This window comes from Parasulfitobacter algicola (assembly GCF_013315265.1).
Lineage (GTDB): Bacteria > Pseudomonadota > Alphaproteobacteria > Rhodobacterales > Rhodobacteraceae > Parasulfitobacter > Parasulfitobacter algicola.
The window spans coordinates 1-57671 of the sequence record NZ_JABUFE010000001.1 but is presented as its reverse complement, the minus strand read 5'-3'; the positions used below and the strand labels follow the sequence as shown (position 1 = coordinate 57671).

At 51.9% G+C, this 57671-nt stretch carries 53 protein-coding genes and 1 other RNA gene (1 of these 54 running past the window's edge); 35 read left to right on the top strand and 19 right to left on the bottom strand.

Annotation, left to right across the window (positions count from 1 at the left end; all coding sequences use genetic code 11):
• Positions 1-941 carry the 5' portion of a 1-hydroxycarotenoid 3,4-desaturase CrtD gene (gene crtD / locus HRQ87_RS00270; protein ID WP_174134359.1) on the bottom strand. Its footprint begins 598 nt before the window's first position, so 941 of the gene's 1539 nt are visible here — the first part of the coding sequence; it begins with the start codon at positions 939-941; the stop codon falls past the left edge of the window.
• A 109-nt stretch (positions 942-1050) separates the two neighbouring features.
• Here crtD and HRQ87_RS00265 point away from each other — a divergent pair, with 109 nt between their 5' ends.
• The 14 genes from HRQ87_RS00265 (at position 1051) to dxs (ending at position 14108) form a co-directional block, all read left to right on the top strand.
• A complete protein-coding gene (locus HRQ87_RS00265) occupies positions 1051-1920 on the top strand; it encodes a polyprenyl synthetase family protein (RefSeq protein WP_174134358.1) in 870 nt (289 codons plus the stop codon).
• A 14-nt stretch (positions 1921-1934) separates the two neighbouring features.
• Complete coding sequence (locus HRQ87_RS00260; RefSeq protein WP_174134357.1) at positions 1935-3056, top strand: methyltransferase; 1122 nt, start codon at positions 1935-1937, stop codon at positions 3054-3056.
• A gap of 115 nt (positions 3057-3171) precedes the next feature.
• Positions 3172-4113 carry a chlorophyll synthesis pathway protein BchC gene (gene bchC / locus HRQ87_RS00255; protein WP_174134356.1) on the top strand — a complete coding sequence of 314 codons (942 nt, stop codon included), beginning with the start codon at positions 3172-3174 and terminating at the stop codon, positions 4111-4113.
• Positions 4110-5111 carry a chlorophyllide a reductase iron protein subunit X gene (locus HRQ87_RS00250; protein WP_174134355.1) on the top strand — a complete coding sequence of 334 codons (1002 nt, stop codon included), beginning with the start codon at positions 4110-4112 and terminating at the stop codon, positions 5109-5111. The genes bchC and HRQ87_RS00250 overlap by 4 nt, the downstream gene beginning before the upstream one ends.
• Complete coding sequence (locus HRQ87_RS00245) at positions 5098-5268, top strand: hypothetical protein (protein ID WP_174134354.1); 171 nt, start codon at positions 5098-5100, stop codon at positions 5266-5268. Before HRQ87_RS00250 ends, HRQ87_RS00245 begins: the two co-directional genes overlap by 14 nt.
• The gene (bchY, locus tag HRQ87_RS00240; protein ID WP_174134353.1) at positions 5265-6812 is read left to right on the top strand and encodes a chlorophyllide a reductase subunit Y; all 1548 of its coding nucleotides are present in this window, start codon (positions 5265-5267) and stop codon (positions 6810-6812) included. The genes HRQ87_RS00245 and bchY overlap by 4 nt, the downstream gene beginning before the upstream one ends.
• A complete protein-coding gene (gene bchZ / locus HRQ87_RS00235) occupies positions 6812-8290 on the top strand; it encodes a chlorophyllide a reductase subunit Z (protein ID WP_174134352.1) in 1479 nt (492 codons plus the stop codon). The genes bchY and bchZ overlap by 1 nt, the downstream gene beginning before the upstream one ends.
• Positions 8287-8508, top strand: a complete 222-nt coding sequence (gene pufQ, locus HRQ87_RS00230) for a cytochrome PufQ (RefSeq protein ID WP_174134351.1) — start codon at positions 8287-8289, stop codon at positions 8506-8508. The genes bchZ and pufQ overlap by 4 nt, the downstream gene beginning before the upstream one ends.
• A 143-nt stretch (positions 8509-8651) precedes the next feature.
• Positions 8652-8801: a light-harvesting antenna LH1, beta subunit gene (gene pufB / locus HRQ87_RS00225; protein WP_174134350.1), complete on the top strand. Its 150-nt coding sequence runs from the start codon at positions 8652-8654 to the stop codon at positions 8799-8801.
• Positions 8802-8815: 14 nt separating this feature from the next.
• Positions 8816-8986 carry a light-harvesting antenna LH1, alpha subunit gene (pufA, locus tag HRQ87_RS00220; protein WP_174134349.1) on the top strand — a complete coding sequence of 57 codons (171 nt, stop codon included), beginning with the start codon at positions 8816-8818 and terminating at the stop codon, positions 8984-8986.
• A 120-nt stretch (positions 8987-9106) separates the two neighbouring features.
• Positions 9107-9946: a photosynthetic reaction center subunit L gene (gene pufL / locus HRQ87_RS00215; RefSeq protein WP_174134348.1), complete on the top strand. Its 840-nt coding sequence runs from the start codon at positions 9107-9109 to the stop codon at positions 9944-9946.
• A 5-nt stretch (positions 9947-9951) separates the two neighbouring features.
• Positions 9952-10938: a photosynthetic reaction center subunit M gene (gene pufM, locus HRQ87_RS00210; protein WP_174134347.1), complete on the top strand. Its 987-nt coding sequence runs from the start codon at positions 9952-9954 to the stop codon at positions 10936-10938.
• A 2-nt stretch (positions 10939-10940) separates the two neighbouring features.
• Positions 10941-12044 carry a photosynthetic reaction center cytochrome PufC gene (pufC, locus tag HRQ87_RS00205; RefSeq protein WP_174134346.1) on the top strand — a complete coding sequence of 368 codons (1104 nt, stop codon included), beginning with the start codon at positions 10941-10943 and terminating at the stop codon, positions 12042-12044.
• A gap of 159 nt (positions 12045-12203) precedes the next feature.
• The gene (dxs, locus tag HRQ87_RS00200; RefSeq protein WP_174134345.1) at positions 12204-14108 is read left to right on the top strand and encodes a 1-deoxy-D-xylulose-5-phosphate synthase; all 1905 of its coding nucleotides are present in this window, start codon (positions 12204-12206) and stop codon (positions 14106-14108) included.
• A gap of 127 nt (positions 14109-14235) precedes the next feature.
• On the opposite strand, the gene HRQ87_RS00195 is transcribed toward dxs, so the two are convergent.
• From HRQ87_RS00195 to HRQ87_RS00165, 7 genes are all read right to left on the bottom strand, one after another.
• Positions 14236-15957: a mucoidy inhibitor MuiA family protein gene (locus HRQ87_RS00195; RefSeq protein ID WP_174134344.1), complete on the bottom strand. Its 1722-nt coding sequence runs from the start codon at positions 15955-15957 to the stop codon at positions 14236-14238.
• A 328-nt stretch (positions 15958-16285) separates the two neighbouring features.
• Entirely contained in the window at positions 16286-16909 is a 624-nt protein-coding gene (locus tag HRQ87_RS00190; RefSeq protein WP_174134343.1) for a queuosine precursor transporter, read from the bottom strand.
• Positions 16910-17124: 215 nt separating this feature from the next.
• Positions 17125-17562: a hypothetical protein gene (locus HRQ87_RS00185; protein ID WP_174134342.1), complete on the bottom strand. Its 438-nt coding sequence runs from the start codon at positions 17560-17562 to the stop codon at positions 17125-17127.
• Positions 17563-17682: 120 nt separating this feature from the next.
• Positions 17683-18537 carry an esterase-like activity of phytase family protein gene (locus HRQ87_RS00180; protein WP_174134341.1) on the bottom strand — a complete coding sequence of 285 codons (855 nt, stop codon included), beginning with the start codon at positions 18535-18537 and terminating at the stop codon, positions 17683-17685.
• A gap of 10 nt (positions 18538-18547) precedes the next feature.
• Positions 18548-19405 carry a penicillin-insensitive murein endopeptidase gene (mepA, locus tag HRQ87_RS00175; RefSeq protein ID WP_174134340.1) on the bottom strand — a complete coding sequence of 286 codons (858 nt, stop codon included), beginning with the start codon at positions 19403-19405 and terminating at the stop codon, positions 18548-18550.
• Entirely contained in the window at positions 19372-20772 is a 1401-nt protein-coding gene (locus tag HRQ87_RS00170) for an MFS transporter (RefSeq protein WP_174134339.1), read from the bottom strand. Before HRQ87_RS00170 ends, mepA begins: the two co-directional genes overlap by 34 nt.
• A 65-nt stretch (positions 20773-20837) precedes the next feature.
• A complete protein-coding gene (locus tag HRQ87_RS00165; RefSeq protein ID WP_174134338.1) occupies positions 20838-21386 on the bottom strand; it encodes an acyl-CoA thioesterase in 549 nt (182 codons plus the stop codon).
• A 130-nt stretch (positions 21387-21516) separates the two neighbouring features.
• Between HRQ87_RS00165 and HRQ87_RS00160 the strand changes: the two genes are divergently transcribed.
• From HRQ87_RS00160 to yaaA, 5 genes are all read left to right on the top strand, one after another.
• Complete coding sequence (locus HRQ87_RS00160; protein WP_174134337.1) at positions 21517-21807, top strand: YggT family protein; 291 nt, start codon at positions 21517-21519, stop codon at positions 21805-21807.
• Positions 21808-21846: 39 nt separating this feature from the next.
• Complete coding sequence (locus HRQ87_RS00155; protein WP_174134336.1) at positions 21847-23226, top strand: bifunctional enoyl-CoA hydratase/phosphate acetyltransferase; 1380 nt, start codon at positions 21847-21849, stop codon at positions 23224-23226.
• Complete coding sequence (locus HRQ87_RS00150) at positions 23223-24359, top strand: acetate/propionate family kinase (protein WP_174134335.1); 1137 nt, start codon at positions 23223-23225, stop codon at positions 24357-24359. Before HRQ87_RS00155 ends, HRQ87_RS00150 begins: the two co-directional genes overlap by 4 nt.
• Before the next feature lie 68 nt (positions 24360-24427).
• Positions 24428-26464: a DNA helicase RecQ gene (gene recQ, locus HRQ87_RS00145; protein WP_174134334.1), complete on the top strand. Its 2037-nt coding sequence runs from the start codon at positions 24428-24430 to the stop codon at positions 26462-26464.
• Between the two features lie 50 nt (positions 26465-26514).
• Positions 26515-27288 carry a peroxide stress protein YaaA gene (gene yaaA / locus HRQ87_RS00140; RefSeq protein WP_174134333.1) on the top strand — a complete coding sequence of 258 codons (774 nt, stop codon included), beginning with the start codon at positions 26515-26517 and terminating at the stop codon, positions 27286-27288.
• 20 nt (positions 27289-27308) lie between these two features.
• On the opposite strand, the gene HRQ87_RS00135 is transcribed toward yaaA, so the two are convergent.
• The gene (locus HRQ87_RS00135; RefSeq protein WP_174134332.1) at positions 27309-29414 is read right to left on the bottom strand and encodes a response regulator; all 2106 of its coding nucleotides are present in this window, start codon (positions 29412-29414) and stop codon (positions 27309-27311) included.
• A gap of 149 nt (positions 29415-29563) precedes the next feature.
• On the opposite strand from HRQ87_RS00135, the gene HRQ87_RS00130 reads away from it, so the two are divergent.
• The gene (locus HRQ87_RS00130; RefSeq protein WP_174134331.1) at positions 29564-34987 is read left to right on the top strand and encodes an alpha-2-macroglobulin family protein; all 5424 of its coding nucleotides are present in this window, start codon (positions 29564-29566) and stop codon (positions 34985-34987) included.
• Positions 34984-37008, top strand: a complete 2025-nt coding sequence (pbpC, locus tag HRQ87_RS00125; protein ID WP_174134330.1) for a penicillin-binding protein 1C — start codon at positions 34984-34986, stop codon at positions 37006-37008. The genes HRQ87_RS00130 and pbpC overlap by 4 nt, the downstream gene beginning before the upstream one ends.
• Before the next feature lie 72 nt (positions 37009-37080).
• Here pbpC and HRQ87_RS00120 read toward each other — a convergent pair whose 3' ends face one another.
• A complete protein-coding gene (locus tag HRQ87_RS00120; protein WP_174134329.1) occupies positions 37081-38256 on the bottom strand; it encodes an acetyl-CoA C-acyltransferase family protein in 1176 nt (391 codons plus the stop codon).
• Positions 38257-38365: 109 nt separating this feature from the next.
• Here HRQ87_RS00120 and HRQ87_RS00115 point away from each other — a divergent pair, with 109 nt between their 5' ends.
• The 13 genes from HRQ87_RS00115 (at position 38366) to deoD (ending at position 47609) form a co-directional block, all read left to right on the top strand.
• The gene (locus HRQ87_RS00115; RefSeq protein WP_174134328.1) at positions 38366-39550 is read left to right on the top strand and encodes a glycine C-acetyltransferase; all 1185 of its coding nucleotides are present in this window, start codon (positions 38366-38368) and stop codon (positions 39548-39550) included.
• Positions 39547-40584 carry an L-threonine 3-dehydrogenase gene (tdh, locus tag HRQ87_RS00110; protein WP_343035106.1) on the top strand — a complete coding sequence of 346 codons (1038 nt, stop codon included), beginning with the start codon at positions 39547-39549 and terminating at the stop codon, positions 40582-40584. Before HRQ87_RS00115 ends, tdh begins: the two co-directional genes overlap by 4 nt.
• Positions 40585-40738: 154 nt before the next feature.
• On the top strand, positions 40739-41395 hold the full coding sequence (locus tag HRQ87_RS00105; RefSeq protein WP_174134327.1) for a ceramidase domain-containing protein: 657 nt from the start codon (positions 40739-40741) through the stop codon (positions 41393-41395).
• Between the two features lie 63 nt (positions 41396-41458).
• Positions 41459-41746, top strand: coding sequence for an Asp-tRNA(Asn)/Glu-tRNA(Gln) amidotransferase subunit GatC (gene gatC / locus HRQ87_RS00100; RefSeq protein WP_174134326.1), 288 nt, complete (start codon positions 41459-41461; stop codon positions 41744-41746).
• Complete coding sequence (gatA, locus tag HRQ87_RS00095) at positions 41746-43233, top strand: Asp-tRNA(Asn)/Glu-tRNA(Gln) amidotransferase subunit GatA (RefSeq protein ID WP_174134325.1); 1488 nt, start codon at positions 41746-41748, stop codon at positions 43231-43233. Before gatC ends, gatA begins: the two co-directional genes overlap by 1 nt.
• Positions 43234-43266: 33 nt before the next feature.
• Positions 43267-43914 carry a hypothetical protein gene (locus tag HRQ87_RS00090; protein ID WP_174134324.1) on the top strand — a complete coding sequence of 216 codons (648 nt, stop codon included), beginning with the start codon at positions 43267-43269 and terminating at the stop codon, positions 43912-43914.
• Positions 43875-44597: an N-acetylmuramoyl-L-alanine amidase gene (locus tag HRQ87_RS00085; protein WP_174135312.1), complete on the top strand. Its 723-nt coding sequence runs from the start codon at positions 43875-43877 to the stop codon at positions 44595-44597. The genes HRQ87_RS00090 and HRQ87_RS00085 overlap by 40 nt, the downstream gene beginning before the upstream one ends.
• Before the next feature lie 12 nt (positions 44598-44609).
• Positions 44610-44971, top strand: an RNA gene (gene rnpB / locus HRQ87_RS00080) — RNase P RNA component class A.
• A gap of 70 nt (positions 44972-45041) precedes the next feature.
• Positions 45042-45518 carry a PAS domain-containing protein gene (locus HRQ87_RS00075; protein WP_174134323.1) on the top strand — a complete coding sequence of 159 codons (477 nt, stop codon included), beginning with the start codon at positions 45042-45044 and terminating at the stop codon, positions 45516-45518.
• Positions 45519-45593: 75 nt separating this feature from the next.
• Entirely contained in the window at positions 45594-46043 is a 450-nt protein-coding gene (locus HRQ87_RS00070) for a PAS domain-containing protein (RefSeq protein WP_174134322.1), read from the top strand.
• A gap of 94 nt (positions 46044-46137) precedes the next feature.
• Positions 46138-46305 (top strand): 50S ribosomal protein L33, encoded by a 168-nt coding sequence (gene rpmG, locus HRQ87_RS00065; RefSeq protein WP_068355258.1) that lies wholly within the window; start codon positions 46138-46140, stop codon positions 46303-46305.
• Between the two features lie 138 nt (positions 46306-46443).
• Positions 46444-46617, top strand: coding sequence for a hypothetical protein (locus HRQ87_RS00060; protein ID WP_174134321.1), 174 nt, complete (start codon positions 46444-46446; stop codon positions 46615-46617).
• Positions 46618-46904: 287 nt separating this feature from the next.
• On the top strand, positions 46905-47609 hold the full coding sequence (deoD, locus tag HRQ87_RS00055; RefSeq protein WP_174134320.1) for a purine-nucleoside phosphorylase: 705 nt from the start codon (positions 46905-46907) through the stop codon (positions 47607-47609).
• A gap of 55 nt (positions 47610-47664) precedes the next feature.
• Here the strand turns inward: deoD and HRQ87_RS00050 are convergent, their stop codons facing one another.
• The 9 genes from HRQ87_RS00050 to sdhC form a co-directional block, all read right to left on the bottom strand.
• Entirely contained in the window at positions 47665-48513 is an 849-nt protein-coding gene (locus tag HRQ87_RS00050; RefSeq protein ID WP_174134319.1) for an urea carboxylase-associated family protein, read from the bottom strand.
• Positions 48513-50165: an FAD-binding dehydrogenase gene (locus tag HRQ87_RS00045; RefSeq protein WP_174134318.1), complete on the bottom strand. Its 1653-nt coding sequence runs from the start codon at positions 50163-50165 to the stop codon at positions 48513-48515. Before HRQ87_RS00045 ends, HRQ87_RS00050 begins: the two co-directional genes overlap by 1 nt.
• Positions 50166-50268: 103 nt before the next feature.
• The gene (gene creD / locus HRQ87_RS00040; protein ID WP_174134317.1) at positions 50269-51675 is read right to left on the bottom strand and encodes a cell envelope integrity protein CreD; all 1407 of its coding nucleotides are present in this window, start codon (positions 51673-51675) and stop codon (positions 50269-50271) included.
• A 94-nt stretch (positions 51676-51769) separates the two neighbouring features.
• Positions 51770-52546 (bottom strand): succinate dehydrogenase iron-sulfur subunit, encoded by a 777-nt coding sequence (locus tag HRQ87_RS00035; protein ID WP_174134316.1) that lies wholly within the window; start codon positions 52544-52546, stop codon positions 51770-51772.
• Positions 52547-52648: 102 nt separating this feature from the next.
• Positions 52649-53587 (bottom strand): glycosyltransferase family protein, encoded by a 939-nt coding sequence (locus HRQ87_RS00030; protein WP_174134315.1) that lies wholly within the window; start codon positions 53585-53587, stop codon positions 52649-52651.
• A 120-nt stretch (positions 53588-53707) separates the two neighbouring features.
• Positions 53708-54037 (bottom strand): succinate dehydrogenase, encoded by a 330-nt coding sequence (locus HRQ87_RS00025; protein ID WP_174134314.1) that lies wholly within the window; start codon positions 54035-54037, stop codon positions 53708-53710.
• On the bottom strand, positions 54037-55842 hold the full coding sequence (gene sdhA, locus HRQ87_RS00020) for a succinate dehydrogenase flavoprotein subunit (protein ID WP_174134313.1): 1806 nt from the start codon (positions 55840-55842) through the stop codon (positions 54037-54039). The genes HRQ87_RS00025 and sdhA overlap by 1 nt, the downstream gene beginning before the upstream one ends.
• 24 nt (positions 55843-55866) lie before the next feature.
• The gene (sdhD, locus tag HRQ87_RS00015; protein ID WP_174134312.1) at positions 55867-56238 is read right to left on the bottom strand and encodes a succinate dehydrogenase, hydrophobic membrane anchor protein; all 372 of its coding nucleotides are present in this window, start codon (positions 56236-56238) and stop codon (positions 55867-55869) included.
• Positions 56239-56250: 12 nt separating this feature from the next.
• A complete protein-coding gene (gene sdhC / locus HRQ87_RS00010) occupies positions 56251-56634 on the bottom strand; it encodes a succinate dehydrogenase, cytochrome b556 subunit (RefSeq protein WP_174134311.1) in 384 nt (127 codons plus the stop codon).
• 237 nt (positions 56635-56871) lie between these two features.
• Here sdhC and lysM point away from each other — a divergent pair, with 237 nt between their 5' ends.
• Positions 56872-57297: a peptidoglycan-binding protein LysM gene (lysM, locus tag HRQ87_RS00005; protein WP_174134310.1), complete on the top strand. Its 426-nt coding sequence runs from the start codon at positions 56872-56874 to the stop codon at positions 57295-57297.
• The last annotated feature ends 374 nt before the right edge of the window (positions 57298-57671 follow it).

Genomic DNA, 57671 nt, shown 5'->3' with positions numbered 1-57671 from the left:
ACATAGGCTGACAGGCTGCGTGGTTCTGTTGCTGTTTCATCAACCGCTGTTATAGTAGTGTTGCCAAGCAATCCTTGCCGCAGAGCACGTGGATCGCCGTTAAAAATGACCCGATTAGTTAAATAATGCTGTCCGTCTTTTGCATGTACCGCACGAATTTTACCTTGCTGAACTTCAATTCGATCAACGTCACAATCATAAATAAATTTGGCGCCTTTTGCCTTGGCCAGCCGTTCGATCGCGGCAGCTAGCAGATGCATACCACCCATTATACGCCAGACGCCCTTTGCTTCGGCATGTGCAATCAGGCCTAAAAGCGCAGGCGATTGATAGGGCGAGCCACCGACATAAGTTGCATAACGCCCGAACAATTGCGCAAGACGTGGGTCTGTGAACTGTCGGCGTAGTGCACGGGCCAAAGTGGATAATGGCGCCATTTTCGGGATCAAAGACGGCTCACGCAGAACGCGCGCGGTGACCTTTGTCAGATCAGGCTGCGCTGCTTGCATCATGGGGGCATCGAATGCATCAAACAAATGTGCCATGCGGGTGCTGAACGCACGAAATTGCATTTCTGCTTTGGGGCCCGCGAATTCCCGAATGGCCTTAGCTGAAAGATCTGGATCAGAATGAAGATCCAGTGATGATCCATCTTGCCACCAGTGACGCGCAAGAATGTTTTCTTGGTCCAACGTGACATGATCCGACAATGTTTCACCCACGTCTGCGAATAGATCATCAAAAACGTGGCGCATGGTCATCACAGTCGGACCTGCATCAACCGGTCCGGCGTCAGACGGAACAGTACGCATTTTGCCGCCTGGTTTTGCGTGACGCTCCAGAACGGTCACATCTAAGCCTGCATGCGCAAGACGCAAAGCGGCCGACAGCCCGCCAATGCCTGCACCAATCACAATCACCTTTGTGTCTGGGATGTTCATAAACTATCCGATCATTCATCTGATAGTTGACTCAATGATACAGATGTGTCCAGTATAGTTTACATATAATGTCCAATAAAAGTGACACTTTTGGGCAAAGGAGCGTCATATGGGACTTTCAGCACGAATTGATGCGGCTGTTAAGGGTGCAATTGCCAGTGGGCAGTCAGGGCGGCCGCCGCAAAAGCTGGCATCTGCGCTGGAATATGCAGTAACGCCCGGTGGTGCGCGCATTCGGCCCACGATCCTGATGTCGGTTGCGATGGCATGCGGCGATGATCAGCCTGCCTTGTCAGATGCTGCAGCTGCGGCGCTTGAATTGATCCATTGCGCCAGCCTGGTTCATGACGATATGCCTTGTTTCGATAATGCAGATATGCGCCGCGGCAAGCTTTCCGTTCACCGTGCTTATGGTGAAGCCTTGGCTTTGTTAACGGGCGATAGCTTGATTGTTCTGGCATTTGAACGCCTGGCACATGGTGCCAGCGTCGATCCGATGCGTGCGGCGTCCTTGGTGCTGACTTTGGCACGCCGTACCGGAATGCCTGGTGGGATTTGTGCAGGTCAAGGATGGGAAAGCGAAGCAAAGATCGATCTGTCCGCATATCATCAGGCGAAAACGGGTGCACTGTTTGTTGCGGCCACCCAGATGGGCGCAATCGCGGCAGGGCAAGACCCCGAACCATGGGAAGAGTTGGGCGCGCGCATAGGAGAGGCCTTTCAGGTCGCCGATGATCTGCGTGACGCACTTTATGATGAGGTCACGCTTGGCAAGCCTGCAGGTCAGGACGAATTGCTTGGCCGCCCGAACGCTGTGGCTGAATTAGGTGTCCAAGGGGCCACAAAACGACTCAAAGATATCCTTGGCGGGGCCATTGCGTCAATTCCTTCTTGCCCGGGGGAAGCGGCGCTTGCAAATATGGTGCGGGCCCAGGCCGAACGGTTAACGCCGGTCGCGCCGACCCATCAACGAAGTTAGGGTATGTAAAAAGTATGAAAGATATCACACCACGGCGCGTAAAGGTCAGTGGGTGGCGCAATCGGCTTGCAGCGTCTCGCCGGTTTCAGCGTTGGGCGGCAAGGTTTCCTTTGACACGGCGGATCACCCGAAACGAGGGTGAGCAGCTTTTTGATCTGGTGTCAGGTTTTGTTTACAGTCAGGTGCTGCAAGCTTTGGTGCAGCTTGATGCATTAAAAGACATTGCAGCCAAACCGGTAACGCCAGACGATCTTGCCAAAAAGCATGAAATAGATCCTGCACGGATGCGGGTCCTTTTGCACGCAGGCGTTTCTGTTGGATTGCTAAAGCTGAAAAAGCCAGATCGTTATGCTTTAACCCAACGCGGGGCATCTTTGTTGGGGGTTCCGGGGCTTGAGGCGCTGATCCGACATCACAGTGTGTTCTATCGAGATTTGCAGGACCCGGTTGCATTGTTACGTGGTGATGTTGAGACAGAATTATCCGAATTTTGGCCCTATGTTTTCGAAGGTCCATCAGCTTTACCCGAAGATGTTGCGCACACGTATTCCAACCTTATGGCGGACAGCCAAGGCTTGATTGCAGAAGACACATTACGGTTCGTTTCGCTTAAAAACGTCAAACGTCTTATGGATGTTGGCGGTGGATCAGGTGCTTTTTTAGCTGTCGCTGGAAAGGCTTATCCAAATTTGCAAATGGCTTTGTTTGATTTGCCTGCGGTTACATCGCAAGCCAAGGACGTGTTAAAGGCCGCCAAGGTTTGGGATAGGACAGAAGTTATTGCGGGTAGTTTTCGTAAAAACGATTTGCCCGAAGGTGCCGATGCGATCAGCCTCGTGCGCGTGCTTTACGATCACGAAGACGGAACAGTCAAAAAGTTGTTAGCTGACGTCTATGCAGCATTACCGCCAGGAGGCCGCATTATCATTTCCGAACCCATGTCCGGTGGTCAGGCGCCACTACGGGCAACAGATGCATATTTTGCGTTCTACTGCATGGCGATGCAAACTGGGCAAGTTCGATCATCGGATAAGATTGCGAAATTTTGTGAAAATGTTGGGTTTATTGGCATCGAAAAACCCAAGCCATTCAGACCCTATGTGACAAGTGTTGTGAGTGCTGTAAAACCAATCTAACACATTTATGTCTAAATTTGTTGACACCTGAGAGTGTCAAGTTAAACTGACACCTAAGAGTTGAGCCAACCACTGAGTCTTTTCAGACCATGGCCAGCCACAACGGGAGGTCAGGATGGACACAGCAGCCGTCATACTAAAAGGACCCAAAGACATAGGGATCGACCAGTTGAAGCTGTCTGATCCTGGTCTTGATGATCTGGTTGTGGATATTCGTTTTTCTGGCATTTCGACCGGAACAGAAAAATTGTTCTGGTCAGGTGAAATGCCGCCGTTTCCCGGAATGGGTTATCCGTTGGTGCCGGGATATGAAGCGGCTGGTGAAGTTGTCGAAGCCGGTAGCAACACGCATTTTTGCAGTGGCGATACGGTCTTTGTTCCGGGTGCAAATTGTTATCAGGACGCATTTGGATTGTTTGGAGGGGCAGCACATCGGGTTGTGACCGCCGCAGATCGTGTAACCAAAATTGATCCTGCAATCGGGGCCGAAGGGGCATTGCTGGCTTTGGCCGCCACGGCTCGGCACGCGATGGCTGGTATGGATAAGGCAATGCCTGATCTGATCGTCGGTCATGGTGTTCTTGGCCGGCTTTTGGCGCGCTTAACCATTGCAGCCGGCGCCCCAGCCCCCACAGTTTGGGAAATTGATGAAAATCGTCGCGCGGGTGCTCATGGGTATCAGGTAATTGATCCGGAAACGGACGAAAAGCGCGATTATCATTCAATCTATGATGCGTCTGGCAATGGCGCCCTTTTGAATGCGCTGATCGGGCGTATCCGGCGCGGCGGAGAAATCGTGCTGGCGGGTTTTTACAACCAACCACTTAGCTTTGCCTTCCCGCCCGCCTTCATGAAAGAGGCCCGCTTTCGCATCGCCGCCGAATGGACGCATGATGATCTGGCCGCAACCCGCGCTCTTGTCGAAGCTGGCGCGCTTAGCTTGTCAGGCCTGATCACACATGAACGTTCAGCCACAGATGCACCGCAGGCGTATCACACCGCTTTTACTGATCCAGCTTGTTTAAAAATGATCCTTGATTGGAAAGGTCACGCATGACCCTTGATGTCCCAAATTTGAAAGACTTTGATCAACGCCTACGCGATGAGGCTAATGAAGATTTGGCTGATCTGATCGTTGATGAACCGACTAAGAAAACACAGATCATTGCCATTTATGGCAAAGGCGGAATTGGAAAATCCTTCACGCTGGCAAACCTGAGCCACATGATGGCCGAACAGGGCAAGCGCGTGCTTCTGATCGGCTGCGATCCTAAATCTGATACGACCAGCTTACTGTTTGGCGGCAAGGCCTGCCCGACGATCATCGAAACCTCGACCAGAAAGAAACTGGCGGGCGAAGAGGTCAAGATCGGCGATGTCTGCTTCAAACGTGGTGGTGTTTTCGCGATGGAACTGGGTGGCCCAGAGGTCGGACGCGGATGCGGTGGTCGTGGGATCATCCACGGGTTCGAACTGCTGGAAAAGCTGGGCTTTCACGATTGGGACTTTGATTATGTTCTTCTAGATTTCTTGGGCGACGTGGTTTGCGGAGGTTTCGGCCTGCCCATTGCGCGTGACATGGCCCAAAAGGTGATCTTGGTCGCATCTAATGATCTGCAATCGCTTTATGTGGCCAACAATGTTTGCAGCGCAGTTGAATATTTCCGCAAATTGGGCGGCAATGTTGGTGTTGCGGGTCTTGTGATCAACAAAGACGACGGGACTGGCGAAGCTGCGGCGTTTGCCAAATCTGTCGATATTCCGATCCTCGCGGCCATTCCGCAAGACGATGATCTGCGCAAAAAATCTGCCAATTATCAAATCGTGGGTACTGCCGAATCCCAGTGGGGCAATCTGTTTGCCGAACTGGGGGATGCTGTTGCTGTGGCACCACCCGTGCGACCGACACCATTGGACCAGGACGGCCTGCTGGGCCTGTTCGATAGCAAAGACACAGGCGGTGATTTCGTTCTGGAACCCGCAACTGACATGGACATGCGTGGCAAAAACGCCAAGCCACAGAAATCATTGGAAGTGGTATATGACGATGTTTGATCTGGATGAACTTACCCGTTGGGACGATGCACTTGCGTCGATTTCCGAAGATGTATCGGACGCGATCCGGGGTCTTAGGCAGTCTGTACAAGAGGTTCCGGAGCAAGTCCGGAACTGTCCGTTGCATAGAATGCAGCCGGAAATGGAACCTGCATGAACGACCGGACCACATATGATGCCGATGTGATCACCGGCAAGAAAGGCCCGCAAGGGTCTGTCGAGCAACCGGTGGATTTGGGCTGTCATTCGAAAGACAAGATGGCAGATGCAGCCCGGGCTGCCGGTCAATCCGAAATGCTGGATCAATACGCCAAAGATTATCCACAAGGTCCCCACGACAAGCCACAAAGCATGTGTCCCGCTTTTGGATCGCTTCGCGTTGGTCTGCGAATGCGACGTGTGGCAACAGTGCTTAGCGGTTCGGCCTGTTGCGTCTATGGTCTGACCTTTGTCAGCCACTTTTATGGTGCACGTCGATCCGTTGGATACGTTCCCTTCAACTCGGAAAGCTTGGTCACGGGCAAATTATTCGAAGACATCCGTGACGCAGTTCACGAACTTGCCGATCCTGATCAATATGATGCTGTCGTCGTCACAAATCTTTGCGTCCCAACGGCCAGCGGTGTGCCCCTAAGATTGCTGCCCGATGAAATCAACGGCGTGCGAATTGTCGGCATTGATGTACCAGGTTTTGGAATTCCGACCCATGCCGAAGCCAAGGATGTTCTGGCCGGTGCCATGCTGAAATATGCACGCGCCGAAATTGAAGCTGGTCCGGTGCAGGCCCCCGCTTCTGGCAAATCTGATCGCCCGACTGTGGCACTGCTGGGCGAAATGTTCCCGGCTGATCCGATGATGATCGGCGCGATGTTGGCCCCTATGGGTTTGGCTGCTGGCCCTGTTGTGCCCTGCCGTGAATGGCGCGAGCTTTACGCCGCTTTGGACTGTGGCGTGGTCGCTGCGATCCATCCGTTTTACACCGCCGCTGTTCGTGAATTTGAAGCTGCTGGTAGACCCATTGTTGGGTCAGCCCCTGTCGGGCACGATGGCACAGCTGCTTGGCTGGCTGGTATCGGTAATGCTTTCAACGTGCCATCTGACCAGATTGCTGCTGCGCAAAATGCATTCTTGCCTGCAATCAAAGAGGCTTTGGCGGCCACACCGATCAAGGGAACCATCACCCTAAGCGGGTACGAGGGCAGCGAATTGCTGGTCGCCCGTCTGTTGATCGAAAGCGGCGCGCATGTGCCATATGTTGGTACGGCTTGCCCCAAAACACCGTGGTCCGCGGCCGATGCGGAATGGTTGGCGGCCAAGGGCGTCAAAGTCAAATTCCGCGCATCACTCGAAGGTGATTGTGCCGCGATGGAGGCCGTGAAACCCGATCTGGCCATCGGCACAACACCCGTTGTGCAAAAGGCCAAAGAGCTTGGAACGCCCGCGCTTTATTTCACCAACCTGATTTCAGCGCGCCCCTTGATGGGGCCTGCAGGGGCCGGATCATTGGCCGAGGTGATCAACGCGGCCATCAGCAACAAAGGCCGCATGAATAAAATGAAAGCCTTTTTCGAAGGTGTGGGCCACGGCGACACCGCAGGTGTTTGGGAAGGCGACCCCAATCTGCGCCCCGATTTTCGTGCGCAGAATTTAAAGAAACTTGAAAAACAAGCCCGTGCTTCCAAAGCGCAGGAGATGATCTGATGCTGGTGCAAGATCATGACAGAGCAGGCGGGTATTGGGGTGCAGTTTATGCGTTCTGTGCCATCAAAGGCCTGCAATGCGTGATCGATGGCCCGGTTGGGTGTGAAAATCTACCGGTGACATCCGTGCTGCATTATACCGACGCCTTGCCACCGCACGAGTTACCTATTGTCGTGACAGGATTAGGCGAAGAGGAATTGGGTCGCGACGGAACCGAAGGTGCGATGAAACGCGCTTGGAGCACGCTTGACCCCGCTTTGCCTGCGGTCGTTGTGACCGGATCCATCGCCGAAATGATTGGTGGTGGCGTCACACCAATGGGCACCAACATCCAACGCTTTTTACCACGTACAATTGACGAGGATCAGTGGGAAGCTGCTGATCGTGCGATGACCTGGATTTTCACGGAATTCGGCATGACCAAAGGTCGGATGCCGCGCGAGGCCAAGCGTGAAGAAGGCGCGAAGCCACGGGTTAATATCTTGGGTCCGATGTACGGCACATTTAACATGCCGTCAGATCTGGCTGAAATCCGTCGTCTTGTCCAAGGGATCGGGGCTGAGGTCAACATGGTTATGCCTCTTGGTGCCCATGTGGCCGAAATGCGCAATTTGGTGAATGCGGATGTGAATGTCTGTATGTATCGCGAATTCGGGCGCGGATTGTGCGAAGTTCTAGGTAAGCCATACCTGCAAGCGCCTATTGGTATCGAAAGCACTACATTATTCCTGCGCAAGTTGGGCGAACTTCTGGATCTGGACCCAGAACCTTTCATCGAGCGCGAAAAGCATTCGACCATTAAACCTGTCTGGGATTTGTGGCGGTCGGTGACGCAGGATTTCTTTGCGACAGCCAGCTTCGCGATTGTGGCCAATGAAACCTATGCCCGGGGTGTCCGTAGTTTTCTGGAAAGCGATCTGGGCCTGCCTTGTGCGTTTGCGGTGGCCCGTGTGGCTGGTGCCAAAACGAACAACGCAGAAGTCCGTGCAATGATGGGCCAAAAGCGGCCTTTGATCGTGATGGGATCAATCAACGAAAAAATGTATCTGGCGGAACTTAAAGGGGGGCATGGTCCTGCGCCTTCGTTCATACCGGCCAGCTTCCCGGGTGCTGCGATCCGGCGTGCGACGGGTACACCTTTTATGGGATACGCCGGTGCCACTTATATGCTGCAAGAGGTCTGCAACGGTCTGTTTGATGCGTTGTTCCACATTCTGCCATTGGGCAGTGAAATGGATGCAGCTGATGCCACACCCACAACCCTGCGCCGTGATTTTCCATGGGATGAAGATGCGCAAGCGGCCTTGGATAAGATTGTTGCGACCCATCCTATTTTGACCCGCATATCCGCGGCGAAAAACCTGCGCGATGCGGCTGAAAAAGCAGCCCTTGCAGCAGGGTCCGAACGGGTGGTGCGCGAAACTGTTGAAAGCCTGCAGGCCACGACGCCTTCAGCGAAACGAGGAGAGAAAGCATGACGGATTTCACCTCTGATACTCCGGTTGAACGGGTACATAAGACACCCAAAACTGAGTTTTATGTATACTTTTTGATTATTTTTCTAGCGGCGTTGCCCTTGGCGACGATCAGCTGGGCGCTGTCGATGTTGAGACAGCGCAAATGGTCAAACCGGGGCCCTGTTGCCCGTGCCTTTAGTCAGGCGCGGATCATCACGCCTATGATTTTCTCTGCCTGAAGGCAGGGAATAATGGTCTTTGCTGCCTGAAAAGGTGGCGCACGAGGTTCGCCATTCCCCCGGTATGGCGGATTGTGACAGGGGATGAGCCCCTGTCGTAACCCAGCCGCGGGGGATGCGCGGCGTCAGCTTTGGAGGGTTTCATGGCTGATAATACTGATCTGTCTTTTACAGGTCTAACCGACGAGCAGGCCCAGGAATTGCACTCGGTGTACATGAGCGGATTAATTCTGTTCACGGCCATCGCAGTCGTGGCTCATATCGCCACGTTCATCTGGTTCCCGTGGTTCTGAGGAGGGATTGAAGAATGGCTAAATTCTATAAGATTTGGATGATCTTTGATCCACGCCGCGTGTTTGTAGCACAGGCCGTATTCCTTTTCCTGTTAGCGGCGATGATTCATCTGGTTCTGCTAAGCACTGATGGTTTCAACTGGTTTGAAATCGCAGCTGCCAAGTACGAGCGCGGACCGCAATAATCACCGTTTGGGAATAATAAAACGTCGCGGGGGGGTTCCCGGATTTGCCCGCGACAAGAATCAAACGAAAACGACGGCTTTTGGTCTGAACGGGCCTGCCGCCAAACGCGGAGATAGAAGATGGCATTGCTCAGCTTCGAAAGAAAATATCGCGTCCGAGGTGGGACGCTGATCGGCGGCGACCTGTTCGACTTTTGGGTGGGGCCTTTTTATGTTGGTTTCTTTGGGGTCACGACCGCTTTTTTCGCCCTATTGGGCACAATCCTGATCTTTTGGGGCGCGTCCCAACAAGGCACCTTTAATCCCTGGCTAATCAATATCGCGCCACCAGATTTAAGTTACGGTCTTGGCATGGCACCCCTGATGGAGGGCGGTCTTTGGCAGATCATAACCTTCTGTGCAGTTGGTGCGTTTTGCAGTTGGGCCCTGCGCGAGGTCGAGATCTGCCGCAAGCTGGGCATGGGCTATCACGTGCCTTTTGCCTTCAGCGTTGCGATCTTTGCTTATGTCACGCTTGTGGTGATCCGGCCCTTACTGATGGGCGCGTGGGGACATGGATTCCCCTATGGCATCTTCAGCCATCTCGATTGGGTCAGCAACACAGGCTATGCCTATCTGCACTTTCATTATAATCCCGCGCATATGCTGGCGGTGACGTTTTTCTTTACGACGACATTCGCACTGGCACTTCATGGTGGCTTGGTTCTGTCGGCTTGTAATCCTGAAAAGGGCGAAGAGGTCAAAACACCAGATCACGAAGACACCTTTTTCCGGGACTTCATCGGCTATTCCGTCGGCACATTGGGTATCCACCGCGTGGGTCTGTTGCTGGCGCTGAACGCGGGCTTCTGGTCGGCAATCTGTATCGTCATCTCTGGCCCTGTCTGGACCAAGGGCTGGCCTGAATGGTGGAACTGGTGGCTTGAGCTGCCAATCTGGCCCTCACAAATCGGGATGTAATCGCTATGCCTGAATATCAAAATATTTTCACACAAGTTCAGGTCCAGGGCGCGCCCGAATGGGGCATGGACAACGAAAACAACATGATGGAAGAACGCTTTGGCCGCCCGCGCTTTTCCAATCTGGTCGGTTGGATCGGGAATGCGCAACTTGGGCCCATTTATTTGGGTTATATGGGCGTCATTTCACTTGCCACGGGTTTGTTGTGGTTCAACATCGTTGGCTTCAATATGCTGGCCCAGGTTGGCTGGTCGATACCAGAGTTCATCCGCCAGCTGTTTTGGTTGGCGCTTGAACCGCCAAGCCCGGAATATGGCCTAAGCATGCCACCCCTGAACGATGGTGGCTGGTATATCATCAGCAGTTTCTTTTTGCTGGTCAGCGTGATGAGCTGGTGGTTGCGGACGTATTTACTGGCTGTTGAACATAAAATGGGCAAGCACATTGCCTGGGCGTTCCTGGCTGCGATCTGGCTGTTTCTGGTGTTGGGTCTGTTCCGCCCCGTTCTGATGGGATCCTGGAGCGAGGCTGTCCCTTACGGCATCTTCCCGCATCTGGATTGGACGACGGCCTTCAGCATTCGGTACGGCAATCTGTACTATAATCCGTTTCACTGTCTGTCGATTGTGTTTCTGTATGGTTCGGTGCTGCTGTTTGCGATGCATGGCGCGACCATTCTGGCAGTCAGCCGGTTTGGTGGTGATCGTGAGTTGGAACAGATCTATGACCGGGGTACTGCGTCAGAACGTGCCGCCCTATTCTGGAGATGGACCATGGGCTTCAATGCCACAATGGAGGGTATTCACCGTTGGGCCTGGTGGTTCGCAGTGTTGACCCCCATCACAGGTGGGATCGGCATCCTGTTGACCGGAACCGTTGTCGACAACTGGTTCATCTGGGCACAGGAACATAATTTCGCGCCAATGTATGACGGGTCTTACGGTTATGAGGCTTACGGCACATACGAAGGCTTCATCGGACAGGAGGAATAATCATGCTTCCCAAGTGGTTTGATGACTGGAGTGAAAAAAACCCCATTGATATCTATCGCCCGGCGATCTTGTTGGGCACAGTGGGTGGGGTCGTCTTTGTAGTGGCGCTGTTGGTGACATGGGGTCAGCCCCTTGCGACCGAAAGTTTGCAGACGGGTCCGCGCGGCACAGGCATGTCAGTGCCTGAGTTCAAAGCCGATCTGGCCAAGCCGGATCCTAGCATCATCGATTATTATACCGAAGCGGCCTATGACCCTGCAGATAGCGGGGAACTGGCGCGAGACGTTTATGAAAACGTGCAGGTTTTGGGCGATGTGACCGAAGATAACTTTAATCGCCTGATGAATGCCATGACCCAATGGGTGTCGCCTGATGAAGGCTGCGCCTATTGCCACGCCGGTGCGGATGAAGGAAATTATGCAGATGATGATCTTTACACCAAGGTGGTGTCACGGCGAATGATCCAGATGACCCAAGGCATTAATGAAAACTGGGATGCCCATGTGAACGCCAATAAGGAAGTCGGCGTGAACTGCTATACATGCCACCGTGGGCAGAATGTACCGTCTGATATATGGTTCCGCATTTCGCCTGTGAATGAAAATGTCGAAGGCTGGGCCGCCAACCAGAACCGGGCTACGATGGTTAGTCAAAGTACGTCTTTGCCGTCAGATGCATTAGAGCAATACTTGCTGAACTATGAACAGATTGCAGTGCATGATCTGGATAGTCGCGTCGATACGCAGCCGGGTGATCCAACGATTCAGAACACAGAACGTACCTATAGCCTGATGAACTATTTCAGCAATTCACTGGGTGTGAACTGTGTGTTTTGCCACAACAGCCGTGCGTTCTATGACGGTGCGCAGAATACGCCCCAGTGGGCTACGGCATCGCTTGGGATTGTCATGGTGCAAGAGTTGAATAACGATTATCTGGTGCCGCTGCGCGATGTTTATCCGCCAGAACGGCTTGGCCCGATTTTTTCGGATGCGCCCAAAGCGGCCTGTGCAACTTGCCACAAGGGGTATCAACAGCCCTTGCAAGGCCAAAATATGATTGCCGATTGGCCAGAACTCGCGACCACTGGCACACCGGAATACTGATTGACGGGGGCAGCTTTGCCCCTGCCACGCCGGTTCGGATCGCTTCACGTGGTCTGATCCTCGGGGTCTCCACACCCCGGTTCCCTTCCTGTTGGCTACAGGAAAACTGGCGTCGCAAAGGGGTTTCCTTTTGCGGCGCTTTTTCTAAGGACAATTGCCATGACCCAGACCCCGCTGCTTGATCGTATCGCTAGCCCGAAAGATATGAACGGCCTTAGCGATATCGAATTGGGACTTCTGTGTCAGGAACTAAGGTCCGAGGTGATATCGGCCGTATCGGAAACGGGTGGGCATCTGGGATCATCCCTTGGTGTGATCGAATTAACTGTAGCCATTCATGCGATTTTCAACACACCATTCGACAAGCTGATCTGGGACGTCAGCCACCAATGTTACCCGCATAAAGTGCTGACTGGTCGTCGTGACCGTATCCGGACCCTGCGGCAAGAGGGCGGGTTGAGCGGGTTCACCAAACGCAGCGAATCTGAATACGATCCGTTTGGCGCGGCGCACAGCTCGACCTCAATCTCGGCGGCGTTGGGGTTTGCTGTGGGCCGTGATATGGGTCAGCCCACGGGCGATGCGATTGCTGTGATCGGGGATGGGGCGATCAGTGCCGGTATGGCCTATGAGGCGATGAATAATGCTGGCTCTGACGGGCGCAGATTGTTTGTGATCTTGAATGATAACGAAATGAGCATCGCCCCACCGGTTGGTGCGATGTCCAGCTATTTGTCGGGGTTGTATGCCAACACGCCACTTGGGTTGTTCAAGGAAATGACCGACGGGTTCGAAGCAAATCTACCCGGACCTATTCGCGAAGGCGCGAAGCGCGCACGTCAACTTGTCACCGGTATACCAGGCAGCGGCACCTTATTCGAAGAACTAGGCTTTTCCTATATTGGCCCCATTGATGGCCATGACCTTAGCCAGCTTTTGCCAACCTTGCGTGCCGCTCGCGCCCGCAGCGACGGGCCGGTTCTGATCCATTGCTGCACGGTCAAGGGCAAAGGGTATTCGCCTGCCGAAACCTCGTCCGATAAATATCATGGTGTGGCAAAATTCGATGTGGCATCTGGTGCGCAAAAAAAATCCAAACCCAATGCGCCCAGTTATACCAAAGTGTTTGGCGAAGCCCTGACAGAAGAAGCGGCCCATGATGATAAGATCGTCGCCGTGACAGCTGCGATGCCATCGGGCACCGGGGTCAACATCATGCAGGACCGGTTCCCGAATCGGGTGTTCGATGTGGGTATTGCCGAACAGCACGCCGTGACCTTTGCAGCCGGTATGGCAGCATCCGGTCTAAAGCCATTCTGCGCGATTTATTCCACATTTTTACAGCGCGGATTTGATCAGATTGTACACGATGTGGCCTTGCAAAAGCTGCCTGTCCGTTTTGCGATTGATCGTGCGGGCCTTGTCGGGGCAGATGGACCCACCCATGCAGGTGCATTCGATGTCGCTTATCTTAGCAATCTGCCTGGTTTCGTGGTGATGGCCGCTGCGGACGAAGCAGAATTGAAACACATGGTTGCAACCGCTGTTCATCACAATGACGGCCCGATCGCATTCCGCTATCCGCGCGGCGAAGGTACGGGTGTGAAAATGCCATTGCATGGTAAACAGCTTGAAATCGGCAAGGGGCGCATCATTCGCGAAGGGGATGATGTTGCGTTGCTGTCCTTTGGCGCTCATTTGGCCGAATGTCTGCTTGCCGCAGAAGAGTTGGAAGCACAGGGGATCAGTTGCACTGTGGCTGATGCACGGTTTGCCAAACCTTTGGATCGTCCGTTGATCCATCAATTGGCCCGCCATCATAAGGCGCTCGTCACTGTTGAGCAGGGTGCGCAGGGTGGATTTGGCGCAATGGTTTTACATGATTTGGCAAATCAGGGCGCGTTTGATCGGGGGCTGTCTATCCGGACAATGACTTTGCCGGATCGTTTTATTGATCAGGCCAGCCCAGCTGCGATGTATGAAGATGCAAGCCTGACGGCGGTTGATATTGCAGCCACGGCCATGCAGGCGTCGGGTGCCATGAAATCAATCATCAAGACTTAATAAAAAGATAAGGCACCTGACGGTGCCTTACTGCTTTGATATGCCATTTTTAACAGTGCATTATCGTAGATAAGCCGTGATGGTCACAATAGAAAATGCCCCGTAAACACCAAGGACTTATGCCACCTTAACGATAGGTTTCCGTTGTTGTCATATCATATCCGCCCGGCCACTGGATTTCATAGTTGAACGCAACCTTTCGTGTTTGGCCAGACCCCAATTCAAATGTCCATGCCTGTACGCCCCGTTTGCCATCTACATCAGTTTCTGATGGACGTGGATTTGCGCTGATGGTCACTTCAAGGTCTTCATTTTCAGAAAATGGTGCGCGATCAAAGATTGTAATAGGCAGCGCATATGGCAAAAGACTTTCGGCCGAAATTTCGAACCGTTCACTTAATCGGTTGGTTGTGCCGATGATGCCAAAGTCACCTTGTTCCTTTTCCAGAACGCGGCGTTCGATTTTTATACCATCCAAAGCGCCGAAAGGTAACGTTGTATCGGCACCTGCCGCCACAAGCGATATCTGAAAATCGCCGACAAAGGTGCCATCCCGGAATAACGACGCCGTTCCCGGAAGAATAGGGCCAGCGAACTGGTTGGTATAAGCTGCGTAAAGATAGGCGTTGGTGTCATAAACCGGTGTACTGCGTGCCAAAAGACCCACTGTCGATTCTCGCTGATCAATACTGATTTGTCTGACCGTACTGTCGCCTGTGATATCGATGCGCCCAGGGATCTGGTAGGATACGGTTTGCCCGTCTATCTGAATCATCGAATTAAGGGGCTGTGCTGCAACCGTTTCTCCTATCGGAGCGTCTTCCATAATCATTTCGGCCTGAGCCCGGCTGAGGCCTTTGTCGGATGCGATGCTGGACTGCTGGGGCCCTCTTACGCTTTTTGCTGGTCCAGTTCTGTACATATTGGCTTGCGTTGCCCTTATTTCGGGCATGCCAACACGGTTTGAAGGACGAGCGGTGGACAATGTCAGTTCGATATCATCCCAGTTTTCGCCGGTTTGCTGATAGACACGTGCATGACGTTCAATAGACAGTTTTGCCTCGTCACCTTGGACCAGACGCAGATCATAGATGGGTTCCCAGCCTGCCCAAGGTACGCGATATTCCAGTGATAGTGTTCCTGTAACCGCTTGATCTGTTGCAACATCAATAGTGGCTATAGATCGTTGCGGGGCGGGAAGCTGTGTTGCCTGCAAGGATTGATAGGCTTTGTTGCGATCTTCTTGCAGATCTTGCATCTGACGTGCATTGGTATCGATACTTTGCTGTGCTTCATTCCGACTTGTCAGCGCGATCTGGGTCTGTTGCGCTAAAACGTCAATCGCTTGCGCCCAGCTTTCCAGACCAGTGCCCTGATTTTCCAGCTCATCCACCATATCCTGTGGTTCGCGCGTCATCAGCTGTTCAATAAAACGCAGCCGTGCGTCTGCAACGGCGATTTGGGCTTCAAAGCCACGACGATCATAGCTTAAATCGCGGATTTGGGTTTCAATGTCTTCGATCTGATCCTGAATACGTTGGCGTTCCGGTGAAAGTGTATCGTCCGCCGGGGGCAGCCGATCAATGCGGTGATCTACAGAAAGAATAGTAAAGGCTTCATCCCCTTCACCCAAGACCCGGAGGCTTGAGGCATCGAAATTAAGCGGCAAGTCCGAAATAATAATGCTGTGTGCGCCACTTTCAGCAGAAAAATTTGCCGTGCGGGTGACAGTGGCACCGTTTGGATAAAGCGTGGCGGCGGAAACTTGGCTGTTGGCTTGAATATCATCAGCCCAAGTGGGGGCAGAAAGTGCAATGATGGAAACGGAATATGTAAGAAAACGGCGCATCGTTGGTCCCTTTTTGACAATTAACTTATTCTATGACGCAGCTCATAGCCTAATCCTTGGCAAATGAATTTGTAAATTTGTTTCTGTCCTAAACCATAAAACAAAAAGGGCTGCCCAATGGACAGCCCTTCGAGAATTTTCGGAGGCGAGGGTCGGTTAGGACCGTTGCCAATTCAGGGGCGCCTGCGCGCCTGGGGTTGCCCTAGCGGCGCACCTCCCGAGTTGTCCCGACACCATTCTCCAATACCTCTCTTGACACTGGATCACCTCCTTTCATTTGTTAAACCTGAAATTAAAGTGACACGATCTGCTGATTTGTCAAAGAAATTTATGCAGGCCGATGCAGCAATTTGTTCACGATTAAGCGAAATGGCAGTAAAGCCAGCAAAGCCAGCGACAATTTGACCAACCAATCTGCGATTGCCAGGGATACCCAAAGCGGTGCAACAGGGCCGATACCAAGGATCGGACGCATTTCATTCACCCAGCCTACGTCGTTGCCTGGTTCCAACCAGACCAGACTGGCCGAAAAGGCGATGGTAAAGAAGATGGCTGTATCCACAGATGATCCCAATATGGTCGAGCTAAGCGGCGCTTTCCACCAGGTTCCTTCACGCAGTTTATCAAAGATCTGCACATCCAGCAGCTGGGCTGTCAGAAAGGCAAGGCCAGAGCCAATGGCGATACGCAATGTCACAAGGGGCCCGAATTCGCCCATGATCTGTGTGCCGATCAAAGAACAGAAAACCCCGACGATAAAGCCAGCCAGAACGACTTTGCGCGCAGCTTTGATACCATAGACACGGTTCATGACGTCAGTCACCAAAAACGCCAGAGGATAGGTGAAGGCCCCCCATGTCAGCCATTGGCCGAACAGGAATTGCACAAGAATATTAGAGGCCACAACAATGGCGGCCATGGCAAGAATGCCGGGAAAGTAGGTACGTTGCATAATATCAGCCCGTTTTTACAAGGTTGCGGCGACTTGGTCTTCGTCAGCAAAGACGCACGCGACTTACAGGCTTATGATTTTGCAGACAAGGCAAAACGTAACGGGGCTTTGAAAAACAAATTGATACTTTGTTCAGTCCGAATAGGGCTGTTTGAGCGTACCATAGTTTTATAAAGGCATGATCCCGGGGTTGACCCGGGACCATTGTGTCGACTTCAGGCGTTCTGGTGGAAAAAGCAGACAACATCCTTTACTTGAAAATCGTCAAATCGGTTGCTTGCGCTGTCTTCCGGAAAATCGACAGCTTCAATTTGAAGTGTATTGCTGCCGTCGCGCAGTCTTGTGCCATCAAAAGCAATCATCTGTGTGTACCAATGATGTGCCTGACGCCATTTTTCGGCCTGATTGCCATCGCTTTGACTGATACCAGCGCCACCTGGACGATAGTTCTGGATGCGACCTATTTCGACCCCGTTGATGCTGACTACAACACTGCCGTCGCTGTGCGTAAGGCCGCTGACATTCAGGATAATGAAACCGGACGACCTGCTGTTTCGTCCACCTGTACCGAAATGATGTTCATAGACACGGTTCCGGTCACCAATGGTAATGGGGTTTCTTGTTACATGTACGAAATCGCATACTTCTGGCATTTTATGCCTCCTTTTAAAATCAAATTTCAAAAATAGTTTCGTAGTTAGAATCACGCAAAATGGCGTGATTACAATCTATGGCAGAGTATTAACGTTTTCAAGAGAGCTCAAAAATTTTGTTCAAATACGGTATTCCACGATTTCCGTGATCTGGAAAAACTTGAAATTATTATCAGACAACATTGTCAGACGGATTGAACCCGATGCATCACGCCAAACCGCGATGCTTTCCAGATTGTCGTGCTTGCGGGGCAGTGTGGTCAAAATGGTTTCTTCGCTCGTCCCATCCAGATCAAAGCGGCGAACGCGGCTTGCGAAGGATAAGCCTGTGAAATGACGTTCGAGAAGATAAAGCCTGCCGTCTGGACCTATGTCGGCACCGACGGGAAGGAACGAACCACGTCGGGGAATGGTAAATGGGATGGTCCATTTGCCTTTTGCATAGCGATAAACAGGAAATGGTGTTTGTGTGTCGCCAGATCTTTCGGGGATCGTATAAAGTCTGCCATGCGTATCAATGGCCAGTGCTTCCAGTGATGAGTTATCCTGCATTTGTTTGAAATCAGGATGGCGTGGCAGCCATGCGGCCTCTGATTCTGGTGCGCTGTAGGTCCATATGCGGTGGTATTGCTCGAACGCGATAAAGATGCGGCCATCTTGGCGCAAAGCGAGACCTTCGGCATCGGACAGAAATTTAGAAACAGGCGTCCCATCTGTGTCTTTCAAGTGAAGCTGCGATGTAATGTCAAAATCAGTCAACTTACCTGATTTGCGAATAATTTGACCTTGGAAAAGTGTACCGCGATCACTGATTGCTGTGAATTTTGTGCCGTCAGAAGAAATCTCAAGCCCGGACAACCCACCAAACACGGGCGATGGGCTTTCTAACGTTAGGCGGCTGATAAACCGCACTTCGGCATGCAAGTGTACAGGCGTCAGCACCAGAGCAAGCGTTAGGATAAAACGATATATCATGTGTGGGTTGTTAACGTGATGACAGCACTGATCTGCATTGTTGCGGCAGGTCAGATAACACCAGTTCGCGCCGCTTGCGTGGTGGGGGCGCATTAGGGTCGGGCTTTGGTGGATTGAGAATGTTTTTGACCCATTGCCGCGCATCTGCACAGCCATCACCTGCTGGCATAGGGGATTGTTCAACGCATCCACGTGCGCCACGTGGGCAATTCAGACGTACATGAAAATGATAATGATGCCCGTACCAAGGGCGAATTTTGCGCAGCCAGTCACGATTGCCGCGCGCGTCGTTGCACATTTGTACTTTGGCACCCGGAAATACGAAAATACGGGCAACACGCTTATCGCTTGCGGCAGCTTTTAAGATTTCATGGTGTTGACGCGTCCAGTTTTCATTGACGAAAGCGCCCTTGGCACGGCGCATTGAGATTGAAGACAGGTTTTCCCTTTGGCCACGCGTCAGGTTAAGGTTTGTCGCAGGGCGCATCCATATATCTATGTCCAGACCCATCTGATGGCTGCGATGCCCAGTCAGCATCGGACCCCCACGGGGCTGCGAAATATCACCGATATAAAGACCATTCCAACCGGGTTGACGCGCGGCCTTGCGGCTAAGGTCTTGAATAAAGTCAATCGCTTCGGGGTGGGCCCAATTGCGATTTCGTGACAGACGCATTGCTTGCCATGTTGGACCCGTTTCCGGCAATTGTTCTGCACCGGCCAGACAGCCTTTGGAGTAACTGCCGAAGGGGCGCGCTTTTTGCTGTGATCCAGCCGTTTTTGCCCCGAATTGCTGTTTTGCCAAAGGTTCAGCAACGGCAGGTAAAGCCATGTTTAGCGCGATGAGGATGCCGAGGATGCGGACCATTCTGCTTTATCTCCGTCTGAGTTAACCCAGCGTAGCAAAATCAGACCCAAAATAAAGAGAAAGATGACCGGGATAAAGCCAAGTTGATTGTTATTAAGGCCCCACGTGAACAGTGCAATTAATGCGGGGGCAAGAAATGCTGTCGCTTTGCCGGAAAGGGCAAACAGGCCAAACGCCTCGGTTGGGCGGTCGGGGTTTGTGTGACGTACCATCATGGACCGCGATGACGCATAAAGCGCGCCGCCCGCCCCGCCGATGCCTGCACCACATAGGAAAAAGATGATATCAGGCAAGATAGACCCTTCGGGAAGCGGAATGCCGAAGATGTAAGTGCGCGACATACCGACAATCATGATGCCAACAGCAATCAGAACATAAATGCAGACACGAATAACGGGTTTAGGGCCATATTTTCGGTCAAAAAATCCACCGACATAGGCTGCAATCGCCGCTGTAAGCGCGCCGATGATACCAAAAACACCAATCATGATCAGCGACCATTCCAACACTAATCGCGCATAGACACCGCCAAATGTGTACATCGCATTCAGCGCGTCACGATACAGCATTGACGATAGTAAAAAATTGCCAAGGCTTTTGCGCTTGAACACCGATTTGATAGTTGCCCAAAGATCCGTCATCACCTTTTTAGCAGGGATTTTGGGTTGAAAAGGCAGCTTTTCGTCGCGGACCCACATGAAAAACGGAATAATAAACAATGCGTACCACATTGCGATAAAGGGGCCTATAAAACGTGTGCCTTCGCGTGCTTCGGGGTCAAGGCCAAATGCAGGGTTTAGACCAATCAGCGTTTTTCCTTGCTCGTTTTCTGCAAAAAACAACAGCATGATGAACAGTCCGACAACGCCGCCCCAATATCCGACGGCCAGACCTGAGCCGGACAAGCGCCCGACCTCATCGTCATTGCCAAGTGACGGCAGAATGGCGTTCACGAAATTCAGTGCTGATTCAGCGGCAATAAAACCGACGTAGAACAGGATCAGCGTCAACCAAATGCCGCGGCCATCTGGATAAAGCCACCAAAGTGACCAGGCCGCGCCGACATAAATAATCGAAAAGAAAGCGATCCAGGGGATTTTACGCCCGCTAGCATCGGCAAAAGCTCCCAGAACCGGCGCTGTAAAAGCGATGATCAGCCCTGCGATCATCTGACTGAAAGACCACAGGCTTTGTGTGCGCGCATCAGCGTCTTGTTCGGGCATTCCACTAGCAATGAAATAATCCGCGGCAACCCCTGCGAAATAGGGGCCAAAAATGAACGTCAAACCAAGAGTATAATAAGGTTGACTGGCCCAATCAAATGCCATCCAGCCCCAAATGCGTTTGCGCAAACTAATTTCTTGCATTGTAAAGCTGCCTTATCCAACGTGCCGATAAGACAGACAAACGTGGCTGAGCGCAAGACAAGGTTTCAGGATACAACGCTGTCTTGCATGGGTGGCCAGGGGCGCAGTGCGTCGGCCGTGATCCATGCGGCGATCCAGTCCGGGATGTCAGGCGATATCGTCGACAGGCTCATAGCGCTTAAAACACGATCAGGTGTCACAATGCCTTTTCTGTCAGTGACTGCCGATCGGTACAGCACATGGCTGGCGCATTCGCCGTTTTTTTTCCACATCGATTGTTCAATATAGATGAACTTTTCATCCCAGCATACAGCCCGGCTGCGCATTTCAATCCGTTCAAACGCATTGACGCGCCGACGATATCGGATTGTGGCACCGGCCATCGTCAGCCCCCATTTATTGCTTTTCAGAACATCGATCAGGCCTGCCCGCTTGGCCAGTGGCAGTCGCCCCAAATCGTACAAAGTCAGGGTGCGCCCGTTGTTCAGCTCCATCCACATATCCAGATCCCAGGGCCAGCAGATGTGGTGGCTGACATGGGTTCCCGTTATCGGTAAAGCGGGTGCGTTGCGATATGTGGCAAATTCTTTCAAAAGGCGCAGGACGGGGTACATATGGAAATTCCTTTCCGGCGTGTTTTCAACACAGTTGACGTTGTCGTCAACTTTAACCTGACGGAAGGTCTCTTGCCCTATGACGCCGGTACACTTACCTGTGGAAATGAAAAATAAATGAGGCTGACCGATGCAATCTTTCTATGAAATTTTGATGTTTGTTCTGAATGTCGCGTATTTCATCATGATCATTCATATTATCATGAGTTGGCTGATCAGTTTTCAGGTCATCAATCCCTATCAACCGACGATCGGTCAAATCTGGAACGGGCTGAACCGTTTACTGGAACCGATATATGCCCCGATCCGACGGGTTTTGCCAAATACGCCGGGTATTGATCTGGCACCATTGGTGGCGTTTATCATACTGATAGCCTTGCGTATTATTCTTACCAATAACGCGGCTTTCTTCTATTCATAGAAAGACTGCGTCAAAAATTTTAAATAGGAGAACGACCAGATGGCCGTTTTTGCCAACACGCCTTTTGACAAACTTGAAATTGGAATGCAGGCGGAAAGCCCGCGTCTTTGTATCGCGGATGATCTTTATGTGTTCGCCCATGCTTCGGGTAATTTGAACCCCATGCACCTGCCGAAAGAAGACGGCGATGGCGATGGTAAGCCCGAGGCGATTGCGCCGTCGATCTGGATTGCTTCGCTGATTTCGGCCGTACTTGGCAATCAACTTCCCGGCCCCGGGACGCTCTATAAATCACAAACGCTGAATTTCGTGGGCCGCGCCCATGCAGGTGACGAATTGATCGCAAAGGTCAAACTGGTCGAAAAAGGCGATGATCGTCAGGCGACTTTTGACACATGGGTCGAACATAAAAACGGCACCCGTGTCGTCGAAGGGCAGGCGAAAGTGGTTGCCCCTGCGACATCGCAATCCTTTACTGCTGACGATGTGCCCGGCCTGACCGTTCAGCGCCATATGCATTTTGACCGCTTGATCGAACTGGCCGAACCGCTTCCCCCGATTCTAACAGCGGTCGTCTGCCCCGAAGGAAAAAGTTCCCTTGGTGGTGCGCTTTTGGGATATGAACACACACTGATCACGCCCATTCTGATCGGTGATCAGGCCAAGATCGAAGCAGCGGCGCAGGCTTTAGGTGCCAACATCAGCGGGCTTCAGATCGAACATGTCCCCGACCATGATGCCGCCGCCGCCCGCGGTGTTGCGCTGGTTCACGAAGGGCGCGCCAAGGCCGTGATGAAAGGGCATCTTCATACAGATAAGCTTTTAAAGCACATCGTGAAAAGTGATGGCGGTCTGCGCATGGGTCGTCGTCTTAGCCATATTTTTGTGATGGACGTTCCGGGTCTGGATCATTTGTTGTTGGTGACTGACGCGGCCATTAATATTTATCCTGATCTGAAAACCAAAGTTGATATCGTTCAAAATGCTATTGATCTGGCGCACTCTCTTGGAATGGATGAACCAAAGGTGGGCATTCTGTCCGCAGTTGAGGTTGTGAACCCTGCGATCCAATCCACGCTGGACGCCGCGATCCTGTCGAAAATGGCAGACCGCGGGCAGATCAAAGGTGGGCTGGTCGATGGTCCTTTGGCGATGGATAATGCGATTGATCTGGATGCCGCGATGACCAAGGGCATCAAATCACTGGTTGCAGGACGCGCCGAAATTCTGATCGCTCCGAATATGGAAACCGGCAATATGCTGGCCAAACAGCTGACTTTCATTGCGCATGCCGAAGCGGGCGGTGTGGTTATGGGCGCGCGTTGCCCAGTGATCCTGAACAGTCGTGCCGATGATGACAAAGCGCGGCTGGCCTCTTGTGCGGTGGCAGCGTTGCATGCGGCAAGGATTGGAATATGAACGCGATCCTGACTTTGAATGCCGGATCATCGTCAATCAAATTTGCGATTTATGCCGGTACAGACGATCCTCAGGAATTGGCGCGTGGGCAGATTGATAATCTTGGACCAGACGCACGGATGGTTTTTGGCGATGAAAAAAATGCCATAGATGCGCCAGATCACAAGACAGGCGTTCACCAGATTTTGCAAACCGTCGCACCGATCTTGGACGGGCGGACAGTTGCTGGCATAGGGCACCGCATTGTTCATGGCGGCGTCGAATTCGACAAGCCACAGATTTTGGATACTGCAGTATTAGAAAAACTGGCGGCGCTGAAACCCTTGGCCCCCTTGCACCAACCTCATAATTTGGCCGCAGTTGATGCAGCGATCACAGCGTTTCCGGATGCCGTTCAGGTTGGCTGTTTTGATACCGGATTTCATCGCGGCCACCCGTTTGTGAATGACACTTTTGCCCTGCCGCGCCGATATTATGAAAAAGGCGTGCGTCGGTACGGGTTTCATGGGCTGTCGTATGATTTTGTGTCCGGCGAAGTGGCGCGACTTTATCCAGATCTGGCTGCTGGTCGTGTTGTCATCGCGCATTTGGGCAATGGTGCGTCGATGTGCGCATTAAGGGCTGGGAAAAGCGTTGGATCGACCATGGGATTTTCTGCCTTGGACGGTCTGCCCATGGGCACGCGATGCGGGCAGCTTGATCCGGGTGTGATGCTGTATCTTATGGATCAGGAAGGTATGAACGCTGATCAGATCAGCACAATGCTTTACAAGGAAAGCGGTTTGAAAGGTATGTCTGGCATCAGCCATGATATGCGTGATCTTGAAACATCTGATGCACCCGAAGCTGCCGAGGCAATTGATTATTTCGTCTTCCGCATCCGCCGTGAATTGGGCGGTATGGCGGCTGTTCTGGGCGGGCTTGATGCACTGGTCTTTTGTGGCGGTATAGGGGAAAATGCCCGTAATATTCGTGCACGTGTTTGTGATGGAATGGATTGGCTTGGGCTTGCTGTTAATGCTGATGCCAACGATCAAAACGCGCAGGATATCAGCGCTGGGCCAACGAAAGTGCTTGTGATCCCAACAGATGAAGAACGCGTGATCGCCCGCGCTGTTGCAGCACAGGTCTAAGGCCTTGTTCGTGGAATCTTAGTGTGGGATGCTGCATTCAAACAGCAGATTAAAAACCCGCAGGTCCCATGCCCCAACCGAACGAGCTTTTGCGCGATATTTTTGGCTTTGATGCTTTCCGGCCTGGCCAAGAAGAAATCATTGATGCAGTCACTGCTGGGCAGAATACACTTGCCATTATGCCGACGGGTGGCGGGAAGTCTTTGTGTTTTCAGTTGCCTGCACTTTGCCGCAGTGGTGTGACTGTTGTGATATCCCCGCTGATTGCCTTGATGCGTGATCAGGTACGTGCGCTTCAGGAAGCGGGTGTGAATGCTGGTGCGTTGACATCCGGGAATACAGACGAAGAAACAGATGCCGTCTGGCAAGCCCTTGATCGCCGTGAATTAAAGTTGCTTTACATGGCACCCGAAAGGCTGGCCACAACGGCGGCCCGTGATATGTTACGCCGCATTGACGTCAGCCTGATCGCGGTGGACGAGGCGCATTGCGTCAGTCAGTGGGGCCATGATTTTCGCCCCGATTATCTGCGTATTGGTGAATTGCGTCAGATGTTGGATGTGCCATTGGCCGCCTTTACGGCCACGGCGGATGCGGAAACGCGGGTCGAAATTGTCGAAAAACTATTCGCAGGCGTGACGCCGCAAACTTTCCTGCATGGCTTTGATCGCCCGAATATTCATTTGGCGTTTGCGGTCAAGAACAGCCCCCGTCGTCAGATCCTTGATTTTGCCTCTGCTCGGAAAGGTCAGTCAGGTATCGTTTACACGGCAACACGGGCCAAAACCGAAAGCTTGTCTGCAGCTTTGCGCGAAGCAGGCCACAGCGCCTGTCATTACCATGGCGGAATGCAGGCTGACGACCGTCGCGAGGTAGAAGCACGATTTCAGCGCGAAGATGGTCTGATCGTGGTGGCAACGGTCGCTTTTGGAATGGGTGTCGATAAACCCGATATCCGCTGGGTTGCGCATGCGGATCTGCCCAAATCGATCGAATCCTATTATCAGGAAATTGGCCGTGCCGGTCGCGATGGCGCACCTGCAGAAACGCTAACGCTTTATGGCCCCGAAGATATTCGATTGCGGCGCACCCAGATTGACGAAGGTCTGGCGCCACCAGAACGGCGCATGGCAGATCATGCGCGGCTGAACGCTTTGCTTGGCCTGGCCGAAGCTTTGCGATGTCGCAGGGTTCACTTGTTGGGCTATTTCGGGGAAACCGATGTGGCCTGCGGTACGTGTGATTTATGCGATACGCCCGCTGACGTGTTTGATGGCACCACTGCTGTGCGCAAAGCCTTATCGGCGATCTTGCGAACGGGTGAATATTTTGGCGCGGGCCATCTGATCGATATTCTTTTGGGCCACGAGACGGATAAAATCAAAGCCCGTGGTCATCAGACGCTACCAACGTTCGGCGTCGGCGCGGAATATGACAAGCGGCAATGGCAGGCGATTTTCAGGCAAATGATGGGGCATGATCTGGTACGACCCGATCCGGAACGTCATGGTGCATTGCGTATGACTGACGCCGCGCGCCCGATTTTGCGGGACGAAGCCAGTATTGAATTGCGACGTGATACGATCAAAAATGCGCCGTCGCGTCCCGCTGTCAAAGCATTGGTGTCAGAAGAAGACGCACCACTTTTATCCGCACTGAAAGCCAAGCGTCGCGCGTTGGCCGAAGCGGCGAAAGTCCCGGCCTATGTTATATTCAACGACCGCACCTTGATCGAAATGGCTGAAAAACGCCCGCAAACGCTGGATGAAATCGCCCATGTTGGCGGGGTTGGGGCGAAAAAGCTGCAAAGCTATGGCGATGCTTTCTTGCAGGTGATTGCAGGCGAGGCGCAGGCGTTACATCCATCGCGCCGCAAACTTGCTGGTCGGAATGAAGGGGCTGTTTATGATCGATTGCTGGAAGTTCAGGCAGAACTGGCGCGCGGTCCGCAGGGGCAAGACAAACCGATGAGTTGTTCGGCATCATTGCTGGCCAAAGTTGCCCAATTAAGATCGCATGATTTGGGTGCATTGACGCGCATACTGGGCGAACGACGCGCTGAACGTTTTGGTCCGGCATTTCTGGATGTCTTGAAAGACACTTGAGGTGCGACAGCTTTCCGCTAGATAAACGTGAAATCAAGAATGGAGCAGATATGCTGGTCGTTGTGTCGCCTGCAAAAAAACTGGATATGAGCCCTGTAAATGGCGTACAACCGACATCGCCTGTTTTTCAGGATCGCGCGAATGAACTGGCTGGTATTGCGCGACAATTGTCAGTTTCAGATTTGCAAAAGCTGATGGGTATCAGTGAAAATCTGGCTAAATTGAATGCTGGCAGGTTTGCAGATTTTGCTATTGCCTCACATGCTGAAAACGCGAAGCCCGCTGTTCTGGCATTTGCGGGCGATACGTATCAAGGTCTGGATGCAAAATCCCTTGATGCAGATGAAATGGCATGGGCACAGGATCATCTTAGGATCTTATCTGGTCTTTACGGTCTGTTGCGTCCGCTGGATATGACGCAGCCCTATAGATTGGAAATGGGCAGTCGGTTAAAGACATCACGCGGTAAATCTCTTTATGATTATTGGGGCGATGATATTGCGGATGCACTGAATAAAGATGCTCGGATTTTGCAGGCAGACACATTGATCAATTGCGCCAGTCAGGAATATTTTGGTGCCGTTGATCTTGATGCATTGAAACTTCGTGTGATCACGCCGGTTTTTATGGAAATCAAGAACGGTGATGCGAAAATTGTCAGCTTTTATGCCAAAAAGGCCCGTGGTGCCATGGCCCGGTTTATGATCGAACGGCGCATTACAAATCCCGAAAGCCTTAAAGATTTCGATATCGGTGGCTATAGCTTTGATAAAAACGCATCCGACGCAGATCGTTGGGTTTTCTTGCGGGATTACCCCGAATGATCTAGAAAAGTTAGTAATAATTAAGCCGCATCTGTGCTGGCTTCCTTTTGAAATACGCACCGAACATCGGCTGGCATGGCATCCTGGATCATTTGGAATATTTCTTTTTTAGTCAATGGCTTGGTCAGATATCGATCTGCGCCGGTATCAATCATATGATCAAGGGCGTCTTCGTATGTGTGCGCCGAAAGGGCGCAAATGGTAACGTGCTGACCGGTTCCGATTTCGGCTTTGCGTATTCGCGTTGTGGCCTCGATACCGTCTATGACTGGCATTGATACATCCATAAAGATCAAATCGGGTTCAAATGATGCATGCATATCAAGGGCTTGCTTGCCATTTTCAGCAAAAACCAGATCAATATCCAGATTTTTAAGCATTTTGCGCAAAACCAGTTGATTGGTTTGGTTATCTTCGGCGGCCAGAACCTTCATTTGACGGAGGCCGCCATGTTGGACAGGGGGTGTTTCTATATTCAGTTTCTGACCAGACCCAATAGATTGAATCGCAGAAAAGATGGATTTACGTGGCACGGGTTTGGGCAGCACACCGCACAGGTTTTTGGCGAACACTTCTTTTGACGCATTGGTGTGACCAAGTAGAAAAACGGGAACATCGGGATGTGTTGACTGCACCATCTCGATCAATGGGTTGGCGTTAATCTGCGGCATGACATGCGCTGTCAGGACAAGATCAAATGATTGATCGCGCACCAATTCCATAGCCTTTTCGTGCGTTGCACATGTTATGATGGACAAACCTAACCGCTGAAGCTGACGTGTCAGAACAGAGCGATTGACAGATTCAAGATCAACAAGCAGAGCTGTCTTCATACCGCTTGCAAACTGTAACCCATGTTTGTCATCATCGTCGGCAACGCCCATCGGGATTTGAAATCCAAAACAAGACCCCATGCCTTCTTCGCTTTCGACCCAAATCGATCCTTTCATCAATTCAATCAGCTCTTTGGTTATTGCCAGGCCAAGTCCTGTGCCATCAAATGACCGGGTCAGTTCATTTTCTATTTGATTGAATTTCCCAAAAATATGATCGATTTTGTCTTCTGGAATACCAATGCCGGTGTCTTCTACCGTGACATGAATCCGTGCTTGAGCCGTTCCTGTATGAACCCCGGTGACACGTACCAAAACATGCCCTTTTGCTGTAAATTTGATCGCGTTACCAAGAAGGTTTGTTATAATCTGTCTTGTTCGTCCGGGGTCCGCGACAAAGCGGGCAGGCATGAATAGATCGTAATCAATCATCAGCTCAACGCCTTTGGCGGTCGCCGCAGGACGCAGCAAAGCCATGACATCGTAAAGCATCTCTTCAAAATCAAAAGCTTCGGGGTGTAAACTAAGCCGGCCGGCTTCGATTTTGGAATAATCAAGTACGTCGTTTATAATGACAAGCAACGCTTGGCCTGAGTTTTTGATCGTATCTACATAAAGCCTTTGCTCTTCGTTCAAATCCGTATCATGCAATAAGTCCGCCATGCCGACGACACCGTTCATGGGCGTGCGTATTTCGTGACTTATCGTTGCCAAAAAGGTGGATTTTGCACGATTGGCGGCTTCTGCACGCAGATGGGCTGTCTTAAGTTCCCGTTCATGCCGGATCACTTTGGTCACGTTAATTGCCAGACTGACAATATCACCATTTTCGACGCGGCGATCAATTAGTCTGATGTACTGATCATTCCATAATTTCAAAGTGTAGGGCGTGATCAAGGGCCCGATCCATCGGTCCAACATCATCTCGCGCCATTCGAGGCCGGTCAGGCCATCGGTGTCAACAATGCCTTCTTCATAGCCAAGACGCAAAATCTGGTCATATGTGATGCCAGGTTTGACGTCTTTTAATTCATCAAATGTATCAAGATAGGCCTGATTGGCGTTGATCAGTACGCCATCGCGGTCAAAAATCGCGAATCCGTCACGAACAGTCTGAACCGAATCCCAAAGACGCTGGCTGGTTATATCGGGATGACCTGTTACCTGGGCCAAGTCATTTTGCTGTGCGATTTTTTCTTGCAAAGCAACGATTTCAGCCTGTTTTTGCTGTAAAAGCTGCTCTGCGGCTAAGCGCGCACGGCGTTCTTCAACCAGTCTGATTGCCATATCCATCCGCGCCCTCCGCGTTGAAACCATTTCGCTTACATTAGAGAGGACACAATGAATATTTTTTTAACCCATCTGCACAAAACAGACCTTGCCCTGCCTTGAGCGAAAGAGTCATTCTGGCGCAGACCCAACATTATATTTAAGAGGGCACTATGCGTTTAGGCACTTTGGTTCTGGCATTCATCACGGCACTTCCGGTTTATGCACAGGATGTTATCCCAGATAAATACATCACTGTTACAAAAGATGTCGATTTTATCGGGACAGATATTGGCCAATTCTTTGATACAAACGCACAAGCATGCCGTGAAATTTGTGTGCAAAACGAAAGCTGCGTCGCATTTACCTTCAATGCGCGATCAAATGCATGTTTTCCCAAAAGCAGTGTAACGGCGATTGAACCGTTTCAGGGCGCGTTATCAGCCCGGGTTTTCCCTGTACAGGATCGTGTCATTGATCGATCAATGTCGCTGATCCATGATCTGGACTTTCTGCGCCCCGCAGATTTGAAAGGTGCGCGCGAGTTGGCGGAAACGATTGCCCTAAGTTATGATGCGGGCGACAAAACGCTTGTTGATCTGCTGGCTGAGCAGAATGTTTATAATAGAAATGGCAATAAGGTCTGGGCGGTTCGTGCTGTCGGAGCAGCTGTTACGCTGACGGACAGAAGCGATCTTTGGACGGACTATTCTGAACTTGCGCTTGATGTGCGCAGTGGCAATCATTCCTTTGTCAGAACAGCAATCCATGCTGCAGTAAACGGGTATCTTCGGGCAGAAGATAACATTCAACGCCACGATGCGCTGCGGGCACTGGCCGCGGCTGCGAGCCGGGCCAACCAAGGGCGCGATGCGATTGAATCGCTTCAGCTTGCGCAAGAGATTTTGCCAAATGCAGAAACCGAACAGGCTTTAAGCCTTGCGCTTGATAAATTCGGACTTCGCGTTACCAAACATGATGTATTTTCAGAGCGGGCAACACCACGTGTATGCACGACATTTTCAGAAAAGCTGGCCCAATCTGATGTTGATTTCACAACCTTTGTGAAAATGGGCGATGCGGATCTGTCGATTGATGTGCAGGGTGAACAACTGTGTATCGAAGGGATCGAACACGGTGCCACGCAACAAGTGACATTCCGCACCGGCCTTCCTGCTGACAGCGGTCTTGTCCTTGAACGTGATGTGACGCTTGATTTCTATGTTGGTGATCGCAAGCCTGCCCTTAGCTTTCCGGGCCGTGGGTATGTGTTGCCCAAAACAGCCGATGCAGCGTTGCCAATTGAAACCGTGAATATCGAACAGATTGAATTGTCTTTGCATCAGGTCAGTGATCGCAGTCTTTTGGATGCCAGACGGTCCGGCTTTTTCACCAGTGAAGCGTATGGCTGGGGTCTGCAAAGATTTGAAGATAATATGGGGCCTGTTGTCTGGACCGGGACGGGCGAAGTGTCGCTGGAAATGAACCGCGATATGACAACCCGCCTGCCCATGGCCGAAGCCTTGCAGGGGCTCACGGCTGGTGTGTATGTTTTGCAGGCGCGTGTGCCGGGTGAAAATGCATATGATACGCCGGCTGCTTTGCAGTGGTTTGTTGTGTCTGATTTGGGACTAAGCAGCATGTTGGGGTCAGACGGGCTGCATGTTTTTGTGCGTGGTCTGGGCGACGCACAGGCCAAACCTGGCACCAAGATTACATTGTTGTCTAATGCCAATGCTGTGCTGGGCGAAGTGATGACCGACGACAAAGGTTACGCTGTGTTTGATGCCGCCATGACACGTGGCACAGGCGGTATGTCACCTGCAATGCTGACGGCCGAGCTGGGCGATGATCTGTCTTTCATCTCACTTAAGGATCCGGCATTTGATCTGTCGGACCGCGGCGTTGAAGGAAACCCGCCTGCGCCGCCCATTGATGTGTTTTTGACAACAGATCGCGGTGCATATCGCGCTGGCGAAACGGTTTATGCCACTGTTCTTGCCCGTGATCCGCAGGTCAAGGCGCTGACCGACATGCCGCTGACCGCTATTCTGACCCGCGCTGATGGTGTGGAATATACCCGCAAAACCAGTCTTGAAAGTGTTGCAGGTGGCCATGTTTTTGAATTCCAGCTTGGTACCACTGTGCCGCGCGGATCGTGGCGGTTGGATATCAAGGCTGATCCCGAAGCGGCATCACTGACGCAACAGACATTTCTGGTCGAAGATTTCGTGCCGGAACGCATCGACTTTGATGTTGCGATCACAAATGATGTCTTAAGACCGGGCGAGACGGCTAGTATTGAAATTGATGCCAGTTATTTGTTCGGTGCTGTGGCGGCCGATTTGCCGATTGGCGGGGAATTGCGCTTGCGTCCCATGAGAACGCTAAGTGATTTTCCCGGATATCAATTCGGACGTCATGATGCGCGTGTTGATTTGTCGGGTGCGTCCATACCGTCGGATCAGAAAACAGATGCGCAAGGCAAGGCCAGCATTCGCGCCACTGTCCCTAGGTCTAACCGTGATGATCGTCCTTTCCGGCTTGAGGCCAACATTCGCATCGCCGAAGGTGGCCGTCCGGTCGAACGTAGCGTGACCAAAGAATTGGCACCAACCGGACCCATGATCGGGATCAAACCACTTTTTCAAGAAGGTGTCGTGAAAGAAGGCACACAAGCCAGCTTTGAAATCATCGCAGTCAATCGGGATCTGCAACGACAGCCGATTCAGTTGACATGGACGCTGAACCGGGTGCGGACGCGCTATCAGTGGTACTATGTGAATGGCCGTCGTAATTGGGAACCGATCACGCGACGCACGCCCATCGAAAGCGGTACGATAACAACCGGCGAGACACCTGTTGTGATAGAGACCAGCGTTGACTGGGGCCAATATGAAATCGTCGTGGAAAGTGCTGATGACGAAAACTATGTATCGTCCTCGACCGATTTTTATGCAGGCTGGTACGTGCCTGCAGATACCAGTAAAACCCCCGATATGCTTGAGGTGTCGCTGGATCAACCGAACTATGCCATCGGTGAAACGGCAACGCTGCGCATGGTACCGCGTATGGCGGGAACGGCGCTGGTCACTGTGGTGTCAAACAGACTGATCACGATGGAAACCATTCAGGTAACCGAAGGCGAAAACACCCTTCAGCTTCCGGTGACAGAAGAATGGGGCGCCGGGGCCTATGTCACGGCGACAGTCGTGCGTCCGATGGATGTTGAAGCAAAACAAAATCCGTCCCGTGCACTTGGCTTGACCTATGCAACGATTGATCCGGGCGATAAGGCATTGCAGGTCGCGTTGGAGATCCCGCAAAATGCAAGACCACGCGGGCCTGTTACTATTGGTTTGGATGTCGATGGCGTTGCTCGCGGTGAAACAGCCTATGCCACTGTTGCGGCGATTGACGTGGGCATTCTGAATATGACCCAATTCCAAAGCCCTGATCCGTCAGAACATTATTTCGGTCAGCGTAGACTGGGCATGGAAATGCGCGATATCTATGGTCGTTTGATCGATGGTCTGAACGGCGCACAGGGTACGATACGATCGGGTGGTGATGGTGGTAGCGCGATGGATCGTGCTTCGCCCCCATCGAACGAAGATCTGGTTACATTTTTCAGTGGCCCCGTGACCATTGCAAATGATGGAACGGCCCAGGTTACCTTTGATGTGCCGGAATTCAACGGAACCCTACGCGTGATGGCTGTCGTCTGGAGCGATAGCGGCGTCGGTCAGGCCGATGCGGAACTTCTGGTACGTGATCCGGTTGTCGTGGCGGCCACCTTGCCGCGTTTCCTAAGCCCAGGTGATCAAAGCCGAATGCTGCTTGAGATTACGCATACCGAAGGACCAGCAGGTGCAATGCCGTTGCAAATCGGTGCATCTGGCGTGTCGATTGATCTGTCTGGTATTCCGACCGAAGTTGTTTTGGCTGAAAAGGAAAAAACAGTTCTTCGCGTCCCAATTACGGCGACGGATATCGGTGTGCACAGCCTGTCCGTCGCGCTGACATTGCCAGATGGGCAAGTGCTGAATAAAAACCTGACGCTGGGTGTGCAGCTGAACGATCCGGTTATCGCGCGCACCAGCACGTTTAACCTGGCCGCGGGGGATACTTTCACCTTTGACGACAATGTCTTTGCAGGCTTGCATCCAGGAACAGGATCGGCCAGTTTGGCTATTGGACCTATCGCACGGTTCGACACACCTGGCCTTTTGAATATGCTGGATCGCTATCCTTATGGCTGTACCGAACAGACCACGTCAAAGGCGCTTCCGTTACTGTATCTTAGCGAAGTGGCCGAAGCGATGGGATTGGCCCATAAATCGCAAGTACGCGAACGTGTCGACGGCGCGATTGAGCGTGTGTTGTCGCGCCAATCTTCAAACGGTGGGTTTGGTCTGTGGCGTGTGGGCAGCGGGGATCTGTGGCTGGATGCCTATGTCACCGACTTTTTAAGTCGCGCAAAGGCCCAAGGCTTTGACGTACCCGAAAAGTCGTTCAAAATCGCAGTGCTGAACTTGAAAAACCGCGTGAACTACGGCAGCGAATTTGACAGCGGTGGCGGCCAGGCACTGGCCTATGCGATGTTGGTTCTGGCCCGCGAAGGCCAGGCGAAAATGGCGGATCTGCGGTATTTTGTTGATATCAAAGGCAATGATTTCGGCACACCCCTTGCGGCAGCCCAGATCGGGGCCGCTTTGGCCATGTACGGTGATCCGGAACGCGCAGACCGCATGTTTGCACGCGCCAGCAGTATGATGAAAACACGCTGGACGCGGGACGAAGAATATGGCTGGCGTCTGGATTACGGCACCCGCCTGCGCGATGCGGCCGGTGTTCTGGCGCTTGCGACAGAAGCGGGTAGCACTGCGATTGATCGTGATGTGTTGGTCAGCCGCGTGTCTCAACGCACGGGGCGTATGTCCACACAAGAAGCGACCTGGTCACTTTTGGCAGCAAGATCGCTGGTGCGTGATGGATCAGCGCCAGACTTCCTGATCGATGGTGCGCCAATAGACGGGCCAATGGTACAACTTCTGCAGGATACAGCAGATGCGCAACCTATCCTGATTAGCAATGAATCTGATCGTGAAGAAATCATCACCATGACCACTTACGGTGTGCCAAGCGAACCTGAACCTGCAGGCGGAAACGGATACGCGATTGAACGGACGTATTATTCGATGGAAGGTACAAGGCTTTCGCCAGATCAGGTCAAAGTTGGGGATCGTTTTGTCGTTGTGTTGGCGATTGATCCATTCAACAGATCCGAGGCGCGGCTGATCATTGATGATCCGCTTCCGGCTGGTTTTGAAATCGACAACCCAAATCTGCTGCGCGGCGGACAGATTGCGGCTTTGGATTGGCTGAAACCTGTGAACGCGCGTCATTCTGAATTTCGCTCGGACAGATTTATCGCAGCGGTAGACTGGCGTGACAGTAAGAATTTCCAGCTGGCCTATATCGTACGGGCCGTATCACCTGGTACGTTCCATCACCCTGCCGCTATTGTCGAAGACATGTACCGCCCACAGCGTCGTGCACGCACGGATACCGGGCGGGTCGTCATCAGCGAATGAAGCGCTATGCGCTCTTTATCGTTGCGGCGCTGCTGTTAAGTGGCGCGGCGATGCGTGATCAGGTCGACGGTTGGATTGATGCGACAGACTTACCCGTTCTAACACTCGAAACTTCGGTCGAGGTGCGCGATCGCGATGGCCGGTTGATGCGTGCCTACACCGTTGCTGACGGCCGCTGGCGCTTGGCCGTATCGCTGGATCAGGTTGATCCTGGTTATCTGGACATGCTGATCGCTTATGAAGACAAGCGGTTCTATAGGCATTCTGGGGTGGACATCCTGGCAATGCTGCGTGCTTTGCGCCAGGCCGTTTGGGAAGGTGAAATCGTATCAGGTGCGTCAACCTTGACGATGCAGGTCGCCAGATTGCTGGAAGATGGCACCACAGGTCAGTGGCAAGGCAAGCTGCGCCAAGTGCGCGTTGCGATGGCACTGGAACGTCGTCTGAGTAAGCAGCAGATCCTTGAGCTTTATCTGACACTTGCCCCCTATGGCGGAAATGTCGAAGGGGTGCGAACAGCGACATTCAGTTATTTCGGAAAAGAACCGTCACGCTTGACGCCTGCCCAATCTGCCTTGCTGATCGCCTTGCCGCAGTCACCCGAAGCCCGGCGACCAGATCGGTATTCTGTCCGTGCGAAAGCTGCCCGCGACAGGGTGATCGCGCGGGTTATTGATGATCCGTCCGTGGCAAGCGTTGCGCAGGCCGAAATTTTGCCGACCACACGCCGCCCGTTTCCGTCACTTGCGCCGCATCTGTCAGATCGCGTCGTTGCCGATCATCCAGTGACATTGCGACATGATTTGACGTTACAGGCCGATGTCCAAATGCGACTTCAGGCTTTGGCTGCACAAGCGGTACGACCGCATGGCGAACGACTGTCCATTGCGATTGTCGTGATGGATCATCAAAACGGGCAGATGGTCGCCAGCGTGGGTTCCGCCGGCTATCAATCTGACCGCAGACAGGGTCATGTTGACATGACGCGCGCATTGCGGTCGCCGGGCTCCACTTTGAAACCCTTGATATATGGCATCGCTTTTGACCAAGGTATCGCACATCCGGAAACCATCATTGCTGATATACCCAGGGATTTTGGTGGCTATGCACCACAAAATTTTGATGGTGAATATCGTGGTGATTTACGTGTCCGTGAGGCGCTTCAGCAGTCTTTGAACACGACGGCCGTTTTGCTGACCGAAACGATTGGCCCAAATCGCTTTGTGGGGCAATTGCGTAAATCAGGTGCCAATCCGGTCATTCCTGGCGGCAAACCTGGACTGGCTGTGGCACTGGGTGGTGTGGGTCTGACGCTTGAAGACATGGTACAGCTGTACGCTGGTTTGGCAAATGGCGGACTGTCTGTTCCGATGGTGTTCAAAAAGACGGATGTGCCTGACGCATCTAAACGTCTTATGAATGCCGAAGCAGCTTGGCATATCGGGGACATCCTGTCTGGCATTACGCCCCCGCCAAATGCGCCGCGCGACAAGGTCGCCTTTAAGACCGGTACATCCTATGGACACCGTGATGCCTGGGCGATTGGGTATGATGGGCAGCATGTTATTGGCGTCTGGATGGGCCGCCCGGATGGAACGCCTGTACCAGGGGCGTTTGGCGGTGATCTTGCAGCACCGATCCTGTTTCAGGCATTTTCAAGGGTAAAGCCCGATTTCGCACCGCTTTCAGCCCCGCCGCCTGCTACCTTGATCGTAGGCACCGCCGATCTGCCGCAGCCTTTACAGCGGTTTCGAGCTTTAGGCGATTGGGCGGCTGCCGCAGTGGATGCACCAGACATTGCATTCCCCCCCAATGGTGCCGTGGTTGAGTCTGATGGCGTTTTATTTGCAAAAGTACGCAATGGAGTGGCGCCCTTTACATGGATCGTAAATGGCGCGCCCATGATAACAGCTGCGCGGGACCGTACGGTTGAGTTAAGCAATCTGCCTAAGGGATTTCACACATTGGCAGTGGTTGACGCCAAGGGTATGTCCAGCCGGTCAAATATCCAGTTGCGATAGTACCGGACGCTTATCAATCCCTTACGGGCATTTTTCGCGAAAGCCCGTAAGGACTGATAAGCGTTTTGCAACTTAAAGCCGTTCGATTGCCAGTGCGATGCCCTGCCCACCACCGATGCACATTGTAATCAGTGCTTTTCGCCCTTGGATTCGTTCCAGTTCATACATGGCTTTGACTGTGATGATCGCGCCTGTCGCGCCAACCGGATGACCAAGCGCAATGGCGCCGCCATTCGGGTTTACCTTTGCAGGATCGAAATTCAGTTCTTTTGACACAGCCAAAGCCTGGGACGCAAAGGCTTCGTTGGATTCAATGACATCAAAATCACCAGCACTAAGACCCGTGCGCACCAATAGGTTTTGAACGGCAGGTACGGGTCCAATACCCATAACCTCAGGGCGGACACCTGCGTGCGCATAGCCCAATACGCGGAACTTCGGTGTCAGACCAGCTGCCTCAGCGGCATCGGCACGCGCCATCACAACTGCCGCGGCCCCGTCGTTGATGCCCGATGCGTTGCCCGCAGTGACGGTACCGTCTTTTTGGAATACGGGTCGCAGATCGGCCAATTGTTCAAGTGATGTGGCTTTGGGATGCTCATCCACCTTGAATTCAACTGTCTCGTGCCGCGATTTGATGCCCACGGGCACAATTTGTTCATCGAAATAACCAGCATCAATCGCTTTTGCAGCCCGGGTCTGGCTTTCCATTGCAAAGCTATCCTGTGCGTCACGCGTTATTCCATGTTCTGAGGCAACATTTTCCGCTGTCACACCCATATGTCCAGTGCCAAACGGGCAATTCAAAGCGCCAAGCATCATGTCCAAAGTCTTGATATCACCCATTTTGGCACCCCACCGCTGATCGGGAATGATAAAGGGGGATCTGCTCATGTTTTCGGCGCCACCAGCCAGCCCGAAATCAGCATCCCCAAGCATGAGGTTCTGAATAACTGAGATAATCGCCTGAACCCCTGATCCGCACAGCCGGTTCACATTCATCGCAGGTACATTGTCTGGTATTCCTGCCTGCATCGCTGCCACGCGCGACAAATACATATCCCGCGGCTCAGTATTGATCACATGTCCAAAGGCCACATGACCAATCTGATCCCCCGCGACACCGCCGCGTTCCAAAGCAGCCTTGGCCGCAACAGTGCCCAGATCAATCGGCGTCGTTTTGGCCAATGCCCCGCCAAATGTTCCAATGGCCGTTCTTGCGCCAGATAGAATGACGATATCGCTCATGATGAATCCTCCCTTTTGTTCTGTATGACAATCTGCGATCACAGGTGCAGCTATGACGTGCCGTCAGATGATATGGCTTGCCTCGAATTAAGGGCACAGGAGGTCCAAAATGTCCAAATTTATTGATCACGTCCAATCCACTTTGCGTGAAATTGATGATGCGGGGCTGTATAAGCGCGAACGTGCAATCAGTTCGCCACAAGCTGGGCACATTACAGTCGCCGGGCGCGAGATGATGAATTTATGTGCCAACAACTATCTTGGACTTGCCGATCATCCCGCGTTAATAAAAGCGGCGCAAAAGGCGCTGGATGATCAGGGATACGGTATGGCTTCGGTACGCTTTATCTGCGGTACACAGGATATGCACCGTCTGCTGGAACAAAAGCTGGCCCAGTTTTTGGGCAAGGATGACACCATTTTGTTTGCAGCCTGCTTTGATGCGAACGGGGGGCTGTTTGAACCATTGCTTGGCCCCGAGGATGCAATCATATCAGATGCGCTTAATCATGCGTCGATCATTGATGGCATCCGGCTGTGCAAGGCAAAACGATATCGCTATGCGAACTCTGATATGAATGATCTTGAGGCACAGCTGAAATCGGCCCGTGCAGATGGTGCCCGCCACATCATGATTGCTACAGACGGTGTGTTCAGCATGGATGGATATCTGGCGAAATTACCTGAAATCAAAGCATTGGCAGATCGATACGAGGCGCTTGTGATGGTGGACGATTGTCATGCGACGGGCTTTATGGGGCCACAGGGCCGCGGTATGCACGCGCATTTTGACGTCGATATTGATATTTTGACAGGCACATTGGGCAAGGCTTTGGGTGGTGCAATTGGTGGTTATATTGCAGGTCCGCAGCCCGTGATTGACTTACTGCGTCAGCGGGCCCGCCCCTATCTTTTTTCAAATTCTCTGCCGCCTGCCGTTGTTGCCGCGTCAATTGAAGCGCTGCGTCTGGTGGAAGATGGGGATGATCTGCGCAAGCAACTTTTTGACAATGCGGCCCACTGGCGCGCGGGGCTTGCCAAAGCGGGGTTTGAATTGCTGCCCGGTGAACACCCGATCATCCCGGTGATGCTGGGTGATGCGAAAGTATCCCAAGATATGGCTGCGAGATTGTTCGATCTTGGTGTCTATGTTGCCGGGTTTTTCTTTCCGGTCGTACCGCGTGGAATGGCACGTATCCGCACACAAATGAATTCTGCTTTGACACGACAGGATCTGGACACCGCATTAGCTGCATTTGAAAAAGCGGGTAAAGATGTGGGGGTGCTGGCGTGATCAATCAGATGAAGGCGCTTGTGAAATCCAAACCTGAAGCAGGGTTGTGGATGCACGACATGCCGGTGCCAGAGATCGGGCCAGATGATGTGCTGATCAAGATCAACAAGACCGGCATTTGTGGGACTGATGTGCATATTTGGAACTGGGATGACTGGGCCCAAAAAACTGTACCTGTTCCGCTGGTTACGGGGCATGAATTCGCAGGTCAGATCGCAGAGCTGGGTCGCGATGTGAAGGACTTACAACTTGGTCAGCGGGTATCCGGCGAAGGACACCTGATCGGATACAAAAGCCGACAAAGCCGATCGGGGAAATTCCATCTGGATCCTGAAACGCGCGGTATCGGGGTGAATGAACAAGGGGCATTTGCAAACTATCTGCGGCTGCCTGCGTTTAATGTTGTGCCACTGCCTGATCAGATTTCTGATGATATCGGTGCCATTCTGGACCCACTTGGAAATGCCGTGCACACAGCGCTTAGTTTTGATCTGATCGGCGAAGATGTTCTGATCACGGGGGCCGGGCCAATCGGGATCATGGCGGCGGCGGTTGCACGACATGTGGGCGCCCGACATGTGGTGATTACAGACATAAACCAAACCCGCCTTGATCTGGCGGCACAGGTCGCAGATGTCGTTGCCGTGAACGTGGCTGAACAGGATTTAGCGCAGGTGTCCCAAAGTCTTGGTATGACCGAAGGCTTTGATGTCGGGCTTGAAATGTCTGGCAATCAACGTGCTATGGATCAGATGATCGAAGCTCTTGTCATGGGTGGACGAATTGCTTTGCTGGGCATTCCACCCGGTAATAGCCCTGTGAACTGGTCACGTATCGTATTCAAAGCCATCACCATCAAAGGTGTTTATGGACGTGAAATTTTTGAAACCTGGTACAAGATGATTGCGATGCTGCAAAATGGTTTGAACGTTACTAAGGTCATCACCCACCGCTTCAAGGCGGCTGATTTTGTCCAAGGTTTCGATATCATGCGGTCAGGTCAAAGCGGCAAGGTCGTTCTGGACTGGACATAAAGGAAAGCAGTAGAATTATTCGATATGTGAAAGCATTACTTGTTTATTTAGCGAAAATGGCAGCTAAATTATTGTATATTTGAAATCTCAAATTGAGTTACGCCAAAGATGCTTTGGCGTTTATCGCAATTAAAGACGAACATGAGACGATAAAATGGATTGGGCGCGACAGTTTGATGCGTATTGCGAACGTGCAGATCTGACATTCTGGTCAGAGCCCATTAACGCCGTGACCAATATCGCTTTTTTGATTGCCGCTGCGATTGTCTGGTATCGACTGGCGGGCTTGCGTCTGCCAATTGCACGTGCCCTAGCGGTAATGCTTACCTGTTGCGGTGTTGGCTCTTTCCTCTTTCATACCTTTGCGACAGCGTGGGCTTCGACTTTGGATGTACTGCCGATTTTGGCATTCATCCTGATTTATATTTTCGCAGCTAATCGACATTATTGGAATTTGGGTCTGTGGCCTGCCATCGGCGTGACCGTACTATTTATCCCCTATGCGGCTGCGACAGTGCCGTTATTCAATATGATCCCATGGATTGCGCCATCGGCAGGTTATGCGCCGGTGCCCTTGTTGATCTTGATCTATGCTTTTTTGTTACGCCAACGGATGCCACAAACGGCGCGTGGGCTGACGGTTGGTGCGGGTATCCTGATTATGTCACTGACGTTTAGAACATTGGATGATCCGATCTGCAGCGTTTTCCCGGTTGGCACTCACTTCATGTGGCATATTTTGAACGCCACGATGCTGGCTTGGATGATTGATGTCTATAAAAAGCACATGATTGCGACCGGACGTGCCTGATCTGCTTGGCAATCCAAGGGCGGGGCGCTAAACCCGGATCAACACACACGATGGAGAGATCCCATGTCGATTGACACGGAAACAGCCCGCCGCGTGGCGAAATTGGCCCGCATTCAGGTGGAAGAAGATGCGCTGCCCGCGCTGGCGCAGGAATTCAACACTATTCTTGGCTTTATTGAGCAGTTGAACGAGGTGGATGTGGATGGGATCGAGCCGATGACCTCGGTCACGCCCATGCGGTTGAAACGGCGTGAAGACGTGGTGACCGATGGCCATCAACCTGACAAGGTTCTGGCCAACGCCCCCGACGCACGTGAGGGGTTCTTTGCCGTGCCGAAGGTGGTGGAATAATGAGCGAACTGTCGAAACTGACCATTGCTGAGGCCCGCGATAAACTGCGTGCCGGTGATGTGACCGCAGTTGAACTGACCGAGGCTTGCCTGAGTGAGATTGAGGGTGCCAAGGCCCTGAACGCCTTTGTTCATAACACGCCCGAGATTGCTTTGGATCAGGCCAAGGCGGCTGATGCACGGATCAAGGGCGGCGATGCGCCCGATATGTGCGGCATTCCCCTGGGCATCAAGGACCTGTTTTGCACCAAGGGTGTGCCGTCGCAGGCGGCCTCGGCCATTTTGGGCGGGTTCAAGCCGGAATATGAATCCACCGTCACGCAGAACCTGTTCGATGCGGGCGCGGTGATGCTGGGCAAGCTGAACATGGACGAATTCGCCATGGGGTCGTCGAACGAAACCTCGACCTACGGCGATGTGGTCAACCCCTGGCGGCGCGGGAACGAAGACACGGCCCTGACCCCCGGCGGGTCATCGGGCGGGTCGGCGGCGGCTGTGGCGGCGGACCTGTGTCTGGCGGCGACGGGCACCGACACCGGCGGATCGATCCGGCAACCGGCGGCTTTTGTCGGGATTACGGGTGTCAAACCCACCTATGGACGCTGTTCGCGCTGGGGGATTGTCGCCTTTGCCAGCTCGCTGGATCAGGCGGGGCCCATGACCAAAACCGTGCGCGATGCGGCGATCATGCTGCAGACGATGTGCGGCCATGATCCCAAGGATTCCACAAGCGCCGATCTGGCTGTGCCGGATTTTGAGGCCGCGCTGACCGGCGATATCCGTGGCAAGAAAATTGGTATCCCCAAGGAATACCGCATGGACGGTATGCCGGATGAGATTGAAAAGCTGTGGGAACAGGGCCGCGAGATGATGCGCGATGCGGGGGCCGAGATTGTCGATATCTCACTTCCGCACACCAAATACGCGCTGCCTGCTTACTATGTGATTGCCCCGGCCGAAGCATCCTCGAACCTGGCCCGCTATGACGGTGTGCGGTTCGGGCACCGGGCCAAGCTGGCGCAGGGCGATGGCATCACTGAAATGTACGAAAAAACCCGCGCCGAAGGCTTCGGGGACGAGGTCAAGCGCCGGGTCATGGTGGGCACCTATGTCCTTAGTGCGGGTTTCTATGACGCCTATTACAATCGCGCGCGCAAAGTGCGTGCATTGATCAAGCGCGATTTCGAACAGGTGTTCGATCAGGGCATCGATGCGATCCTGACGCCCGCCACGCCCTCGGCCGCCTTTGGCCTGGGTGAGATGAGCGATGCGGACCCCGTGCAAATGTACCTTAATGACGTCTTTACAGTGACCGTGAACCTGGCCGGATTGCCCGGTGTTGCCGTGCCTGCGGGCCTGGACAAGCAGGGTCTGCCGTTAGGTCTGCAGTTGATCGGTAAACCCTGGGCCGAAGATGAAATGCTGAATTTTGCATATTGTTTGGAACAATCGACAGGATTTGTGGAAAAACCGTCGAAATGGTGGTAAGTCATTAAAAAACTAAAAATGGAATGGGCAGGCATGCGACTTTTATTGATTGGATCGACACTCGGATTATTGGTGGCGTGTGGCGATACCGCACCGTCCGCAAACCGTGGCGTGGGCTTTGATGACTACGACAGCTATAGCCAACAGCAGCAACGACGAGAGGCAGCACTGAACACTAGCGTTCGCGCCTCTCTTCCACAGGATGCCACTGCGCAAGGTAATGAAGCACAAATCATAGCCGCAGAAACAACAACCGCACTTGGTGGAAATTCGGCCCAATCAAACAGCGGTATATCGCGTGAAAACGATTTTGAAGTCGTGTCGGAACGTGAAACGATCGAAAGTGATGCGGAACGTCTGGAACGCCAGCGTCAGCAGTACGCAGTCGTCAAACCCACTGCGTTACCCAGTCGGGATCAAGCAGGTGGCAGACCCAATATCGTGGAATATGCCTTGTCTGCACAGAATTCAGTTGGGCAGCAAATTTATCGCAGGGGTGGTTTGAACCGCGAAAACAGATCAATTCGTGCCTGTGCGCAATATCCATCATCTGATGTCGCACAAGAGGATTTTCTGGCCAGTGGCGGTCCGCAGCGTGATCGCAAGAATTTGGACCCGGATGGGGACGGATTTGCGTGCAGCTGGGATCCGGCACCATTCCAACGGTCTGTGCGAAACTGAAGCGTATATCGCATCCGTCACCAAATTTTGGGCCACGCCGCGGCGGGGCCCGGATCAGCCTGATCGTATTGCATTACACGGCTATGCCATCAGCGACTGAGGCTGTCGAAAGATTGTGTGATGCACAGCATGAAGTATCTGCGCATTATCTGATTGCCGAAAGCGGAACGATTTACGACATGGTCGACGATGCACACCGCGCCTGGCATGCAGGTGCCGGGTCATGGCGCGGCTGTGATGATGTCAATTCGCAATCAATCGGGATCGAATTGGCCAATGATGGGGCCAGTCCCTTTGCTGCGCCGTTGATGACAGCACTTGAAAGTCTGTTGGCACAGCTGATGCAAAAGTATGAAATTTCGCCTGTTGGGGTTATTGGTCATTCAGATATGGCGCCTGATCGCAAATCTGATCCGGGGCGTCGGTTTGACTGGCGCAGGCTTGCATTGCAAAGGTTGGCAGTATGGCCTGTGGCGAACGACCCAATCGCAATAGATGATGCCGTTTTTCAACAGAATTTACAACGTTTTGGCTATCCTGATGCATCGCTGTCAGTTTTACTGGATGCATTCAGGCAAAGATTTCGGCCCGCTGCAAATGGCGCGTTAGATGGACAGGATATGGCTATGTCTGCTGATTTGGCGCATCGTTTCGGCGTTGACCCTGCGCCCGGCACCGCTTAACTGACATTTCGCGCGGGGGGCTGGATGATCGCGGGCAGCGATGCCCGAGGAAAGTCCGGACTCCCTGAAGGAACGGTGCCGGGTAACGCCCGGCGGGGGCAACCCCAGGGAAAGCGCCACAGAAAACAGACCGCCCCGGCAGGCCCGGGGTAAGGGTGAAACGGTGGAGTAAGAGCCCACCGCGGGACGGGCAACCGGACCGGCACGGCAAGCCCCACCGGGAGCAATGCCAAATAGGAACGTCGCATGGGCCCCTTCAGCCTTGATGTTCGGGTTGGCAGCTAGAGGTGTGTTGGTAACAGCAGGCCAAGATGAATGATCATCCAAAGGTGGCAAACCTTGGACAGAATCCGGCTTACAGGCCCCCCGCGCGTAACTTTTCTGCCTAAATACGAACATAATATGATTCAACAACTAGGACGTGTTAAACGTTGGAGTTGTATGATGACCGAAGTCGAAAACATTATTCACAAAGCAATTGTTGATTCTATCGTACTTGACAGTGTTGGTGAAAATTTACCCTCTTTCGTTTTGGCACATCTCAAAGCAACGCCAGATTGTGTGAAAGTTCTAGAAAAAAACGGTCGTATCAGTTTTATGAGTGAAAATGGCATGTGCGCCATGGAAATTGATGATTTCTCACATGTCAGAAATAAAGTCTGGTGGGATCTTTGGCCAAATGAATCGCAGGATTTATTGATGAATGCTTTTCAAGGGGCATTGTCTGGCGCAACGATTGAGTTCGAAGCATGCTGCCCAACGGCAATGGGCCGCAGTCGGTGTTGGCAAGTAACCGTTAGTCCGATTCTCGATTGCGTTGGAAATGTTGAAAGTGTTTTAGCGGTTTCACGCGATATTACAGGTGTCTGCACTGAATTTAATCCTTGCGCCGGATGTAATTGCAGTTATGAGGCAGCCTAAACCACTGCACATTCCTTTCACGATATGCTAGCATTTCATTGACGCGCAGCTTTCTGCGAAGGGATATTTGACTGTATGGCTACCCAAACGCGACGCTTTATGGATTTTCGATTAAGTCTTAGCGGTATCGATTCGACATTATCTGATGCTCAGATTGAAGAAATTGAACAAGTGTTCGATGCTTCGACTGATTGTGTCAAACTGTTATCGCATGACGGAAATGTTGTTGCGATCAATGATATCGGTGTGAATTTGCTAGAACTTGATGAGCGTGACACTGTTCTTGGGCAAAAATGGTGGGCCATATGGCCAGAAAGTGCGCATGCTGCGATGCGTGACGCAGTGGGATGTGCGGTTCGTGGTGCCTCAATGCGGTTTCACGCACTGCGCGAGACGCGCAAAGGAAATGACCGCAAATGGGATGTAAGCGTGTCGCCCATATGCTCTGATGCGGGTGATGTTGTGGCTTTGATGGTTATTTCGCAGGATATTACCGCAAACCTAAGCCATACGCCCAAAAGCTAACCGAATCTAGTTGACAGCCGGGCCTTAGTCCTTAAAAGGCAGGGCTTACAAAGTTTCTGCGGCCCAATATTTGGCCCGCTTCAGGAGAGATATCATGGCGAAACCGACCACGATTAAAATCCGTCTGAACTCGACCGCGGGCACAGGGCATTTCTATGTGACCAAAAAGAACGCGCGCACGATGACTGAAAAGATGATTGTGCGTAAGTACGATCCAGTTGTTCGTAAGCATGTCGAGTATAAAGAAGGCAAAATCAAGTAAGCCTTCCTTTGAAAGATCAGGATTTTGGGCCACGCAATGCGTGGCCTTTTGCTTTTCAATGTGTTGCGTCCGTGTCACCAATTGTATGGTACGACTGGTTAGAATTGGTTCTGTAATGATCAAAGGGAAAGCTTTGCTATGAAACGTTATCTTGTTTTTATTCTACCTGTACTTGTTGCAGCGTGTTCTTCCCCAGAAGGTCAGGGTTTTGACGAATACCGTGTGCCAAGCCAGTCAATCGAAGAACAAGAACGGATTGAGCGTTTGCAAAAAACCGCCCCGCCGGAAAACGGTTCCAGAACGACAGTATAATGTTCTTTTCAGTTGGCGCACAGCGGCACGGGCCAATTCGCTGCTTAATCTGATACGTGTGCGGACTGAAAATATAAAAATTGTAACGAGTCGCATCTACTGGAAAAGCATCCGGCCAGATGACGCTTGTAAAAACAGTTTTAGATATTATTAACGAATTTTGTACATAAATTTTAGTACAAAACCCATGTATAAATTATACAAAACTGCGTTTGCAGCGCCATACGCGACCCATTGCACGTGCGCTGACTTTCGTTATCTTGCCTTTGAACAAAGGGGATTTTCGAATGAGCATTCATATTGGCGCGAAACCGGGTGAAATTGCGGAAACTGTTTTGATGCCGGGTGATCCTTTGCGGGCGAAATGGGCGGCTGAGACGTTTTTGGAAAAACCGAAATTAGTCAATGAAGTCAGGGGAATGCTGGGTTTTACAGGTACATGGCGCGGCAATTCGGTGACTATTCATGGCTCTGGTATGGGGATGCCATCGCTGTCGATTTATGCCAATGAGCTGATCAAAGATTATGGCGCACAAACGCTAATTCGCATCGGGTCGACTGGCGCGATGCAAAGCCATATCAAGCTGCGTGACGTGATCCTGGCCATGACAGCGTCAACGCTATCTACGCCCTCTAAGGGGTTGTTTAAAGAGATAAATTTTGCCCCGTGTGCGGATTGGGCCTTGCTGAAAAATGCAGCTATGGTCGCTGAAAACCGCGATGTGGCGACCCATGTGGGCGGAATTTATTCTTCTGACGTTTTCTATGATGAACGTCCCGATCTGAATGAACAGATGACGCGCCACGGTATTCTGGCCGTTGAAATGGAAGCTGCTGAGCTTTACACTCTTGCCGCCCGCTATGGTCGTCGCGCGTTGGCCGTATTAACCGTTTCAGATCATCTGCTTACAGGCGACGCATTGCCATCGGAAGATCGCCAAAGCAGCTTTGGTGACATGGTCGAAATCGCATTGGAAGCCGCGTTTGCTTAAGCATGGTTTCATTGTGAAAATTTAGAAATGCTTCGGTACTGACATTTATGTGTTTTCATTCTGATCCATGTGATTTGTCATAGTTGTTTTTAACGGGTGGACGCCAACTGTTCAGAACATTACCTTTGGATTGAAACACTGTAATCTCAAGAGGATAGCAGGGTGAGGTGTCGCTGGAATGCTCGGCTGAACAATCCCCACCCGGGCAAGCACTAAGCGCGCCAATCAGATCAATTTCGGCGAAAAATTCAAGATAGTCGCCCGAACGGACGGGACTGGCTTTCATGAAATACTGACCCGTATCGCGGGTGAACCCGGTGCACATAAAGACATTCAGGACATCATGCACATGGGTCTCGGCTTCGGTCAGTGGCAATCCAATATGGTGGGCAATGGCGCGGGTCAGGTTGGAATGGCAGCAATGATGATACTGCCTGTCCGACAGAAGATTATTTGTATAGGGATCGCAGCGGGTGCCGATAACGTCATGTACGCTGCTGCCGAATGCGTCGATCCCGTACCAATCCAGCGTATCATGGGTGATTGTCGCCATGGGCCGCAGATGCGGGAAACAGGACCACATTCGATCACCAGTGGTCAGATGTGTTCCATGCAAAGCTCTTGTTTTTCCTGAATAAAATCGTTCATTCAGATCAGTGGCGCTCCATAAATTCAGATCCCCAACTTGTGGTCCTTCTATTGATGTGATGCGAAAGAAATGGCCAGCGGGTACTTGGAACGTTTGCGCCTCTCGCGGGGGTACGATGACCTGATCGATCTGCTGCATACTCTCGCGAGCCGCGTGATATAGATCCATATCTGGCTGCGGCAAACTATCTGTAGGATAGCAAATGACCGGCTCAACTGAACGCCGCGCATCGGCATCATGGGGTGGTTTTGTCATCAGGCTACACGTCCAACTTGTCGCCCAGTAAAGATGCAACCGCCCAAGAATGTTCCTTCAAGCGCGTTATAACCGTGGTATCCACCACCGCCAAAGCCCGAAACCTCGCCTGCTGCGAATAACCCGTCAAAGTTCGATCCATCGGGCCGTAAGACCTGACCATTCACATCTGTGTGCAGCCCACCCAGAGATTTACGTGTCAGGATATTCAGCCGCACGGCAATCAGCGGGCCGTTCTTCGGGTCCAAAATACGGTGGGGTTTGGCTGTGCGGATCAGCTTGTCACCCAGATAATTCCGGGCCCCACGGATCGCAGTAACCTGAGCATCTTTTGAGAATTTGTTAGTGATCTGAGCATCGCGTGCTTCAATCTGATAACGCAGATGATCCAGTGATAATGGTACTTGAGGGGTCAATTCATTCATACCATCGACCAGCGTTTCCAGATTATCTGCAACAACGAAATCTTCACCATGTGTCTTGAACGCCTCAACGGCTGCCGTCGCTCCTTTGCCAAGCCGTGAACGCAGAACCTCGATCCATTTTCCGGAGGTCAGATCAGGGTTTTGTTCCGATCCCGACAAGGCAAATTCTTTCTCGATGATCTTTTGGGTTAGTATAAACCAGCTGTGTTCGTGGCCTGTCTGCGTAATCCGTTTTAACGTGGACAAGGTGTCGAAGCCGGGCAAGCAAGGGGCCTGCATCCGTTCGCCGTTTGCATCAAACCACATGGATGAAGGGCCGGGCAGGATGCGAATACCGTGGTTGGGCCAGATCGGATCCCAGTTCTGCAATCCTTCGGTATAATGCCACATGCGGTCTGCGTTGATAACAGCTGCACCAGTCGCCTCGGCCACACGTTGCATCTGACCATCTACATAATCAGGCACACCAGCGACCATTTTGATTGGTGCGGGCCCAAGGCGATCAGTGGGCCAATATTGCCGGACCATATCGTGATTGCCGCCAATACCACCGGTTGCCACCACTATGCTTTCACCGCTGTAATTAAAATCATCAACCACATTGCGGTTTGTGCTTTCGCCGCGCAGCTTATCGGTATTGGTTAGAATATCACCAGCAACACCTGTGACCTTGCCGTTTTCGATTTTTAGTTCGGTTACGCGATGGCGAAAAGCAAAGGACAGTTTTCCTGCATCTGCCGCCGCATAGGCACGATTGGCAAAAGGTTTCACAACCCCGGTGCCTGTACCCCAAGTGACATGAAAGCGCGGGATCGAATTGCCGTGACCATGGGCCATCGCACCCCCGCGTTCGGCCCAACCCACAACCGGAAACCAACGCAGGCCGATATCATAAAGCCAGCTACGCATCTCACCGGACGCGAAATCAAGATAGGCCTCTGCGCAAGCACGTGGATTGGCATCCTCGGCGCGATCAAACTGTGCTGAACCCATCCAATCACTATGGGCCAAATCGCGGCTGTCCTTGATGCCCATGCGGCGTTGTTCAGGGGTGTTGATCATGAAAAGCCCACCCAATGACCACCAGGCCTGGCCACCAAGGGATTGTTCGCCTTCCTGATCCAACAGTAGGACAGATCGCCCACGCTGCGTAGCCTCATGCGCTGCAACAAGGCCCGAAAGACCGCCCCCGATTATGATGACATCTGCGGATGCATTTTGTGTCATAAAGCTCTTCCCTAATTTTGATCAGCTTATAGGGACGCATGGCAAATGATAAAGAGGTGTGACGTAAAAAAGCCCCGGAGTTCATCCGGGGCCTGGCGCGTTTTCAGTTTTCTTTTTGCGTGGTTTCCACAACTTTTGCTGGTTTGGATTTACGCCCGAACCATCCACCGCTTTCGCCGGTTTTCGGTGGCCCGTACCAGTCTTCGTTGCGCGTGGCGAACATAGTGCCTGCCAGTGCGACAAAGGATAGTGTGGCGCCAGCCAAAAGCGCGTAATCTGCACTGCGTAAAATCAGATAAAGCACGGAATAAAGAACGATCAACATACCACTAAGGACATAGGTTCGATTGCCCAATCGCAAGGCGACAAAACCGAACATTGTCAGCAGTCCGATTGTTGCTGCACTGGCCAATCCATAGGCAAGCCCAAAGCCGATCTGTTCGGCAAAAGAGACCATCAGCAATACAAAGATCGATTGCGCCAGACCGATCAGAATGTACTGCACCGGGTGTGTGGGTTTGCCTGTGCGCCCTTCGATCAGAAGAACAGTTAGAAAAGTCAGGGCGATAAACAAGATGCCATAACGGGCCGCACGATACGCCTTTTGATAGAAATCATTGGGCTGGAAATAGCGCACGCCAAAAGCTTCAGATTGGGCGGTACTGGCATAATTGCTACGCGACACTTGGGGCAGGCTGCGGGCCAGATGTGGGATTGTCCAATTCGCAGAAAAGCCTGTTTCACTGATCTCAGACCCATCCGGAAGAAAAGCACCGGTGAAGCTCGGATGTGGCCAATCGCTGGTCATTGCGATTTGGTTTGTACGTCCAACCGGGGCGATCAACAATCGGTTCGCGCCGTTAAACCCAAGTGCCAGGCTGAAATCGTTTAGTTGCCGTGGATCACCAATATTGGCGACAATACCCCCGGATGAATTATTGGAGCGTGCAAGGGGTTCAAGTGGAACAGGCTTGCCATCCACAAGCAGTTCGGCTTTGCCACGCAGTGCGCGGTTCGATGAAACGGAAAGCTTCAGATAAGCTTGATCCCACAGAATAACCTCGCCCTCTTCCAGGCGCAGTGACCCGGTCGGTATTTCAAAGGCGAATGCCATATCCATATCGGCCCGATAGACGGGTACGTTAAAGATACCGCGTCGCCGTTCTTCGCTGGTTGTATTTAATGTGACATCAAAGGTTTCAGGATAGACAAAAATTGAATTCTTGCGTCCTTGTTCCGTAACTTCGTAAACCTCAGTCCGGACGCGGTTCGTTTCGGGGTCAACAATTTCACGCTGTTCGTTGCGTTTAACGGGGCCTTCGACCGGAATCACAAGTTGTGGGCCATTGATCGTTTGGGCGCCGCCCCATTCGCTTTCAATGCTATTTACCGTCGATCTGGAATAATCTGAGCGCGAGTCGATGATCGAGCCTACGAAAAACAGTGGGATAAACATCAAAAGGGCTAAAACCCCGACAATAAAAAATCTAAATCCTGCAGACCACTTCATATCTTATACCTTCTTGCCCAAATGAAAATTGCACGGCTACTATGGTAGTGGGCCGTGCAATCATCTGGGTCAAGATGTGCAGATTATTCGCAGATCAAATGGTGCGCTCAACCATCATTTTTTTGATTTCAGCAATCGCCTTTGCTGGGTTCAGCCCCTTGGGGCAGGTCTTGGCGCAATTCATGATCGTATGACAGCGATACAGTTTGAAGGGATCTTCTAGATCATCCAAGCGTTCACCCGTCGCTTCATCACGGCTGTCAATGATCCAACGGTACGCATGCAACAGTGCCGCTGGCCCGAGGTATCGATCACCGTTCCACCAATAGCTGGGGCAGGATGTTGAACAACACGCGCACATGACGCATTCATAAAGCCCATCCAGTTTCTTACGATCATCAATGGATTGCTTCCATTCCTTGGCGGGACGGTTTGTTTTGGTTTCCAGCCAAGGCATCGTGCTGGCGTGTTGTGCATAGAAATGAGTCAGATCAGGGATCAGATCTTTGACCACTGGCATATGTGGCAGGGGATAGATTTTCACATCGCCCTTGATTTCATCCATGCCATAGATACAGGCCAGCGTGTTGATCCCGTCAATATTCATCGCGCAAGACCCGCAGATCCCTTCGCGGCACGATCGACGAAAGGTCAGCGTCGGATCGATTTCATTCTTGATTTTGATCAGGGCGTCCAGAACCATGGGGCCACAGGTATCCATATCGACAAAGTAGGTATCAACCCTGGGATTTTCGCCATCATCCGGATTCCAGCGATAAACGCTGAATTTGCGGATATTCGTCCCTTCGGGCTTCGGCCAGGTCTTCCCGGTCTTGATCCGACTGTTTTTAGGAAGCGTTAGCTGTACCATTTTACTCTCCGGTTATTCTTGCGGCATTTATCAAGCTGCTTTGGAAAATCTGATATCATCTCTTTTCAACAGTAGAAACCGCGGCATTGTCGCATTTTTTATTTATATTTTTTCTGAAACAACTTCTTTCATTATATTTAACATGACTTGGGCTCTGGTATCGAAAGTGTGATGTTGTCGAATATGATTTGCCAGCTCAAGACGCATTTTCTGCTTTTGTTGTGACTTATCTTGAGCATCTTGCAAGCTTTGCCTGAAGCTTTTTAGGTCTTCATAAAGATATAATCCCGATTTTATGTCATCTGGAATGCTGTCCATTTTTTCAGTTACGATCGCGGTTCCACAAGCCAAGACATCATATATCCTATTTGATACTAAACCAGTCTCAAGCATGTCATCTGTATGATCATTTATAACAACATTGGCAGAGGCGTAGTGATGACCAAGTTCACTGTTTTCGATCATCTCTCCCTTATGTATATCTTTTTCAAGCCGTCCGTGCCAATCACGACCCCATACTGTAAGATTGGCATTGCAATCCAAAGCCATTTGAACAACTGGCCGTTCGGCGTAAGATCGGCGATTACCAACAAAAAGAACGTCAGTCGCCAACTCTGTGCGCCGCCTGTCCGGAGAGAAAATATGTGCGTCCGTGCATTGTGGAACAAAGGTAACTGGAAGACCGCGCTTTGACCATTTATTCGCTAAAAACTCAGAAGCGACAAAAATATGGCTGGCTTGTTTTAATTCGACATCGGTTAGAGATGAAGATTGTGAAATAACCCATATGAAGAAGGGCTTGCCCCTAATTGGCTTATAGGCAAGTTTGCCACGCAGTACAAAGTCGGCCTCGTTGCGGGCTAGATGGCGCTTTAAACCTTCAAAATATTGATATTTTTTCTTCTTATGTTGAAACATGTATTTTGTTTGGATGCCAAGTCTTTCGAAGGCTTTGCCAAGAGAATTACCAAAATACCAATCGCCCCATGCCTTGTTGGGTGTAGGAGGCGGGCAAGGAAGAAGAATACAGATTGATTTCAAGTGTTTACACTGCTTAATAAACTGAAAATCTAGGGTTAAGAGCTTGAATATTCTTACACATTTAGGATATCAAGAAATCTAAAGTTGATTGCCAGATCATAGTAGGTAAATTGAACATGCTTATCTAGATCTAAGTATTAAAGGCAAAGCATTCTCAGCCGCACATTCAATGGTTCGCGGACGCAGAGCTATCTCAACAACCAAATTGGTGGTCTTCTGATCAATTCCAGTCACGCTTGCACTGGCGATCTGTATGATTTCGCTGCCAGATGCATTATCGATGATGCAATCTGTCACTGGCGCAACATTTGCGCCGGGAAACTGGCGATCAACCACTCTGTTTACGACATCCTTAGCTTGCTGTCGGGCAATTTGATCGCCAATGCCATCGGGTTCGCAGGCTGTCAGAAACAGGCTGGCGACAACTGCAATCAGAACTGGAAAACGCATTAATACACCCGTGCTTTTGGCGCGATTTTCTTTGGATCAATCCCGCCATCGTTGTGGCTGGTCAGTGGGTTCAGGTGCACACCGCGGAAGCCAAGGCTTGCTTCGTTTCCTTCGAACCAGATCAACGAATGCTTGCGCCAGTTTTCATCATCACGATCCGGATAATCTTCGTGGGCATGGGCACCACGGCTTTCCTTACGGGCTTCAGCCGCGACAATTGTCGCCACCGCGTTTGGCATCAGGTTGGCCAGTTCCAATGTTTCCATCAGGTCAGAGTTCCAAATAAGCGACCGGTCTGTGACGGCAAGATCGCTCATTTTGCCTGCGACGCCTTCCATTTTTTTAACGCCTTCGGCCAATGTCTTATCGGTGCGGAAAACGGCTGCATCGGCCTGCATGGTTTTCTGCATCTCAAGGCGCAATTCAGCGGTACCGACCTGGCCCGACGCATGACGCAGACCATCAAAGCGGGACAGGGCCGCCTCAATAGATCGTTTGTTGGGTGTGGGGACAGCCGTTAATGGATCGACCACTTCGGCAGCCCGGATCGCTGCCGCACGCCCAAAGACAACCAAATCGATCAAAGAGTTTGACCCAAGACGGTTCGCACCATGCACTGAAGCACAGCCTGCTTCACCAACGGCCATCAGACCGGGTGCAACATTATCGGGCTTGTCTTTTGTTGGGGCCAAAACCTCTCCCCAGTAATTCGTCGGGATACCACCCATATTATAGTGGACTGTTGGCAAAACTGGGATTGGTTCTTTGGTCAGGTCAACGCCTGCAAAAATACGCGCGCTTTCGGAAATGCCGGGCAGACGTTCGGCTAAAGTTTCCGGTGGAAGATGGTTTAGGTGCAGATGGATATGATCGTTATCGTCGCCCACACCGCGGCCTTCGCGGATTTCCATCGTCATGCAGCGGCTGACGACATCGCGGCTGGCCAGATCTTTGTAGGTGGGCGCATACCGTTCCATAAAGCGTTCGCCTTCGGAATTGGTCAGATATCCACCTTCGCCGCGTGCGCCTTCGGTGATCAGACAGCCTGCACCATAGATACCGGTGGGGTGGAACTGAACGAACTCCATGTCTTGCAGCGGCAAACCCGCGCGGGCCACCATGCCGCCACCATCACCCGTGCACGTATGGGCCGAGGTCGCGCTGAAATAGGCGCGGCCATAGCCACCAGTGGCCAGAACAACCATTTTCGCGGAAAACAGATGCAAAGTGCCGTCATCCAGTTTCCAGGCCAGAACACCCTGACATTCACCGTCTTCGCCCATGATCAGATCAATGGCGAAATATTCAATATAGAATTCGGCGTTGTTTTTCAGCGATTGGCCGTAAAGCGTATGCAGGATCGCGTGACCGGTCCGGTCGGCCGCGGCACAGGTGCGTTGCACGGGGGGACCTTCGCCAAATTCGGTCGTGTGTCCACCGAAGGGGCGTTGATAAATCTTGCCCTCTTCGGTCCTGCTGAAGGGCACCCCGTAGTGCTCCAACTCATAAACCGCCTTGGGCGCTTCGCGCGCCAGATATTCCATCGCATCGGTATCGCCCAACCAGTCAGAGCCTTTGACCGTGTCATACATGTGCCACTGCCAATGATCCGGCCCCATATTGGACAGGGAAGCCGCGATGCCACCTTGGGCCGCAACCGTATGCGAACGGGTGGGGAAGACCTTGGTCACACATGCTGTACGCAGACCCTGTTCGGCCATTCCCAGTGTCGCGCGAAGGCCCGCGCCGCCCGCGCCAACCACCACAACATCATATTCATGTGTTTCGTAATCGTAGGCTGCCATAATAAAAGTTGCTCCGATACGTTATTAAAGCGCGATGCGCGCTATTGCGAAAAGACCAGTGCCTGCGGCACCATAGCTAAGGCAGATCGTTGCAATGATCAGAACCTTGCGCAGTGTTCCATGGACATAGTCTTCGATCAGGACTTGGACACCATTTTTGAAGTGCATGAAGCCAACGATCAATGTCAGGGCCGCAACAATCGCCGGAAAAGGCCGGCCAAAGTAAGCGATTACATTATCATGCGGTTGGCCCAGCATCGGACCAAATGTGAAAACGAAAAGCGGCACAAGGATCAAAAGCGCGCTTGAGCTGACCATCATGCTCCAATGGTGCTGAGTGCCCTCTTTTGCTGATCCCATGCCTTGGGCGCGTTTGCGGTCTGTCAGAAAAGCCATGTCGATGCCCCTTTATATCACTAATATCGTGATAAGCGTCAGCACAAGCGAGCCGCCGATCATTATATAGCCCATCTTATAGGCGCTGTCCAAATCCAGACCATACCCCATGTCCCAGATCAGATGACGCACACCGCCAAGCGTATGATACCATAATGCCCAGACCGATCCGACCATGATCAGATCGCCAAACCATGATGTCAGAACCGCGTCGGCTGTGGCAAAATATTCAGGGCTGGTTGCGGCAGCCAGAAACCACCAAACAATCAACAGTGATCCAACGAGCAGTGCGTTGCCGGTCACCCGTACAAAGATAGACGTCATAGATGTCATCTGCGGGCGGTATATCGTCAGATGCGGCGAAAGTGGGCGATTGCCCCGGTTCACATCGGCCATGTCAGTTCCCATATTTTTGCGCGGCTGTCGCGACTTGTCTATCTTGATAGCGATTTTTTACGCGGTGTCACGTACCCCCGGCGTATTCAGGCGCGGTTTGTTGGCGCATTTACGCTGTTTTTCATATTTGTGATCACGCCATTTGAGCGCGTGATCACGTTTTTTGATAGTTTTCACTTGTGTATGGGTGCTTCAATCAGACAGGTTGTTACCATACTTGTAACAGGAGGACGTAAAATGGGACTTTGGAATTTTGTGAAAAGCGCTGGTAAGTCTTTGATTGGAAAAGATGATGCGCCAGAAGAAGTAACGCAGGCGGCCTTGGTTAAAGAAGTGGGCGATCTTGGGTTCAAGACCGACGGGCTAGATATTTCGGTTGATGGTGACAAAGTCAAAATCTCGGGCGACGGCATTGATCAGGAAACAAAAGAAAAGATCATTCTGGCTGTTGGCAACGTCGAAGGTGTTGCCGAGGTTGAAGAAGACATTTCCGGAAATGACCCTGTTTTTCATACAGTTGAAAAGGGTGACACGCTTTGGGGTATCGCTCAAAAAACACTTGGTGATGGAAATCGCCACAATGAAATCTTTGAAGCAAACAAACCGATGCTGTCGCATCCTGACAAGATCTATCCTGGCCAGGTGTTGCGTATTCCGACTTGAGAATAGATATATAAAATTCGCCGTGCGGTGAGAGTTAATCTGCCGCGCGGTGAGTGTGAGGCCCGCGCCCAAAGTCTGTATGGTGAATTTTTATAATTTTCACAAAACCGGGGTTCCAGCCTGGTTCTGTACTGAATCCTGCGCTGTAAATACGCACTATAAGGCAAGGTGTAAGTGAGAATTAACACTTATGAACGCAGCGTTTGCGAAAGATGGCGGAATGACACCAGAAGCAAATCTTTTCGGATAGCTGTCGTTTGTGTGTGGGTGCAGCGAAGGTGTAACAGGAGCCGATTTTGTTCTCTAATCCGTCAATGTCTGTTTTCCAAAATTCCTGTTTGTCGATGTCTGAGGTTACCTTTGTTCTCTTCGAA

Excerpts from the sequence above, each read along its gene's own strand:
- HRQ87_RS00045 (WP_174134318.1), bottom strand. The coding sequence starts at position 50,165 with ATGACACAAAATGCATCCGCAGATGTCATCATAATCGGGGGCGGTCTT.
- pufC (WP_174134346.1), top strand. The coding sequence starts at position 10,941 with ATGCTTCCCAAGTGGTTTGATGACTGGAGTGAAAAAAACCCCATTGAT.
- pufQ (WP_174134351.1), top strand. The coding sequence starts at position 8,287 with ATGACGGATTTCACCTCTGATACTCCGGTTGAACGGGTACATAAGACA.
- bchY (WP_174134353.1), top strand. The coding sequence starts at position 5,265 with ATGAACGACCGGACCACATATGATGCCGATGTGATCACCGGCAAGAAA.
- HRQ87_RS00090 (WP_174134324.1), top strand. The coding sequence starts at position 43,267 with ATGCGACTTTTATTGATTGGATCGACACTCGGATTATTGGTGGCGTGT.
- HRQ87_RS00180 (WP_174134341.1), bottom strand. The coding sequence starts at position 18,537 with ATGATATATCGTTTTATCCTAACGCTTGCTCTGGTGCTGACGCCTGTA.
- lysM (WP_174134310.1), top strand. The coding sequence starts at position 56,872 with ATGGGACTTTGGAATTTTGTGAAAAGCGCTGGTAAGTCTTTGATTGGA.
- HRQ87_RS00120 (WP_174134329.1), bottom strand. The coding sequence starts at position 38,256 with ATGAGCGATATCGTCATTCTATCTGGCGCAAGAACGGCCATTGGAACA.
- HRQ87_RS00115 (WP_174134328.1), top strand. The coding sequence starts at position 38,366 with ATGTCCAAATTTATTGATCACGTCCAATCCACTTTGCGTGAAATTGAT.
- pufB (WP_174134350.1), top strand. The coding sequence starts at position 8,652 with ATGGCTGATAATACTGATCTGTCTTTTACAGGTCTAACCGACGAGCAG.
- HRQ87_RS00050 (WP_174134319.1), bottom strand. The coding sequence starts at position 48,513 with ATGACAAAACCACCCCATGATGCCGATGCGCGGCGTTCAGTTGAGCCG.
- HRQ87_RS00185 (WP_174134342.1), bottom strand. The coding sequence starts at position 17,562 with ATGCCAGAAGTATGCGATTTCGTACATGTAACAAGAAACCCCATTACC.
- HRQ87_RS00035 (WP_174134316.1), bottom strand. The coding sequence starts at position 52,546 with ATGGTACAGCTAACGCTTCCTAAAAACAGTCGGATCAAGACCGGGAAG.
- HRQ87_RS00265 (WP_174134358.1), top strand. The coding sequence starts at position 1,051 with ATGGGACTTTCAGCACGAATTGATGCGGCTGTTAAGGGTGCAATTGCC.
- pufL (WP_174134348.1), top strand. The coding sequence starts at position 9,107 with ATGGCATTGCTCAGCTTCGAAAGAAAATATCGCGTCCGAGGTGGGACG.
- HRQ87_RS00195 (WP_174134344.1), bottom strand. The coding sequence starts at position 15,957 with ATGCGCCGTTTTCTTACATATTCCGTTTCCATCATTGCACTTTCTGCC.
- HRQ87_RS00150 (WP_174134335.1), top strand. The coding sequence starts at position 23,223 with ATGAACGCGATCCTGACTTTGAATGCCGGATCATCGTCAATCAAATTT.
- mepA (WP_174134340.1), bottom strand. The coding sequence starts at position 19,405 with ATGGTCCGCATCCTCGGCATCCTCATCGCGCTAAACATGGCTTTACCT.
- HRQ87_RS00190 (WP_174134343.1), bottom strand. The coding sequence starts at position 16,909 with ATGCAACGTACCTACTTTCCCGGCATTCTTGCCATGGCCGCCATTGTT.
- HRQ87_RS00075 (WP_174134323.1), top strand. The coding sequence starts at position 45,042 with ATGACCGAAGTCGAAAACATTATTCACAAAGCAATTGTTGATTCTATC.
- HRQ87_RS00105 (WP_174134327.1), top strand. The coding sequence starts at position 40,739 with ATGGATTGGGCGCGACAGTTTGATGCGTATTGCGAACGTGCAGATCTG.
- HRQ87_RS00260 (WP_174134357.1), top strand. The coding sequence starts at position 1,935 with ATGAAAGATATCACACCACGGCGCGTAAAGGTCAGTGGGTGGCGCAAT.
- gatC (WP_174134326.1), top strand. The coding sequence starts at position 41,459 with ATGTCGATTGACACGGAAACAGCCCGCCGCGTGGCGAAATTGGCCCGC.
- sdhA (WP_174134313.1), bottom strand. The coding sequence starts at position 55,842 with ATGGCAGCCTACGATTACGAAACACATGAATATGATGTTGTGGTGGTT.
- HRQ87_RS00070 (WP_174134322.1), top strand. The coding sequence starts at position 45,594 with ATGGCTACCCAAACGCGACGCTTTATGGATTTTCGATTAAGTCTTAGC.
- pufM (WP_174134347.1), top strand. The coding sequence starts at position 9,952 with ATGCCTGAATATCAAAATATTTTCACACAAGTTCAGGTCCAGGGCGCG.
- pufA (WP_174134349.1), top strand. The coding sequence starts at position 8,816 with ATGGCTAAATTCTATAAGATTTGGATGATCTTTGATCCACGCCGCGTG.
- yaaA (WP_174134333.1), top strand. The coding sequence starts at position 26,515 with ATGCTGGTCGTTGTGTCGCCTGCAAAAAAACTGGATATGAGCCCTGTA.
- bchZ (WP_174134352.1), top strand. The coding sequence starts at position 6,812 with ATGCTGGTGCAAGATCATGACAGAGCAGGCGGGTATTGGGGTGCAGTT.
- gatA (WP_174134325.1), top strand. The coding sequence starts at position 41,746 with ATGAGCGAACTGTCGAAACTGACCATTGCTGAGGCCCGCGATAAACTG.
- HRQ87_RS00130 (WP_174134331.1), top strand. The coding sequence starts at position 29,564 with ATGCGTTTAGGCACTTTGGTTCTGGCATTCATCACGGCACTTCCGGTT.
- HRQ87_RS00155 (WP_174134336.1), top strand. The coding sequence starts at position 21,847 with ATGGCCGTTTTTGCCAACACGCCTTTTGACAAACTTGAAATTGGAATG.
- creD (WP_174134317.1), bottom strand. The coding sequence starts at position 51,675 with ATGAAGTGGTCTGCAGGATTTAGATTTTTTATTGTCGGGGTTTTAGCC.
- HRQ87_RS00135 (WP_174134332.1), bottom strand. The coding sequence starts at position 29,414 with ATGGATATGGCAATCAGACTGGTTGAAGAACGCCGTGCGCGCTTAGCC.
- HRQ87_RS00160 (WP_174134337.1), top strand. The coding sequence starts at position 21,517 with ATGCAATCTTTCTATGAAATTTTGATGTTTGTTCTGAATGTCGCGTAT.
- dxs (WP_174134345.1), top strand. The coding sequence starts at position 12,204 with ATGACCCAGACCCCGCTGCTTGATCGTATCGCTAGCCCGAAAGATATG.
- bchC (WP_174134356.1), top strand. The coding sequence starts at position 3,172 with ATGGACACAGCAGCCGTCATACTAAAAGGACCCAAAGACATAGGGATC.
- HRQ87_RS00060 (WP_174134321.1), top strand. The coding sequence starts at position 46,444 with ATGAAACGTTATCTTGTTTTTATTCTACCTGTACTTGTTGCAGCGTGT.
- HRQ87_RS00025 (WP_174134314.1), bottom strand. The coding sequence starts at position 54,037 with ATGCGTTTTCCAGTTCTGATTGCAGTTGTCGCCAGCCTGTTTCTGACA.
- rpmG (WP_068355258.1), top strand. The coding sequence starts at position 46,138 with ATGGCGAAACCGACCACGATTAAAATCCGTCTGAACTCGACCGCGGGC.
- HRQ87_RS00250 (WP_174134355.1), top strand. The coding sequence starts at position 4,110 with ATGACCCTTGATGTCCCAAATTTGAAAGACTTTGATCAACGCCTACGC.
- sdhC (WP_174134311.1), bottom strand. The coding sequence starts at position 56,634 with ATGGCCGATGTGAACCGGGGCAATCGCCCACTTTCGCCGCATCTGACG.
- sdhD (WP_174134312.1), bottom strand. The coding sequence starts at position 56,238 with ATGGCTTTTCTGACAGACCGCAAACGCGCCCAAGGCATGGGATCAGCA.
- pbpC (WP_174134330.1), top strand. The coding sequence starts at position 34,984 with ATGAAGCGCTATGCGCTCTTTATCGTTGCGGCGCTGCTGTTAAGTGGC.
- HRQ87_RS00165 (WP_174134338.1), bottom strand. The coding sequence starts at position 21,386 with ATGTACCCCGTCCTGCGCCTTTTGAAAGAATTTGCCACATATCGCAAC.
- HRQ87_RS00170 (WP_174134339.1), bottom strand. The coding sequence starts at position 20,772 with ATGCAAGAAATTAGTTTGCGCAAACGCATTTGGGGCTGGATGGCATTT.
- HRQ87_RS00245 (WP_174134354.1), top strand. The coding sequence starts at position 5,098 with ATGACGATGTTTGATCTGGATGAACTTACCCGTTGGGACGATGCACTT.
- recQ (WP_174134334.1), top strand. The coding sequence starts at position 24,428 with ATGCCCCAACCGAACGAGCTTTTGCGCGATATTTTTGGCTTTGATGCT.
- deoD (WP_174134320.1), top strand. The coding sequence starts at position 46,905 with ATGAGCATTCATATTGGCGCGAAACCGGGTGAAATTGCGGAAACTGTT.